The organism is Staphylococcus sp. AC872, from assembly GCF_979255425.1.
Window position 1 is genome coordinate 93,688 of the sequence record NZ_CEEDKW010000004.1, and the last position, 57,671, is coordinate 151,358.

Annotated in this window: 57 protein-coding genes and 1 pseudogene (1 of these 58 running past the window's edge); 41 read left to right on the forward strand and 17 right to left on the reverse strand. The window is 32.1% G+C overall.

Translation table 11 applies throughout. The features are described from left to right. Positions 1–715: the 3' portion of a sugar efflux transporter gene (locus ACZ267_RS07660; protein WP_162832899.1), read on the forward strand. The gene continues 500 nt to the left of window position 1, outside the view; only the last 715 of its 1,215 coding nucleotides appear in the window; its start codon lies off the left edge, out of view; its stop codon occupies positions 713–715. A 6-nt stretch (positions 716–721) separates the two neighbouring features. Further along, positions 722–1,210, forward strand: a complete 489-nt coding sequence (locus ACZ267_RS07665; RefSeq protein WP_002465956.1) for a DUF456 domain-containing protein — start codon at positions 722–724, stop codon at positions 1,208–1,210. A 138-nt stretch (positions 1,211–1,348) separates the two neighbouring features. On the opposite strand, the gene ACZ267_RS07670 is transcribed toward ACZ267_RS07665, so the two are convergent. Continuing rightward, the gene (locus ACZ267_RS07670) at positions 1,349–2,038 is read right to left on the reverse strand and encodes a DUF1129 family protein (protein ID WP_002450998.1); all 690 of its coding nucleotides are present in this window, start codon (positions 2,036–2,038) and stop codon (positions 1,349–1,351) included. A gap of 286 nt (positions 2,039–2,324) precedes the next feature. On the opposite strand from ACZ267_RS07670, the gene ACZ267_RS07675 reads away from it, so the two are divergent. The 8 genes from ACZ267_RS07675 to ACZ267_RS07710 all read left to right on the forward strand — a co-directional run bounded on the left by ACZ267_RS07675 (position 2,325) and on the right by ACZ267_RS07710 (position 6,508). Continuing rightward, positions 2,325–2,768 (forward strand): GNAT family N-acetyltransferase, encoded by a 444-nt coding sequence (locus tag ACZ267_RS07675; protein WP_079449062.1) that lies wholly within the window; start codon positions 2,325–2,327, stop codon positions 2,766–2,768. A 69-nt stretch (positions 2,769–2,837) separates the two neighbouring features. After that, complete coding sequence (locus ACZ267_RS07680) at positions 2,838–3,308, forward strand: SA0632 family lipoprotein (protein ID WP_002465957.1); 471 nt, start codon at positions 2,838–2,840, stop codon at positions 3,306–3,308. 167 nt (positions 3,309–3,475) lie between these two features. After that, entirely contained in the window at positions 3,476–3,772 is a 297-nt protein-coding gene (locus ACZ267_RS07685; RefSeq protein ID WP_002465973.1) for a hypothetical protein, read from the forward strand. Positions 3,773–3,892: 120 nt separating this feature from the next. After that, complete coding sequence (locus ACZ267_RS07690) at positions 3,893–4,432, forward strand: GNAT family N-acetyltransferase (protein WP_002465989.1); 540 nt, start codon at positions 3,893–3,895, stop codon at positions 4,430–4,432. 190 nt (positions 4,433–4,622) lie between these two features. Continuing rightward, a complete protein-coding gene (locus ACZ267_RS07695) occupies positions 4,623–5,189 on the forward strand; it encodes an NAD-dependent epimerase/dehydratase family protein (protein WP_002465983.1) in 567 nt (188 codons plus the stop codon). Between the two features lie 11 nt (positions 5,190–5,200). Then, the gene (locus ACZ267_RS07700; protein ID WP_002465960.1) at positions 5,201–5,677 is read left to right on the forward strand and encodes an RrF2 family transcriptional regulator; all 477 of its coding nucleotides are present in this window, start codon (positions 5,201–5,203) and stop codon (positions 5,675–5,677) included. Then, positions 5,658–6,248 carry an MBL fold metallo-hydrolase gene (locus ACZ267_RS07705; protein WP_002465990.1) on the forward strand — a complete coding sequence of 197 codons (591 nt, stop codon included), beginning with the start codon at positions 5,658–5,660 and terminating at the stop codon, positions 6,246–6,248. The genes ACZ267_RS07700 and ACZ267_RS07705 overlap by 20 nt, the downstream gene beginning before the upstream one ends. Positions 6,249–6,370: 122 nt before the next feature. Then, entirely contained in the window at positions 6,371–6,508 is a 138-nt protein-coding gene (locus ACZ267_RS07710) for a hypothetical protein (RefSeq protein WP_002465965.1), read from the forward strand. 74 nt (positions 6,509–6,582) lie between these two features. Here the strand turns inward: ACZ267_RS07710 and ACZ267_RS07715 are convergent, their stop codons facing one another. The 4 genes from ACZ267_RS07715 to ACZ267_RS07730 all read right to left on the reverse strand — a co-directional run bounded on the left by ACZ267_RS07715 (position 6,583) and on the right by ACZ267_RS07730 (position 9,359). Beyond that, a complete protein-coding gene (locus tag ACZ267_RS07715) occupies positions 6,583–7,149 on the reverse strand; it encodes an LOG family protein (protein ID WP_015365311.1) in 567 nt (188 codons plus the stop codon). 18 nt (positions 7,150–7,167) lie between these two features. Further along, the gene (locus ACZ267_RS07720) at positions 7,168–7,611 is read right to left on the reverse strand and encodes a YaiI/YqxD family protein (protein ID WP_002467145.1); all 444 of its coding nucleotides are present in this window, start codon (positions 7,609–7,611) and stop codon (positions 7,168–7,170) included. A gap of 6 nt (positions 7,612–7,617) precedes the next feature. Next, positions 7,618–8,301, reverse strand: a complete 684-nt coding sequence (locus tag ACZ267_RS07725) for a hypothetical protein (RefSeq protein ID WP_015365310.1) — start codon at positions 8,299–8,301, stop codon at positions 7,618–7,620. Between the two features lie 185 nt (positions 8,302–8,486). Next, positions 8,487–9,359, reverse strand: a complete 873-nt coding sequence (locus tag ACZ267_RS07730; protein ID WP_002450985.1) for an undecaprenyl-diphosphate phosphatase — start codon at positions 9,357–9,359, stop codon at positions 8,487–8,489. 215 nt (positions 9,360–9,574) lie between these two features. Here ACZ267_RS07730 and ACZ267_RS07735 point away from each other — a divergent pair, with 215 nt between their 5' ends. Beyond that, positions 9,575–11,212 carry an ABC transporter ATP-binding protein/permease gene (locus tag ACZ267_RS07735; protein WP_079449035.1) on the forward strand — a complete coding sequence of 546 codons (1,638 nt, stop codon included), beginning with the start codon at positions 9,575–9,577 and terminating at the stop codon, positions 11,210–11,212. Beyond that, positions 11,209–12,882 (forward strand): thiol reductant ABC exporter subunit CydC, encoded by a 1,674-nt coding sequence (gene cydC / locus ACZ267_RS07740; RefSeq protein WP_015365308.1) that lies wholly within the window; start codon positions 11,209–11,211, stop codon positions 12,880–12,882. The genes ACZ267_RS07735 and cydC overlap by 4 nt, the downstream gene beginning before the upstream one ends. 130 nt (positions 12,883–13,012) lie before the next feature. On the opposite strand, the gene mgrA is transcribed toward cydC, so the two are convergent. Further along, entirely contained in the window at positions 13,013–13,456 is a 444-nt protein-coding gene (mgrA, locus tag ACZ267_RS07745) for a global transcriptional regulator MgrA (RefSeq protein WP_002467156.1), read from the reverse strand. Between the two features lie 226 nt (positions 13,457–13,682). Between mgrA and ACZ267_RS07750 the strand changes: the two are divergent. From ACZ267_RS07750 to ACZ267_RS07775, 6 genes and pseudogenes are all read left to right on the forward strand, one after another. Beyond that, positions 13,683–14,608: pseudogene (locus ACZ267_RS07750) on the forward strand (CobW family GTP-binding protein). Positions 14,609–14,672: 64 nt separating this feature from the next. Further along, complete coding sequence (locus ACZ267_RS07755) at positions 14,673–15,581, forward strand: aldo/keto reductase (protein WP_002467157.1); 909 nt, start codon at positions 14,673–14,675, stop codon at positions 15,579–15,581. A 27-nt stretch (positions 15,582–15,608) separates the two neighbouring features. Beyond that, positions 15,609–15,917, forward strand: a complete 309-nt coding sequence (locus ACZ267_RS07760) for a hypothetical protein (RefSeq protein ID WP_002467144.1) — start codon at positions 15,609–15,611, stop codon at positions 15,915–15,917. A gap of 103 nt (positions 15,918–16,020) precedes the next feature. After that, a complete protein-coding gene (gene mdh / locus ACZ267_RS07765; RefSeq protein ID WP_002467143.1) occupies positions 16,021–16,968 on the forward strand; it encodes a malate dehydrogenase in 948 nt (315 codons plus the stop codon). Positions 16,969–17,143: 175 nt separating this feature from the next. Then, positions 17,144–18,700 (forward strand): SLC13 family permease, encoded by a 1,557-nt coding sequence (locus ACZ267_RS07770; protein WP_019235810.1) that lies wholly within the window; start codon positions 17,144–17,146, stop codon positions 18,698–18,700. A gap of 164 nt (positions 18,701–18,864) precedes the next feature. After that, positions 18,865–20,235 carry a cryptochrome/photolyase family protein gene (locus ACZ267_RS07775; protein WP_463680305.1) on the forward strand — a complete coding sequence of 457 codons (1,371 nt, stop codon included), beginning with the start codon at positions 18,865–18,867 and terminating at the stop codon, positions 20,233–20,235. A 63-nt stretch (positions 20,236–20,298) separates the two neighbouring features. Here the strand turns inward: ACZ267_RS07775 and ACZ267_RS07780 are convergent, their stop codons facing one another. Beyond that, entirely contained in the window at positions 20,299–20,577 is a 279-nt protein-coding gene (locus ACZ267_RS07780) for a hypothetical protein (RefSeq protein WP_079449037.1), read from the reverse strand. Beyond that, positions 20,574–21,191 carry a DUF1361 domain-containing protein gene (locus ACZ267_RS07785; protein ID WP_015365302.1) on the reverse strand — a complete coding sequence of 206 codons (618 nt, stop codon included), beginning with the start codon at positions 21,189–21,191 and terminating at the stop codon, positions 20,574–20,576. Before ACZ267_RS07785 ends, ACZ267_RS07780 begins: the two co-directional genes overlap by 4 nt. A 326-nt stretch (positions 21,192–21,517) precedes the next feature. Between ACZ267_RS07785 and norA the strand changes: the two genes are divergently transcribed. The 10 genes from norA (at position 21,518) to ACZ267_RS07835 (ending at position 33,144) form a co-directional block, all read left to right on the forward strand. Then, a complete protein-coding gene (norA, locus tag ACZ267_RS07790; protein ID WP_002467154.1) occupies positions 21,518–22,684 on the forward strand; it encodes a multidrug efflux MFS transporter NorA in 1,167 nt (388 codons plus the stop codon). A gap of 344 nt (positions 22,685–23,028) precedes the next feature. Beyond that, positions 23,029–23,508, forward strand: coding sequence for a hypothetical protein (locus ACZ267_RS07795; protein ID WP_002467152.1), 480 nt, complete (start codon positions 23,029–23,031; stop codon positions 23,506–23,508). 103 nt (positions 23,509–23,611) lie between these two features. Next, positions 23,612–24,094, forward strand: coding sequence for a Cys-tRNA(Pro) deacylase (ybaK, locus tag ACZ267_RS07800; RefSeq protein WP_019235811.1), 483 nt, complete (start codon positions 23,612–23,614; stop codon positions 24,092–24,094). Between the two features lie 185 nt (positions 24,095–24,279). After that, positions 24,280–25,035, forward strand: a complete 756-nt coding sequence (locus tag ACZ267_RS07805; RefSeq protein ID WP_015365299.1) for a DeoR/GlpR family DNA-binding transcription regulator — start codon at positions 24,280–24,282, stop codon at positions 25,033–25,035. Then, positions 25,032–25,952 (forward strand): 1-phosphofructokinase, encoded by a 921-nt coding sequence (pfkB, locus tag ACZ267_RS07810; RefSeq protein ID WP_002467150.1) that lies wholly within the window; start codon positions 25,032–25,034, stop codon positions 25,950–25,952. Before ACZ267_RS07805 ends, pfkB begins: the two co-directional genes overlap by 4 nt. Before the next feature lie 5 nt (positions 25,953–25,957). Beyond that, positions 25,958–27,925 (forward strand): PTS fructose transporter subunit IIABC, encoded by a 1,968-nt coding sequence (locus ACZ267_RS07815; RefSeq protein ID WP_015365298.1) that lies wholly within the window; start codon positions 25,958–25,960, stop codon positions 27,923–27,925. A 144-nt stretch (positions 27,926–28,069) separates the two neighbouring features. After that, complete coding sequence (gene nagA / locus ACZ267_RS07820) at positions 28,070–29,239, forward strand: N-acetylglucosamine-6-phosphate deacetylase (protein WP_463680313.1); 1,170 nt, start codon at positions 28,070–28,072, stop codon at positions 29,237–29,239. A gap of 249 nt (positions 29,240–29,488) precedes the next feature. Then, positions 29,489–30,838, forward strand: a complete 1,350-nt coding sequence (locus ACZ267_RS07825; protein ID WP_002467170.1) for a hemolysin family protein — start codon at positions 29,489–29,491, stop codon at positions 30,836–30,838. 127 nt (positions 30,839–30,965) lie between these two features. After that, positions 30,966–31,808 (forward strand): aldo/keto reductase, encoded by an 843-nt coding sequence (locus ACZ267_RS07830; protein WP_002467169.1) that lies wholly within the window; start codon positions 30,966–30,968, stop codon positions 31,806–31,808. Positions 31,809–32,037: 229 nt separating this feature from the next. Continuing rightward, positions 32,038–33,144 carry a glycosyltransferase family 2 protein gene (locus tag ACZ267_RS07835; protein ID WP_015365296.1) on the forward strand — a complete coding sequence of 369 codons (1,107 nt, stop codon included), beginning with the start codon at positions 32,038–32,040 and terminating at the stop codon, positions 33,142–33,144. A gap of 466 nt (positions 33,145–33,610) precedes the next feature. Here the strand turns inward: ACZ267_RS07835 and ACZ267_RS07840 are convergent, their stop codons facing one another. From ACZ267_RS07840 to queC, 4 genes are all read right to left on the reverse strand, one after another. Beyond that, positions 33,611–34,210: a hypothetical protein gene (locus tag ACZ267_RS07840; RefSeq protein WP_015365295.1), complete on the reverse strand. Its 600-nt coding sequence runs from the start codon at positions 34,208–34,210 to the stop codon at positions 33,611–33,613. A gap of 102 nt (positions 34,211–34,312) precedes the next feature. Beyond that, on the reverse strand, positions 34,313–35,026 hold the full coding sequence (queE, locus tag ACZ267_RS07845) for a 7-carboxy-7-deazaguanine synthase QueE (RefSeq protein ID WP_002466643.1): 714 nt from the start codon (positions 35,024–35,026) through the stop codon (positions 34,313–34,315). Next, positions 35,026–35,445, reverse strand: coding sequence for a 6-carboxytetrahydropterin synthase QueD (gene queD / locus ACZ267_RS07850; protein ID WP_002466648.1), 420 nt, complete (start codon positions 35,443–35,445; stop codon positions 35,026–35,028). The genes queE and queD overlap by 1 nt, the downstream gene beginning before the upstream one ends. Position 35,446: 1 nt before the next feature. After that, positions 35,447–36,118, reverse strand: a complete 672-nt coding sequence (gene queC, locus ACZ267_RS07855; RefSeq protein WP_015365294.1) for a 7-cyano-7-deazaguanine synthase QueC — start codon at positions 36,116–36,118, stop codon at positions 35,447–35,449. Between the two features lie 324 nt (positions 36,119–36,442). Between queC and ACZ267_RS07860 the strand changes: the two genes are divergently transcribed. From ACZ267_RS07860 to ltaS, 7 genes are all read left to right on the forward strand, one after another. After that, a complete protein-coding gene (locus ACZ267_RS07860) occupies positions 36,443–37,036 on the forward strand; it encodes an anthranilate synthase component II (protein ID WP_002466647.1) in 594 nt (197 codons plus the stop codon). Next, positions 37,020–38,168 (forward strand): aminodeoxychorismate synthase component I, encoded by a 1,149-nt coding sequence (gene pabB / locus ACZ267_RS07865; protein WP_002466645.1) that lies wholly within the window; start codon positions 37,020–37,022, stop codon positions 38,166–38,168. Before ACZ267_RS07860 ends, pabB begins: the two co-directional genes overlap by 17 nt. Beyond that, entirely contained in the window at positions 38,168–38,776 is a 609-nt protein-coding gene (locus tag ACZ267_RS07870; RefSeq protein WP_002466649.1) for an aminotransferase class IV, read from the forward strand. Before pabB ends, ACZ267_RS07870 begins: the two co-directional genes overlap by 1 nt. A gap of 45 nt (positions 38,777–38,821) precedes the next feature. Further along, on the forward strand, positions 38,822–39,028 hold the full coding sequence (locus tag ACZ267_RS07875) for a hypothetical protein (RefSeq protein ID WP_015365292.1): 207 nt from the start codon (positions 38,822–38,824) through the stop codon (positions 39,026–39,028). Between the two features lie 19 nt (positions 39,029–39,047). Continuing rightward, a complete protein-coding gene (locus ACZ267_RS07880; protein WP_002465822.1) occupies positions 39,048–39,755 on the forward strand; it encodes a 5-oxoprolinase subunit B family protein in 708 nt (235 codons plus the stop codon). Then, the gene (locus tag ACZ267_RS07885; protein WP_002465824.1) at positions 39,743–40,747 is read left to right on the forward strand and encodes a 5-oxoprolinase subunit C family protein; all 1,005 of its coding nucleotides are present in this window, start codon (positions 39,743–39,745) and stop codon (positions 40,745–40,747) included. Before ACZ267_RS07880 ends, ACZ267_RS07885 begins: the two co-directional genes overlap by 13 nt. 557 nt (positions 40,748–41,304) lie before the next feature. Further along, positions 41,305–43,245 (forward strand): polyglycerol-phosphate lipoteichoic acid synthase LtaS, encoded by a 1,941-nt coding sequence (ltaS, locus tag ACZ267_RS07890; RefSeq protein ID WP_002465826.1) that lies wholly within the window; start codon positions 41,305–41,307, stop codon positions 43,243–43,245. 184 nt (positions 43,246–43,429) lie between these two features. Here the strand turns inward: ltaS and ACZ267_RS07895 are convergent, their stop codons facing one another. Then, the gene (locus ACZ267_RS07895) at positions 43,430–44,245 is read right to left on the reverse strand and encodes a ZIP family metal transporter (RefSeq protein ID WP_002465827.1); all 816 of its coding nucleotides are present in this window, start codon (positions 44,243–44,245) and stop codon (positions 43,430–43,432) included. A 102-nt stretch (positions 44,246–44,347) separates the two neighbouring features. Between ACZ267_RS07895 and ACZ267_RS07900 the strand changes: the two genes are divergently transcribed. The 6 genes from ACZ267_RS07900 (at position 44,348) to ACZ267_RS07925 (ending at position 52,625) form a co-directional block, all read left to right on the forward strand. After that, positions 44,348–46,237, forward strand: a complete 1,890-nt coding sequence (locus ACZ267_RS07900; RefSeq protein WP_171991401.1) for an ABC-F family ATP-binding cassette domain-containing protein — start codon at positions 44,348–44,350, stop codon at positions 46,235–46,237. Between the two features lie 10 nt (positions 46,238–46,247). Next, on the forward strand, positions 46,248–48,029 hold the full coding sequence (gene recQ / locus ACZ267_RS07905) for a DNA helicase RecQ (protein ID WP_031463909.1): 1,782 nt from the start codon (positions 46,248–46,250) through the stop codon (positions 48,027–48,029). 236 nt (positions 48,030–48,265) lie between these two features. After that, positions 48,266–49,231: an ABC transporter ATP-binding protein gene (locus tag ACZ267_RS07910; protein ID WP_015365287.1), complete on the forward strand. Its 966-nt coding sequence runs from the start codon at positions 48,266–48,268 to the stop codon at positions 49,229–49,231. Continuing rightward, a complete protein-coding gene (locus ACZ267_RS07915) occupies positions 49,224–50,738 on the forward strand; it encodes an ABC transporter permease/substrate-binding protein (protein ID WP_015365286.1) in 1,515 nt (504 codons plus the stop codon). Before ACZ267_RS07910 ends, ACZ267_RS07915 begins: the two co-directional genes overlap by 8 nt. Before the next feature lie 207 nt (positions 50,739–50,945). After that, positions 50,946–52,001 carry a histidinol-phosphate transaminase gene (gene hisC / locus ACZ267_RS07920; RefSeq protein WP_002465527.1) on the forward strand — a complete coding sequence of 352 codons (1,056 nt, stop codon included), beginning with the start codon at positions 50,946–50,948 and terminating at the stop codon, positions 51,999–52,001. An 87-nt stretch (positions 52,002–52,088) separates the two neighbouring features. Beyond that, positions 52,089–52,625: a 5' nucleotidase, NT5C type gene (locus ACZ267_RS07925; RefSeq protein ID WP_015365285.1), complete on the forward strand. Its 537-nt coding sequence runs from the start codon at positions 52,089–52,091 to the stop codon at positions 52,623–52,625. Positions 52,626–52,706: 81 nt separating this feature from the next. Here ACZ267_RS07925 and ACZ267_RS07930 read toward each other — a convergent pair whose 3' ends face one another. The 4 genes from ACZ267_RS07930 to ACZ267_RS07945 all read right to left on the reverse strand — a co-directional run bounded on the left by ACZ267_RS07930 (position 52,707) and on the right by ACZ267_RS07945 (position 57,016). After that, on the reverse strand, positions 52,707–53,636 hold the full coding sequence (locus ACZ267_RS07930) for a diacylglycerol/lipid kinase family protein (RefSeq protein WP_002465526.1): 930 nt from the start codon (positions 53,634–53,636) through the stop codon (positions 52,707–52,709). Between the two features lie 149 nt (positions 53,637–53,785). Next, positions 53,786–55,291, reverse strand: coding sequence for a peptide MFS transporter (locus ACZ267_RS07935; RefSeq protein WP_019235815.1), 1,506 nt, complete (start codon positions 55,289–55,291; stop codon positions 53,786–53,788). A gap of 334 nt (positions 55,292–55,625) precedes the next feature. Next, the gene (queF, locus tag ACZ267_RS07940; protein ID WP_015365282.1) at positions 55,626–56,126 is read right to left on the reverse strand and encodes a preQ(1) synthase; all 501 of its coding nucleotides are present in this window, start codon (positions 56,124–56,126) and stop codon (positions 55,626–55,628) included. 23 nt (positions 56,127–56,149) lie between these two features. Continuing rightward, positions 56,150–57,016: a DMT family transporter gene (locus ACZ267_RS07945; protein WP_026088895.1), complete on the reverse strand. Its 867-nt coding sequence runs from the start codon at positions 57,014–57,016 to the stop codon at positions 56,150–56,152. Between the last annotated feature and the right edge of the window lie 655 nt (positions 57,017–57,671).

Genomic DNA, 57,671 nt, shown 5'->3' on the forward strand with positions numbered 1-57,671 from the left:
ACTGAATGGTTATTCGGGATTATTTGGTGGAACGGTTTCAATTATTTTATTTACTCTGATATTACAAGTCTTCTTCTATCAAAATTTAAATGTGAAGCAACCCATTTCACAACAACAACATGTTGAAAAGGTAGCGCCTAATATGTTTAAGGATAAGACGTTACTTATTCCATTTTTAGCGTTTATCTTATTACATATTGGACAATGGATGTACACAATGAATATGCCATTATTTGTTACAGATTATCTTCATGAAAAGGAAGGCCATGTAGGCTATTTAGCAAGTTTATGTGCTGGATTAGAAGTACCATTCATGGTGATTTTAGGTATCTTATCTAGGAAATTACCAACACGAACTTTACTTATCTACGGTGGTATATTTGGCGGGGCATTTTACTTTAGTATTAGCTTATTTAAAAATTTCTATATGATGTTACTCGGTCAATTATTTTTAGCCTTTTTCTTAGCAATATTATTAGGGATAGGTATTAGTTATTTCCAAGATATATTACCTGATTTCCCGGGTTATGCATCAACATTATTTGCCAATGCAATGGTAATTGGTCAACTATGTGGTAATTTATTAGGTGGAATGATGAGTGGATGGGTTGGTTTGGAAAATGTATTCTATGTTTCAGCTGGCTCATTGTTTTTAGGAATTATATTAATTTTCTTAACCAAAGATCAAAAAATTACAAAATTAGATGTGGAGTAGTTTAAAATGACAGTGATATTATGGTGTTTAATTATAATAATGTTCATATTAGCATTTGTAGGATTAGTTAAGCCTGTAATTCCTTCCGTTTTAGTGATGTGGGTAGGATTTTTAATCTATCAATTTGGATTTCACAATGGGAAATTATCTTGGATATTCTATTTATCAATGATTGTTTTAACCATATTAATCTTTTTAGCTGATTTTCTAATGAATAAATATTTCGTAGGGAAATATGGTGGTTCTAAATTCGGAGAGTATGGTGCTATTATTGGTGTGATTATAGGTTGTTTTGTATTACCTCCATTTGGAATTGTCGTAATACCTTTCATACTTGTGCTTGTTATCGAATTAATACAAGGTTATGATTTTAAACGAGCTATTAAAGTGGGGTGTGCTTCTATAGTCGCATTTTTAGCAAGCACGATTGCACAAGCTATCATTATGATTATTATGGTTATTTGGTTTATGCTGGACATCTTTTTATTTAATTAGATACGAATAGGAAATTGAAAAAGCCCTAAATGAATGTTGAACTTCATTTAGGGCTTTACTTATGCGCTTGATAAATCAAGCTGTTATAAGGTTGTATAAACATTTTGAGTAGCATACAATGCGAGATGATTTGAATTTTTACATGATTGTATTTGCATCTTTATTGAAATAATGATGATCAATATAAAATGAAATCGGAGTAATAATGATAGAAATTATAATAAATGACCAATTACTTACATTAATATATGGTCCGAATGCTAGAAAAGATTGCGGTATGAAAAAGACGTAAAACAACGCAACGATTAACAGTGCAATCACTGCATAGGTTAAGAGCCAGACCCAATTTGAATTGTTAAAACACTGCAATTGAATCGTTTTAAATATCATCCAAATAAACAAGAAGATAATAAATAAGCCAATAATGACAGTGATTGGAAATGTGTATAGGTAAAGATAGTTACTATCTCCACCAATAAAGAATCCGATAAATCCTTTTAAAAAACAAAAGATGCCTATTAATAATACAAAATGTTGATAGATATATTTAAATATATTTTTTACTGTTTCGTTTGGCAGCTCTTTTAATTGTTTTTTAGCGTGCATTTTAGGATTGTGGTTAAAGAATTCCATTGCCAACATACCTTTATCTTCAGCACTAATTAAATGCTTTAATATTCGATTCAACATAACTTCTGAATCATGTGGATTCACACTTAAATCAGAGCGAATATAGGTCATATAATTTTCAAATATTTCTCTATCTGTATTATTTAAACGTAGTGATTTTACATTATTTTCTTTAGCTAATTGGGCAGTAGACTTCATGAGTGCTTAAGCGCTCCTTTAAAATAGTTTAAGTAGTATGAAAAGTGAGATATATCTCTCATTGATGTGAGAAATGTACTACCTTGTTTTTAGACATCGAATATAAATAGTGTACACATTTTAACCATAGTTTAGCTATACACTAAGGAAATTGTGTGTCATTGTTAGTCAGTTATTACCAATATAGGTGTTAATTCACAGAGATGCAAGGGTATGTCAATATTATATTACGCTTAATCATACCATAGAAATTGGTTAATTATCATATCAAGTGTAGGAGTTAAATATGAGAAAGTTAACATTAAATCATCAAACAACGATTAATGAGGTAGCAACCATACATGAACATTTATTGGAAAATCAAGAAGTCAATTACAAAGCAACTCAGACATCTATCGCATTAAGATATGAAATGATTAATGCAAGATTGCGTCACACAAATGATACTATATTACTTCTAGAGCATAATCAGGAGATAAAAGGTTTTATCTGGGGACATTATGAGTTACAAACTAAAACTGTAATCATTGAATTATTATATGTATATCCAGATTATCGTCATCAAGGACTCGCCAAACAACTCAAAATGGCGATAGAACAATGGGCTAAAGACATAGGGGCAGTATCGATTCAGAGTACAATTCATATCAAAAATGAAGCAATGCTTAATTTGAATCGTCAGTTAGGTTATGATGATACGCATATTAGGATGCGAAAAGATTTAATGTAGAAAAATGAATAATTTATTATTTCATGATAAAATGAATTATATTTATAACTGTTTTTAAAGGAGTTTAACATGAAAAAGTGGATTATATTGTTTTTATCTGCAACATTGATGTTGTCTGCATGTGGTAAAAGTGAGGAAAAAGCTTCTTTAGAAAAGAGTGTAGACAAACTAGAAAAAGAAAATAAATCATTGAAAGCACAAAAGAAAAAGTTAACTAAACAAAAAGATGATTTAAAAGACCAACAAGATAAATTACAAAAAGAGGTAGATAGCACTGCCTCAAGTGAAGCAAGTAGTACTGATTCAAATGACAAAGATAGTGAAAAGCAAAGTAATGAAGACAAGTCATCATCTAAATCAAGTTTACAACAGAACGATCAACAATCAACTGAAGAAAAAGATGCAAGTAAACAAACTCAAAACCAGTCTTCCACGACAACTCAGTCTAAGAATAACCCAAATCAAACATCTCAACAGAATAGCAATAATAAGGCTAGTACAAATCAATCTAACCAAAAGCAATCCTCTTCAACACAATAGAATATGATATGATGGGATTACTATCATATAATTGGCAATATAATCAGGTTTGATTGATAAAAATTTAGGGTATTTTAGTTGATAAATGTATATACTATAGAACAAACCAATGTCATAAATATAACATTTGTCATTTAGAACAATGATGTAAAGAGGAGAGAAGCGCCATGCATGAACAAGATTTTAGTATTTTAGAAGGTAAAGCATTAACATTACCTGAATTAGGTAGAGAACTAGAAAATATTACAGGTAGACAGTTAATTGATTCTACAGGTGAAATTAAACGCGTGATTGCACACTTACCAAACTTTGAATCTGATACAGATACATTTGTAGCAACTTATCGTTTAAATCATCAAAATGATTTTATTGATGCAACATTTACTGCACCTAAAAATCAACGCGATCATTTAAAAGAAATCCCTGTGAATATTGAATTAATTAGTTATATCACTAAAAGTTAATATTTAAAATAAACTATCTAATATAATAGCGCGATATGAATCATAAACGTTTCATAGCGCGTTAATTTTATATTAAAATAAATGTGAAGATGTATTTATGGAGTAATGGAGTGTTAAAAAATGGTTGTTTATATTGAGACGGAGCGTTTAAAGCTACGAGATTGGGAAGAAAGTGATTTACTACCTTTTCAAAAGATGAATGCCAATCCACAGGTACGAAGATATTTTCCAAGTTTACTAAGTTATCGTCGTTCAGAACTTGATTTGAAGAAAATGGATCAAATTATTAAAGATTACGGTATAGGTTTATTTTCAGTGGAACTTAAAGAAACAAATGAGTGGCTTGGATTTATAGGATTAAATTACATTCCAGAGGATAGCGAGTATCCATTTAAAGAACTACCACTATATGAAATAGGTTGGCGCCTGATTCCTGAAGTTTGGGGAAATGGTATTGCGACAGAAGGTGCCGAAGCGGTGCTCCGATTTGCTAAAGAAAAAGGTATATCTAAAGTTTATAGTTTTACTGCTGAAACTAATTTACCATCAAGAAAAGTAATGGAAAAAATAGGGATGACATTCTTAGACCATTTTGAATTCCCAAATCTAAGTAAATATCATCCTTTGAAAAGACATGTGAGATATGAGATTGATTTATAAAATATAAAACAAAACGTCAAGAAGTAGAATGGTTAAATATATGACTGCCATTCTACTTCTTGGCGTTTTTCAGTTGGAAAAATGTGAAATTTTGCATTAACTTAAGCAAAGGTATTGCAATTATTCTTCTATAGATATAAAATATCCATAGATATTAAAATTCTACGAAAAAAGAAAGAAGGATAAAGTGATGAAAGCAATTATTTTAGGTGGTAATGGATTAGTTGGTAGAGAACTCACAAGACAATGGTTAAAAAGAGATCAAGACATAGAAATATATGTTGTATCAAGAAGTGGAAATAATGTTATTTCTCATAAAAATGTGCATAATATTAAAGGTGATATACAACATGTTGAACAAATTAAATCACAGTTACCTAATCAAGTTGACTATGTAGTTGATTTGATTGGTGGACCAGAAAAAGATGAACAAAAATTAAAAGCGTTGAACTTAGTACCAGCAGAAGTAACAATAAAACTTGCCGATGATCTACACGCTGAGCATATTGGTTTTTTAGGAGCATCATTAGGTCCTAAAGATTTCATTAATATTAAAAAAGATATTATCTCAAAATTAAAAGCAACCAATAAAAAGGTTAGTGTCGTAAGTCCTACAATTATTTATGGAGACGAAAGACAGGATACACTTGGTAAATTAATACCGTTATTTAAAGTTTTAGGTAAAGTATCTAAAAATATGAAACCTGTACATGTGACTGATGTAGCGCTAGCATTGTTAAAACAACTTATGAAATAGGAGGAATCAACATGAAAATAAGTAAACATTTTGAACAAGGTATTTATGTGTTACTTATTTTGGCAACTCAAGAAGGTCAAGGCGCCGTTAAGAGTCAAACATTAAGTGAAAAATTGGAAGTATCAGATTCTTCATTGAAGAAGATTTTGAGAAAATTAGTTGTTGCAGATTTAATCACATCAAATGCTAGTAAAGATGGTGGATTTCAACTTAATCGATCAATTGAAGATATTACTTTAAAAGATGTCATAGAGGCTATAAGTAATGGAGATGTCATTGAATATGAAATTTCTCATTTATCAAGAAGGATATTTTTTAATGATCAGCATATAAAAGATAGTGAGATGAAAGTGAAACAACAACTTAATTACGCTATTCAAGCATTTAACGAAAAATTAAATGAATTGCCTCTTGTGGAATTATTAGAAGATGAATATTTTAAACATAAACTTGTAGATTGGAATGATAATGATCGTACAGAACAATAATATCAATCAAATTAAAGTACATTTCATCAGAACTGGTTCAGTGTTGGTTGATGAAACATTAACAGGCCAAGGTGATTCTAGAAATCCTATTGCATTTACAGGGTTATTTAGATCTAGTAACTATCGAGTAGAAGTTCCAGTAAGTTGTTATTTAATAGAACACCCTAAAGGACTGGTTCTGATTGATACGGGCATGGGTAAAGAAGCTGAAGGTAAAGTAACGCCATTACCTGGTTTAGTTAGAAAGAACAAAGTGGCAATACCGAATGTGAAAGTCGGGGAACTGATAGATGACCAAATTAAAGAATTAGGATTTAATGTGTCAGATATTGATTATGTCATCTTAAGCCATTTAGATGGCGACCATGCTGGAGGTCTTCAATTATTAAAAGAAGCAAAGACTATGATTACAAGTAATGAAGAGTATCAAAAGGCAAATCAAAAGCATTCTATTAGATATAATACAGCTTTATGGCAAGGGACATCTTTACAACCATTCTATTTCAAAGATACACATATTGGCCCTCAAAAAAATCGTTTGATTTATTTGGTGACGGCACCATTACTTTAGTTCATACACCTGGCCATTCAGTAGGGTTAACGAGTTTCATAATTAAATCATTGCGAAATGATGATTATATTTTATTAGCTTCAGATGTAGGATATTACCCAGGAAATTGGAGAGAACTTAGATTGCCTGGCATTTTAAGTAGTAAAAAACAAGAAAAGCGTTCACTACAATGGGTACAAAATATTGAAAAAGATAGACACTGTTTAGGTATTTATGCAAATCATGATCCGAATGTAACCATCGATGAATTATCAATATAATTAATTAGAAATAAAAAAAAGCCAGAAAATGTAATTTAATTATTACATTTTCTGGCTTTTTTATAGTTAAAAGATTAATCATATGTACGAACGCCTAAAGGTTGATAGTTAAGTAAACCTTCAAGTAACGATTCTTTAGTATCAAATAGTGGTGCTAATTCGCGATATTTTTCATCAATAAACCCTTCAGCAATCATATGATTGATAAGGGATTGTAACGGTTCGAAGAAACCATTAATGTTATATACACCGATTGGCTTTTGATGAATACCGATTTGTGCCCAACTATACATTTCAAAGAATTCTTCTAATGAACCGGCACCACCTGGCGCCATAACAAATGCATCTGCAAGTTCTGTCATTTTATTTTTACGTTCGTGCATCGAATCTACAAGAATGAGTTCACTGACTTTTTGACTCGTTATTTCTTTTTCATCAAGCATTTTTGGCATAACACCAATAGCTTTACCACCATGGTCTAATACACCATCCTGAATTGCGCCCATAATGCCTACAGAGCCAGCACCAAAGACCAATTCATAACCTTTTTCAGCCATATATTTTCCTAATTCATAGGCTTCTTTAACGTATATATCATTGTTACCTTTACTTGCACCACAATAAACTGCAATTTTCTTCATCATAATCCTCCACTATTATTATTGTTGTATAAGTAATTTAAATTGATGTTCGAAATGTTGTCTGTCTTGCCTTGTAAAAGGAGGAGGGCCTTTATGTCTTCCGCCTTGCTTTCGGATTTGAGCATTGATATAACGTTGATCTAACAACTGTTGAATATTATTATCATTAAACAAGAATCCTTTGTGATGCATAACAAATTTAACTTTATTTAGTAATAAACTTGCTAAACCGTAATCTTGAGTAATTACAATATCTTCAGAAGAGGCAAGTTGGACAACTTTATAATCTACAGATTCTGGCCCATCATCGACATAAACAGTTCGAACATGTTCAGGGTCGATTTGTGTTGAGAAGTGACTAAAACTACGTATAATTGTAACAAAAATGCCTGTCTCTTGTGTTAATTCAATAACTGAACTAACAACAGGACAAGCATCTCCGTCAATAATAATTTGTGTCATTAATGATTAAGCCTCTTGGTCGGCTTCTTTGTTTTGTTTAACAACACTTTTAGCTGTGTAATCTTTATATTTTTTGAATTCTTTTTTTCTAGCTTTTTCGGCTTCATCACGTAGTTTGTCTTCTTCTTTATGACGTTTCTCAATATTTTTTTGAAGCTTTTTGTCCATTTTTTTTGCTTCTTTACGATTTTCTTTTTCTAGCTTTTCACCTTTTTTCTCAGTTTTTTCATCGAGTTTACCAGGTGTTAAGCCAACTTTTTCTTCGTATTTCTGAGTTTTTTTCATATCTTTAATACGCTGTTTTTGGTTTTCTTCACGTAGTTTGTCTTCTTCTTTATGACGTTTTTCGATATTTTTTTGAAGCTTTTTATCCATTTTTTCAGCTTCTTTACGGTTTTGCTTAGCTAATTTTTCACCCTTTTTCTCAATGTAAGCAGGATCGTTTTCTTTTGCGAATTTTTTCAATTCGCGTTTATTATCGAATTCTTGTTTTTTGTCTCCAACATAGGCTTTTACGTCTGATGACTTATTAGAAATAGCAGATGTTGTTTTAGATGCAGCTCTTGAAGTTGCATCAGTCGCTTTTTTAACATCGGGATGTTCTTTTATCTTTTTACGTTCTACGACTAAAGGAACGATAATAATTGGTAAAACATTAATTGCTGTTTTGATGAGTTTCTTTTTGTCCATACTCGTTGCCTCCATTAAATTTACTATTTTTATCCATACCCTATGATACATGATAATAAACTAGAGATGCTAACAATAAAGAAGACTATTTTGGTAGTTTAATGAAATGATATTTTTCATTATTAACCATGGTATAAAAAAGCCATCAAGTGATGTTGTGTCACTTAATGGCTAAATGTTTAATTTTAAATACCTTTACCGATTCCGAAACCGAAGTAAAGAATTGCAATAATAACTACTAAAATGATTCGATAAATGGCAAATGGTACTAATTTTACTTTATTAATTAAGTGTAAGAAAGTCTTGATAGCAATTAGTCCTACAATAAATGCTGCTAAGAATCCTAATAAATAGAATGGTATGTGTGCTAAGTGAATATATTCATAATGTTTTAATAATGATAAACCACTTGCTGCAAGCATAATTGGAACAGACATAATAAATGTAAAATCAGATGCTGCTTTGTGATTCATTTTCATTAAGACACCTGTTGAAATCGTTGATCCAGAACGACTAAAACCAGGCCACATTGCAATGGCTTGCGAAATACCGATTACAAATGCTTGGAAATAGTTAATTTGATCCACTGTTTGAGGATTGGTAACTTTTTCAGAATATTTATCAGCGATAATCATATAAATAGCACCTAGGAAAAGGCCAATCATAACTGTTGGAACACTGAATAAATATTTTTCTATTACATCGTCAAATAAGAAACCTAAAATACCTGCAGGAATCATACCAACTAATACATGTAATAAGTTTAGACGTTGAGGTTTAGAACGGCGTCCTGCTGTAGCATGTTGTTCAGGTTTATGTTTACCGATATGTAATAATTCAAAGAAACGTTCTCTAAACACCCATGCTGCTGCGAAAACTGAACCTAACTGAATCACGACTTTAAAAGTAAATGCAGATTGTTCACCTAAGAACTTTGTGGATTTCAACCACATATCGTCGACAAGAATCATATGACCTGTAGAAGAAACAGGTGCAAATTCGGTAAGGCCTTCCACAATACCTAAAATAAGACCCTTGATCAATTCAAGTAATAACATATTGTACCTACTTTCATTTATAAATGTTTTTTGATTACTATAAATTCACCATATTATCATAGCACACTCATTTCAACCCATGCTACTGTTAGTAATAACACTAGACCAAAGTATGAGAAAATCAAACGTCATAATATTGTCAAATGCACTATCGTTGTGCATATAACTACTAGACTTTATTATTGAGTCTATAACGAAATTTAGGTGATTAAATTGTGAAAAAATTAATGCAACTAGTATATAAATATAAAAGATATCCAGTTTTAATGCTTTTAGTATGTGCTACATTAGCTGTAACTGTGGTCGTACAAAATGTAGCAATAGCAGAATTCTTAAATAGTATGTTATTTAAAACTAAGCAATCGATTGGTTTTATTCTTACTATGATTATAATCGTACTTATGTTACGTGCGACTTTAAATTTTAGCAATCAATTATTAGGTGATCATCTCTCAAGTCATGCTAAACATGACTTGCGTCAACGTATGGTTCATATAGAATCAGAACGTCCTGTGGGTGAGCAGATGACATTAATAACAGAAACAATCGATGGAATTTCTCCGTTTTATCAAAGCTATTTACCGCAAGTATTTAAATCCATCATGATTCCTATGGCAATTATCATTGCTATGTTTTGGGTTCATCTGAATACAGCGTTAATTATGTTGGTAACAGCGCCATTTATTCCATTGTTTTATATCATTTTTGGTTTGAAAACACGTGATGAATCTAAAAATCAAATGACTTATTTAAATCAGTTTGGACAACGATTCCTTAATCTGACACAAGGTTTAATTACGTTGAAGTTATTTAATCGTACAAAGCATACGGAAAAACAAATCTATGAAGATAGCACTCATTTTAGAGATTTGACGATGAAAATATTAAGAAGTGCATTTTTATCGGGACTAATGCTAGAGTTTATTAGTTTGTTAGGTGTAGGTCTTGTTGCGTTAGAAGCAGCATTAAGCCTTGTTGTATTTCATACAATAGATTTTAAAACCGCGGCTATTGCCATTATTTTAGCACCAGAATTTTACAATGCGATTAAAGACTTGGGCCAAGCATTCCATACTGGTAAACAAAGTGAAGGGGCAAGTGATGTGGTATTTGAATTTCTAGATCAGCCATCAAAGAATAAGCAATATGATTATAGCTATCAACAAGATCAAATACCGTTTATTCGGATAGATAACGTTTCATTTAAATATAATAATGAAATGGGACATGGATTTGCTATGAAACCTACTAATTTAGATATTTACGAACGTGAACATATCGCTCTAGTGGGGCCAAGTGGTGCTGGTAAAACGACATTATCTAAAATTATCACACGTACATTGGTACCTACGAATGGAGAAATAACATTTAAACATCAACATATGCGTATGGGGATATTAAGTCAAAAACCATATATTTTTACTGCATCAATTAAAGATAATATTTCGATGTTTAATGATATTGATGATGAAGTAATCGTTGATGTATTAGAAAAAGTACAGTTAAAAGAAAAAGTAATGTCATTACGAAATGGTATCCATACATTGATAGGTGATGGTGGAGAAACATTATCTGGTGGACAGATGAGAAGGATAGAATTATGTCGCTTGCTTGTGATGCAACCAGATTTAGTTGTACTTGATGAGCCGGCCACTGGATTAGATATTGAAACAGAACAAGTCATCCAAAGTGTGCTTGATGATTATTTCAAAGACACAACTCAATTAATTATAGCCCATCGAGATGCAACAATTAGAAAGGCAACGCGACGATTATATATGCAAGATGGTTGCATTATTAAAGATGATCAATTGATTTCAGTGAATAAAGAAGAAAATGGTGACGAATCATGAAATCACAAATACGATTTACAATAGATAAAGATTTAGTGATTGCAATTATAATAGGTATCATAGGAAGTTTAGTCGCCTTAGCGATGTTCTTTTTAAGTGGTTATATGGTGACACAAAGTGCATTAGGCGCTCCATTATATGCGTTGATGGTATTAGTCGTTTCTGTTAAATTATTTGGTTTTTTACGTGCCATTGCTAGATATTATGAAAGACTATATTCTCATCGAACGACATTCACTATGTTGAGAAACGTAAGAGTACAATTTTTTCAAGGTCTAGTTAAAGTAATACCAGACGTATATCGTAAGTTTAACTCGAGTGATTTAATTTCACGAATGGTAAGTAGAGTAGAAGCATTACAAAATATTTATTTACGAGTGTATTATCCACCGATAGTAATAGGAATGACAGCAATAATAGCAATGTGTGTTTACATCTTTCTATCACCTGCGCATGCAGCGTTAATTGCTGTGAGTATGATAATGACATTATGGGTCGTTCCTTTATTAAGTAGTAAAAGAGCACGAAAATTAAAACAAATTGTTAAAATTCAACAAAGCCAATTTTTAACTCGATTTTACGATTATCGCCAAGGTTATCAAGAATTACAACGATTTAATAAAGAAACGTCATTTAAAAATGATGTATTAGAACAATTGCAAACATTTGATCATTTACAAAAAAAGGAACAACGATTTTTAACTATATATGATTACATTCTCAATATTATTGCAATGGTGTCGATATTTAGCACGTTATACTTAGGTGCGATACAAATACAATCACAAACATTAGATGTGGTTTATTTAACAAGTATCGTACTAATGGTACTTACTTTATTTGAACAAGCTGTTCCTATGAGTAATGTTGCATATTATAAAGCAGATACAGACCAATCATTATATGATATTAATGAAGTGATTCAATACGACGATATAAAAAAAGTGAAAAATAGTCATGTAAATGACGAATCAGCACCTTTATTTGAATTGAACAATGTCACATTTAAGTATGAAAATCAAGAAACACCTGTATTAAATCGAATATCATTCAATGTGTATCAAGGTGAGAGAATAGCCATTATAGGTCCATCTGGAAGCGGCAAGAGTACACTGCTACAAGTCATGTTAGGATTATATCAAGTTCAAGAAGGGAGCGTTATTTATAACCAGTCTGATATCTTTCGAATAGAAGATGAATCTAAATACAGTGATATTAATGCATTGTTACAGTCCCAACAATTATTTGATGGCACTATAAAGGATAATTTACTAACAGATTGTAATGAGGATAAGATACAACATGTACTAAATTCGTTAGACTTATCTCATTTATCGTTGGAAGAATATATAACGATGGATGGAGAGACGTTATCAGGTGGGGAAATTCAACGATTAAGTATAGCTCGCTTATTGCTAAAAACAAAGGCTAAGATTTGGATGTTAGACGAACCAACGACTGGTCTAGATATTGAACATACAGTACAAATGATGCATTTACTACTTAAACAAGTTGAAACAATGATTGTATCTACACATGATTTACGTCTATTACCAGATTTTGATAGAATCATTGTCATGATAGATGGAGAAATCAAAGAACAAGGTAGCTATGAAACGTTAATTCAAAATAGAGGCTATTTATATCAAATGGAACAGTTGAATCAGTAACATAGGCATGACATGGTGTAGCAGAATACAAAAATGCTCTAAAATACTAAGAAGTACTTTAAAGCATTTTTATACTTTAAAAGTGTTAAAATCTAAACTTTAACTTTAAATTACCATGACAAAAGCTTAATTAATTATCTTTAGCTTCATTAAATGCATCGATGACTTTACCTAATAATCGGTTAAGTTCATCCACTTCTTCAAGTGATAATGATGATGCAGTTGCAACTTTTTCAGAAGCAGTGCTAAGTTCGGGTCTAATTTTTTCGCTTTTATCAGTCAAGTGAATAAATACTTCACGTTGATCGACTTCGGAACGTTCACGTTTGATTAAATCAACTTGTTCCATTCTTTTTAATAGTGGGGATACTGTACCAGTATCAAGTGCTAGTTCAGTCACAACCTTCTTAACGTTTACAGGTGACTCGTCCCATAAAATAGTTAATACAAGGAATTGTGGGTAAGTTAGATTGTACTTTTTAAAGACTTTGTTTGAGTAGTAGCGATTTACTTGTCTTTGAGCATTGTACAAACTAAAGCATAGTTGCTCTTTTAAATTATGTTGATCAGACATTAAAGTTCTCCTCCAGACATTCTATCCGTTTTTTTCTCTCTATTCGGATTGGAATACGTCTATGTTGTGCGGAATATAATTCACAACACACTGTGATTCAATGTCATGCTAAAATTAAAGTATGTTTAAAGTTTAGAAGATATCTATCGTTAAATCAAGCAAAAAGATAATTTAATATTTATGTTATCATTTTTAAAAATACTTGTAATAGAAAAGGAATTTTACAATGAAAAATAATAATTTTAGAAAAATATCAATTTCTATCATTAGTGGTTTCCTAGGTAGTGGGAAAACCACGCTACTGACACATTATATTAGCGAATTATTAAAAATTGATGAGAAAATCAAAGTGATTATGAATGAATTTGGTTCATTTGATATCGATAGTCAAAATATAGACGCAAATATCGAAGTGCGATCAATCATCAATGGTTGTGTATGCTGCGACTTAAAGACAGATTTAATCACTCAAATTCAATCATTAATACAACAGGGTGATTGTAATCATATCATTATTGAGGCAACAGGAATTGCTAATCCTATAGAATGATTGCCGCATGTCAAGATCCGACTATTATCGAATATATAAATATGCCTCAAATCATTAGTTTAGTGGATGCTGAACGATTTTTAAATAGGAATGATTACACTACATCTACTCAAACACTTATGGAAGAACAACTTGAAATAAGTGATTTATTAGTCGTTAATAAAACAGACTGCGTTGATTCTGAGAAATTACATAAAATTGAAGAAGAGTTGGTTCAAATTAATCCGCATGCGCCATATGTTTTAACAACATATGGACAATTTGATATCAAGTTATTAAATAATCCAACCATCGATAAAACTGTAAATCATAAACACCACCATCACCATGGTATTAAAAGCATGAAATATACATTTACAAGTCCCATTGATCGTCAGTTATTTTATCAATTTATAATGCAATTACCGAAAAACGTGATGAGACTTAAAGGCTATGTACAATTTAGAGATCAACCCAATGAAACCATTGAATTTCAATTGTCTTATGGATTGCCTGATTTCGGCCCAATCAATCAAGAATTGCCTTTAACAATTGTCATTATCGGAGAGCATATCGATATTAATCAACTCAGAAATAAATTGGATATGTTACAATTTACTTGATTTTAAATTCAACTGCTTCTAAATATACAGGATGAAATTACTAAATAATAAGGTCGTGATGATAATGGATAGAATAAAGATTAACCAGTACGTTGATTTTTCAAAAATGATTCAAGGATTTTGGAGAGCAAATGAATGGCAATATTCTGATCAAGAATTAAATCGTTTTATAAATCAACTTGTTGAACGTGGTATCACAACGATGGATCATGCCGATATTTATGGAGATTATCAATGTGAGTCTAGATTTGGTAGAGCATTACAGTTATCACCTAACTTACGTGATCAAATTCAAGTGGTATCTAAATGTGGCATTGTCTTACCTTCTGAAACTCAAACGTTTACTGATGGTCATCGTTATGACCATAGTCGTCAACATATTATTCAATCAGTCAATCATTCATTACAACGTTTGAATGTGGATTATTTAGATAGCTTATTAATTCATAGACCTTCACCATTAATGAATCCTGATGAAATTACGGATGCTGTAAAAGAACTTGTCGATGAAGGTAAAATCAAATCATTTGGTGTATCCAATTTTAATGAAACTCAGTATGATTTATTAAAACATAGCTTGAATCATGATAAATTGCATATTAGCATTAACCAACTAGAAGTGTCCCCATATCAAACAGACATTTTAAACAATGGTGTGATGGACAAAATGTATGAAAATCAAGTAAAAGTAATGGCTTGGAGTCCACTGGCAGGCGGTAAATTGTTTGATCCATCCGATGACAAAGCGAGCCGTGTGCGTACCATTATTGAACCTTTAGCACAAAAATACGAGGTTGATGACACGGCTATTATGATAGCTTGGTTGAATAAACATCCCAATGATATCATGCCGGTGTTAGGTACGCATAAAATTGAAAGAATTGATGCAGCTTTACCAGGATTATCTATTAATTTAACTGACCAAGAGTGGTTTGACATATACACTGCTGCAATGGGTCATGACATTTTATAAATAAAATGTTAGAAAGGATTTTATTAAATGAATAATGAAGATAGACATCAGAAACAACTTAAATTTGAACGCAATTTGATTATGATTCCTTATTTAATCTTTGCGATCATCGTACTCTTATGTAATATTTTTTACCCTGAGATAAAAGTAACAATGACGTTATTTGGATTGCTCTTTGCCTATAATTTAGGCTTACTATTTATCGCATTCATTCGTCATTTTAAACGTACGCTTATTTTAACTTTAGTATTAACAATATTAAGTGGTGCTGCTTTCTTTACACTATTATATGTGTTTGGAATCAACCATGAAATTTTTGGACAAATTAAAAAGTAAAATACCAATATTTAATGAAAAACTCTGTTATTTCAATGTTATAATTAATTTGAAATAGCGGAGTTTTTGTTTTTTATCAATTTATAAATGGGGAGTGTATCTGATGAATAAACGTAAAAAGATTTCTATTATCGGTGCTGGACAAACAGGTGCAACATTAGCTTTTATTTTAGCGAAAAATGAAAGCGCTGACATTGTTGTTGTAGATCGTCCACAATCTGAAAGTACAGTAAAAGGAAAAGCGTTAGACATTCAAGAAAGCGGGCCTATATTCAACTTTAATGTTGAAATTAAAGGTACTGCCGATTATTCAGAAACGAAAGACTCAGATATTGTAGTGATAACAGCAGGAATTGCTAGAAAACCAGGTATGAGTAGAGATGATTTAATACAAACAAACGAAGAAATTGTTCATTATAGTGCACAACAAATCGCCCAATATGCGCCCAATGCCATCATTATTGTATTAACTAATCCCGTTGATGCGATGACTTATTCAGCCTTAGTCGCATCTGGCTTCCCTAAACATAGAGTTTTGGGGCAATCAGGTGTATTAGATAGTGCCAGATATAAAACATTCATTGCTCAAGAGCTAGGAATTTCTGTTGAAGATGTACAAGGTTTAGTATTAGGTGGTCATGGAGATACAATGGTTCCATTAGTCAACTCAACTCAAATTAATGGAATTCCTTTAAAAGAACTACTTGATCAGCAAGTCATTGATCAAATTATTGATAGAACACGAAAAGGTGGAGCTGAAATCGTTCAACTGTTAGGAAATGGTTCAGCATATTATGCGCCTGCTGCTGCGATATATGAGATGATTGATGCTATTTTGAAAGACAAATGTCGTGTATTGGCAGCAATTACTTATCTTGAAGGCGAGTATGGCTATCGAGATATCTGCTTAGGGGTACCAATTAAACTAGGGCAAAATGGTGTAGAAGAAATATTAGAATTGAATTTAAGCCAAGAAGAGCAAAAGCAATTAGATACTTCAGCATTATCAGTTAAAAGTGTTAAAGAGGCACTTAATTATGGTTTTGAATAAAGCATTTAAGTCAAAAGATAAAACCTATCGTTTGCAATAAATTGAGTATATCTTTTTTAAATGATTTATTATTTAAAAGTGAGAATTATATGACTTTTGTAAGTAAATCGCATAGATAAAGCGCTTTCTTGATATAATTAGGGTGTAAGGTCAAGATAAAAAGGAGTCGGTGAATATGTCTAAAGGGAATCAAACTTCACAGGTAGTCAATAATCAAACTACCAAAAAAGAGAAAAAGGGGTATAAACCACTTTGGATTATCATTAGTTTTATCGTATTGATAGCCATATTGCTTTTACCTACACCCGCAGGCTTACCAGTGATGGCTAAAATGACTCTAGCGATACTAGCATTTGCTGTCATAATGTGGGTTACTGAAGCAGTGTCATACCCTGTTTCAGCAACATTGATTTTAGGACTGATAATTTTATTATTAGGATTCAGTCCAGTTCAAAATTTATCTGAGCAACTTGGTAATCCTAAAAATGGGGATGCCATTATTAAAGGCAGTGAAATATTAGGAACAAACAATGCTTTAACACTTGCGTTCAGTGGTTTTTCTACTTCAGCGGTAGCTTTAGTTGCAGCTGCATTATTTTTAGCAGCAGCGATGCAAGAGACTAACTTACACAAACGATTAGCATTATTAGTGTTATCTGTCGTGGGAAATAAAACTAAAAATATTGTCATAGGTGCAATACTCGTTTCAATTGTGCTTGCATTTTTTGTACCTTCTTCTACAGCTAGAGCGGGTGCAGTCGTACCAATATTATTAGGTATGATTGCAGCATTCAAAGTTTCTAAAGAGAGTAAGTTAGCATCATTATTAATTATAACGTCAGTACAAGCAGTTTCTATTTGGAATATTGGTATTAAAACAGCGGCAGCACAAAATATCGTTGCGATTAATTTTATCAATCAGAATTTAGGCCATGATGTATCATGGGGTGAATGGTTCATGTACGCCGCGCCATGGTCAGTTTTAATGTCTATCGCACTTTATTTTATTATGATCAAAGTGATGCCACCCGAACGTGAATCTATTGAAGGCGGAAAAGCATTAATTAAAAAAGAGTTAAACGATTTAGGACCAGTGAAACCGAGTGAATGGCGTTTAATCGTTATCTCTCTATTATTATTGGTATTTTGGTCAACTGAAAAAGTGTTACATCCAATTGATTCTGCATCAATTACATTAATTGCTTTAGGTATCATGCTCTTACCTAAAATTGGCGTTATTACCTGGAAAGGTGTAGAAAATAAAATCCCTTGGGGCACAATCATTGTATTTGGTGTTGGTATTTCACTAGGAAATGTATTATTAAAAACAGGAGCAGCACAATGGTTGAGTGATCAAACATTTGGTTTAATGGGGCTTAAAGGATTGCCGATTATTGCAACCATAGCACTGATTACTTTATTTAATATTTTAATTCATCTAGGATTTGCAAGTGCTACAAGCTTATCATCTGCACTTATTCCTGTCTTTATTTCATTAACATCAACATTACATCTTGGCGATCAATCTATCGGATTTGTTTTAATCCAACAATTTGTAATTAGCTTTGGATTCTTATTACCAGTAAGTGCACCACAAAACATGTTAGCGTATGGTACAGACACATTTACAGTTAAAGATTTCTTGAAATCTGGTATACCATTAACGATAGTTGGCTATATATTAGTCATTATATTTAGTTTAACGTATTGGAAATGGTTAGGTTTAGTATAAATAATGAAAGTTAAATAGCTTGGCGGTCAAGGTGACCGTCGAGCTTTTTTTATGAATGAAATAGACGTTTTTAAATAAGAATTATGAACGATTTAGGTTAGATATTTATTTTTTTAGGATAAGGGTATAATTCAACAAAACAATGAATGTTAGGTGATTAAACAATGAAAGTTGGCGTGATATTAAATAGAGTATTTAGAATTCATCATAATCCGTTACTCGCTTATATTTGCAATCAATTAGGTAGTACAGATACATGTGTATTGATTATATCTAAAGAAAAGTTTGGTGATGAGGCACAATTAAAAGCATCATTTTATCATGGTACACTCAACGCTTTTATCAACACATTAAATCATTATCAAATTCAAACGAATGTAATGGATTATAATCATTTAATAGCGTTTTGTAAAAATCAACAATTAGACAAAGTTGTTATGGCAAGTGACATCATGAGTTATCATCATGAATCATATGACTATCCTCATCAAAAACAACGATTTCAAGAAGCTGGAATCAAAGTTGAAGCGCTTCGTGTACAACATTATTTTAGTCCACGTAAAACGTTTAACAATCAAGGGGAACCATATAAAGTGTTTACAAGTTTTTATAAAAAATGGCGACCATATGTAATAGAAAGACATAGAGCACATTATGAACTAAGTGATATTTCGAAAATAGTCGAGCCGGCATACGCCCCAACGCAAATTAATGATAGCCATAGTGGATTAACTGAAAAAGAAGTACAACAACAATGGCAAAGTTTTTTGAATAATGATATTCAAAATTATGAGTCAAATAGAGAGTATTTACCTGAAGTATTAACGAGTCAACTCAGTATTGCACTAGCTTACGGATTGATTGATATATTGCAAGTATTTAATGATTTATTACATGGTTATGAAAGCAACGAATCTAATTATGAAGCATTTATCAGAGAATTAATTTTTAGAGAATTCTATTATGTACTGATGACGCAATATCCAGAAACAGCCCATCAATCATTTAAAGAGAAGTATCGAAACATTGAATGGGTCAATGACAAGCAACAATTTGATCAATGGAAAAATGGTAAAACTGGATATCCTATTGTAGATGCAGCTATGCAAGAGCTAAATCAAACTGGATATATGCATAATCGAATGAGAATTGTGACATCACAATTTTTAACGAAAGATTTATTGATAGACTGGACATGGGGAGAAACTTATTTCAAAGATAAATTGATTGATTATGATAATGCGTCAAATGTGCATGGGTGGCAGTGGTCTGCTTCGACTGGGACAGATGCTGTTCCATATTTTAGAATGTTTAACCCTATTAAACAAAGTGAGCGATTTGATCCCAATGCACTATATATAAAACAATGGCTATCCACACTCAATCATGTAGATAGCCATCTATTAAACGATACCCAAAAGCACATGCAATTATTGAAACAACAAGGTATTCAATTAGGTGTTGATTATCCTGAACCAATGGTTAACCACCAATACAGTCGTCAACGTGTGATGTCATTATTTAAAAGTTTGTGATAGATATGTAGTGCTAATGGAGGTTATTTGAATTGAGTTGTCTCAAAACGAATGACATATTTACTATTTAAGCCAAAACATGCAAACATATACAGCAACATATTCAAAAAAGGTTAAAATATACATATATTTTAATCGCAACTTAACACCAAGTGGGACGTCCCAATTTGGATATTTTCTTTCGAAATAAAAAGCTTGTAAAATAAACAAACCTATACCTAATGGTAAAAACACAAGACCGATACTTTTAGCATAGCTAAAACCGATATCATGCATAAAGTGACCTACAATGAGTTGTAGAATAATAATGATTGCTAATAAAATGATCAGATTTAACATCATTTTTGTAATCGAACTCCTTTTACAAATAAAATGATTGCTGACTGCATTAATACCATTAATAACACAAAGATAAATGTTTTTAGGTTAAATACACCTAGGACTTCATGGAATATTTTTAATGGTTCATTAATTAAATATACCGTATGAAGTCGTAAGAAGCGGCCCATATAAATACCTAAACCGTTTAAAAACATAAGAATAATAACTAATAGGCGATTAAGCCAGATGTGTTTGGTAAAATGTAGAATTTCCATAAAAATTAAGATCATGACATACATGGCTAAAAAGACGCCTAACATTAAATAAGTAAAGAATATCCATTCCTTTATATTCAATCCTACTAAGAAGTTGAATTGAAATTGATTTAAATGAATCAAATCAGTAATCATATAGAAGGTATTAGGTACAAGTAATAAAAAAATCATGCCAAATACAATAAATAAAGGCCATTCGAATTTTTTGATAGGTTTAAATAATTTTAATAATAAGCATAGTTCGAATGGTATATAAGCTAAAAATAAATTTAACGTCATAAAATTGAAAATCGTGGTTTCAAATAAAGATATAATAAACAGAATAATAAAATATATTCTAGCTATATAGCGAGGTTGCATCATTAACACTACTTTCATAACATACTTTGGTTGTCATTTGATTTAATACTTTCATCCGTTAAAATAAAATTGGACAACTGAGTTTTAATAATATCGTTCTGAGCAATAGTAATCAACCAAAAAAGTAAAAGCGGTAATAATTATCGTTTTAAATCATCTTTATATTTTATAGTAGAAATATTAATACGTCCGACTGTTAATTTGTTTTTAAATATATTACAATATATTGACTTTTAACGTATTGATGTAGTGAAAAGGTATGATGATATAGATACCAATATATGATAAATAAAGATATGTAAAATATAAGAGAGGGGGACATCGTTATGAGAAAACAATTATTTACACTCTACTTTAATATTTTCCTGATATTTCTAGGGATTGGACTGGTTATACCTGTGCTACCGGTTTATCTTAAAGATTTGGGCTTAAAAGGTAGTGATTTAGGTATACTAGTAGCTTCATTTGCATTAGCGCAAATGATTATTTCACCATTTGGTGGTGGGCTAGCTGATAAACTAGGTAAAAAATTAATAATATGTATTGGTCTTGTTTTATTTTCAATATCTGAGTTTATGTTTGCAGTAGGCCACTCATTTACAATTTTGGTTATTTCGCGTGTGTTAGGTGGCTTTAGTGCTGGTATGGTTATGCCAGGTGTAACAGGACTAATAGCTGATATCTCTCCGTCACAAGATAAAGCGAAGAACTTTGGTTACATGTCAGCAATCATTAATTCTGGTTTTATTTTAGGACCTGGTTTTGGCGGATTTTTAGCTGAGGTTTCCCATAGATTACCTTTCTATTTTGCAGGAGGGCTGGGGATTATTGCTTTTATTATGTCATTAATTGTGATTCACAATCCTAAGAAAATGACAACAGCAGGTTTCCCTCAATACGACCCAGAGCTCTTAACTAAAATTAATTGGAAGGTATTCTTAACACCGGTTATTTTGACTTTAGTGTTAGCATTTGGTTTGTCTGCATTTGAAACACTATTTTCACTATATACATCCGATAAAGCTGGCTATACGCCTAAAGATATTTCAATTGCTATCACAGGCGGGGGCATTTTTGGTGCCTTATTCCAAGTATTTTTCTTCGATAAATTCATGAAATTTACAACTGAATTGAATTTTATTGCATGGTCATTATTATATTCAGCAATTGTTTTAGTGATGTTGATTATCGCACAAGGTTATTGGACTATAATGCTCATTAGCTTTATCGTCTTTATTGGTTTCGACATGATTAGACCGGCGATTACTAACTATTTTTCTAATATTGCAGGTAATCGACAAGGCTTTGCAGGAGGACTAAACTCAACATTCACAAGTATGGGTAATTTTATGGGACCTCTAGTTGCTGGTACACTTTTTGATGTGAATATCGAGTTCCCATTGTATATGGCTATAGCGGTATCATTAAGTGGGATTGTCATTATATTTATTGAAAAAATGATAAGAACGCAATTAAATCGAAATTCAAAATGATAATAGACGCCATTCAGCGAAAACGTTGAATGGTTTTTATTTATTTTAAATATGAATACTTTGAAAAAGTACTAATATAACGTGACAAAACCCTTTAAATTTTTAATATTGTTTTCGAACGATTTTGAATGATTATGATACTTTTTCACTTAAAAAATTAGTTTAATGTATTAATTGAAGATAATTATTTCGTTTTTTAATGCTTTTATGTAACAAAAATAACAACTTCAGTAATATTACTGTTACAAATATTACAATCTATTTAAATTGTGACCCACATATCTAAAATTAAAAATTATTATGTTAAGATAGACAAAAATCGATTGAGAAATGTGGGTAAGGAGATGAATTTGAAAAACTTATTATTAAGTATCTTTGCAGTTATTTTGACAATATGTTTAATAGGTCTAATATTTTTAGCTACTAATCAAAATGCATTAGCTAAAGTACATCAGACTATTTGTACATTTTCAAAAGCAAATAAAGTATCTGCATTAGAGAAAACAATTAATTTTACTGATTTTAAAATAGCGAATGCTTCAGAAAAAAATGAAGACAATAATAATGACAAGCAACAAAAGACTACATATTTAAAAAAAGACAATCATAGATCATCAGAAAATCATTTTACGCCAAGAGAATGTAAAGTGATTGCATTAAATTATGCGAACAATCATTTAAATGAAAATTATGATTTAAAACAAGTTGATTATCAAAATCAATCATCAAATTATCAATATGTGAATCAACAAAATCAACAACAATCCAATATAGTAGTGAATGACAGCGGTCAAGTTGGGGAAAATCATTCACATATGAGATAGCACATGCTTACTAATGGGAGCATGTGCTTTTTTTGTGATTACTATATAAAGAACTAGTGTTAAAATATAGAGGATTAAGTTAAGTAATACCAGAGGTGAGAATATGGGTAAAACCAAAAAAACAAATGCAATGCGCATGTTAGATAGAGCAAAGGTAGCTTATCAAACTAACGTATTTGAAGTAACCGAAGAACACCAAACAGGTGAACAAATAGCAGCACTTGTGCATGCCAATGTTGAAGATGTTTATAAAACACTTGTATTAGAAAATGCTAACCATGATCATTTCGTGTTTGTTATACCAGTGAATGCAACGTTAGATATGAAAAAAGCTGCACATGAAGCAGGAGAGAAAAAATTAAATTTAATGCCTTTAGATCAGCTCAAACAAGTGACAGGATATATTAGAGGTGGATGTTCACCTATCGGTATGAAGCATTTATTCCAAACTGTTATTGACCAGTCTGCGCTACAAAGAGAACAGATATATATCAGTGGTGGCCAAAGAGGTATGCAAATCATTATCGCTGTCAAAGATTTGGTAGCAATGACAAACGCTAAAGTGACTTCGGTAATTCATGACTAAAGCACTAGCAGTAAAATAATAATAAAAAACACGGAAATACATGAACACAACTAGTCCATTTGATAGTGAATGTATTTTCGTGTTATTTTTGTCACAAAATGAATGTTTTTGATTGTTTTTGACAATTTTTGATTGAATTTTGTAAGCGTGCTCATTATAATGGTAATTGAGATGGGGTGGTTATATTGATATCTGAAAAACGACACGATTTAATTTTACAAGAACTTATAAAAAAGGATTTTCTGACACTCCAGGAATTAATGGATAGAACCGGTTGTAGTGCCTCTACCATTCGACGTGATTTATCTAAGCTGCAATTAGCTGGTAAATTACAACGTATTCATGGTGGTGCGACACTTAACCATAATCGAATGGTCGAACCAAGATTAACAGAGAAATTGACACAAAATTCACGAGAAAAGAAAGAAATTGCCAAACGAGCAGCTCGACAAATTAGAGATAATGAGTGTGTTTTTTTAGACGCTGGCTCAACAACATTAGAGATGATACCTTACATAGATGCAAAAGATATTATTGTTGTAACTAATGGTTTGACTCATGTTGAACAACTACTTAAAAAAGGGATTAAAACCTTAATGTTAGGTGGTCAAGTTAAAGAAAATACATTCGCTACAGTAGGTTCGAGTGCCTTAGAAACATTGAAGCGATATTGTTTTGATAAATCATTTATTGGAATGAACGGTATAGACGTAAAGTATGGTTTAACCACACCTGATGAACAAGAGGCGTTAATTAAAGATAATGCAATGCGACTTTCTAATGAAAGCTTTGTTGTTGTAGACGAAACGAAATTTAATCAAGTGTACTTTGCTAGAGTACCTGTGCAAGATAATACTCGAATCATTACCTCTAAACAGGGATTACAACATGTGAATGAAGCGTTTGCGGGACAATATGAATTTTTAGGAGGGACAATATGATATATACAGTTACTTTTAATCCATCCATTGACTATGTCATGTTTGTAGATGACTTTAAGATAGATGGTTTAAATCGCGCTCAAGATACAAATAAATTTGCCGGTGGTAAAGGTATTAATGTTTCTAGAGTGCTAAAGACTTTGGGTGTTGATTCTACAGCATTAGGATTTGCTGGTGGATTCCCAGGAGATTTTATAGCTCAAACATTAAAAGATAGTGATATTCACACAGATTTTGTGCAAGTAGATGAAGATACGCGTATCAATGTTAAATTGAAAACAGGTCAAGAAACAGAAGTGAATGCACAAGGTCCTAATGTGACTGATGCACAATTTCAATCATTATTAAATCAAATTAAAGAAACGACAGACAATGATACTGTTATCGTCGCTGGTAGTGTACCAAAGAGTATTCCGAGTGATGCTTATGCGCAGATTGCTAAGATTACAAAACAAACAGGTGCGCAATTAGTCGTTGATGCTGAAAAAGATTTAGTTGAATCAGTGTTAGAATATCAGCCACTATTTATTAAACCTAATAAAGATGAATTAGAAGTTATGTTTAATACATCAGTTAAAAGTGATGAAGATGTTATTAAATATGCTAAACAAATCTTAGATAAAGGTGCACAATCAGTCATTGTGTCATTAGGTGGAGATGGTGCAATTTATGTGGATCGTCAACAAAGTATTAAAGCTGTAAATCCAAAAGGCAAAGTGATTAATACAGTTGGCTCAGGTGATAGTACGGTAGCAGGTATGGTCGCAGGGTTAGCTACTGGTTTATCTGTGCAAGATGCATTTAAACAAGCAGTAGCATCAGGAACTGCTACTGCATTTGATGCAGATTTAGCGACAAAAGATGCAATAGAAAATATCAAATCACAAGTTACGATTTCTGTACTTGATGGGGAGTGAATAATATGAGAATAACAGAATTATTAACCAAAGATACGATAGCAATGGATTTATCTTCATCAGACAAAAATGGTGTTATCGATGAGTTAGTGCATCAACTTGACAAAGCAGGTAAATTAAGTGATGTACCATCGTTTAAAGAAGCAATTCATAACCGAGAATCACAAAGTACAACAGGTATCGGTGAAGGTATTGCGATTCCACATGCAAAAGTGAGTGCTGTTAAATCTCCAGCGATTGCATTTGGTAAATCAAAAGCTGGAGTAGATTATCAAAGTTTAGATATGCAACCAGCACATTTATTCTTTATGATTGCTGCACCAGAAGGTGGCGCTCAAACGCATTTAGATGCATTAGCAAAGTTATCAGGCATTTTAATGGATGAAAATGTACGTGAAAAATTAATAAATGCATCATCACCAGAAGAAGTATTACAAATTATTGATGCGGCAGATGATGAAGCAACAAAAGAAGAAGAAGCAGAAGCACAACAAAATGAAGCGGATGCAGCAGCTGCTTCAACAGGTGCAAGCGCAGAAGATAACGAACCGTACGTTTTAGCTGTCACAGCTTGTCCTACAGGTATCGCACATACGTATATGGCACGCGACGCTTTGAAAAAGCAAGCTGAAAAAATGGGTGTCAAAATCAAAGTAGAAACAAACGGTTCAAGTGGGATTAAAAACCATTTAACAGAACATGATATTGAAAAAGCATCTGGTATTATTGTTGCAGCAGATGTGCATGTTGAGACAGATCGTTTTGATGGTAAGAATGTTGTCGAAGTACCAGTAGCTGATGGTATTAAACGACCAGAAGAATTAATTAATACTGCGTTAGATACAAGTCGTAGACCATTTGTCGCTAGAGGCGATCGATCAGGTAGTAATAAGGAAGAGAATGAAGAGAAATTAAGTCCAGGAAAAGCATTTTATAAACACTTAATGAATGGTGTTTCTAATATGTTACCACTTGTTATTGCTGGTGGTATCTTAATGGCAATCGTGTTCATTATAGGACCCAATTCATTTGATCCTAAGAGTGCTGAACACAATGCTTTCGCAGAGCAACTATGGAATATTGGTAAAAACAGTGCCTTTGCATTAATCATTCCAGTATTAGCAGGTTTCATTGCTCGTAGTATTGCAGATAAACCAGGATTTGCAGCCGGTTTAGTTGGCGGTATGTTAGCCATTTCAGGTGACTCAGGATTTATTGGCGGTATCATTGCTGGTTTCTTAGCTGGTTATTTAACACAAGGTATTAAATATATGACACGTAAGTTACCTCAGTCATTAGAAGGTTTAAAACCAACATTAATCTATCCATTATTATCAGTAGCAATTACTGGTTTATTAATGATTTACGTATTTAACCCACCTGCTTCATGGTTAAATCACCTATTGTTAAATGGATTAAATGGACTTTCAGGTTCAAATATTATGTTACTTGGTTTAGTTATTGGTGCGATGATGGCAATCGATATGGGTGGACCATTTAACAAAGCTGCTTACGTTTTCGCAACAGCAGCACTTACAGAAGGTAATGCAGCGCCAATCACTGCTGCAATGGTTGGAGGTATGATTCCACCATTAGCAATTGCAACAGCAATGCTTATCTTCAGAAAGAAATTCACAAAAGAACAAAGAGGTTCAATTGTACCTAACTATGTGATGGGTGCATCATTCATTACTGAAGGTGCGATTCCGTTTGCAGCAGCTGACCCAATTCGTGTGATTCCATCAATGATGATTGGTTCAGGTGTTGGTGGTGCGATTGCATTAGCATTAGGTTCAAGAATCAATGCGCCACACGGTGGTATCTTTGTTATCGCAACAACTGACTTTAGCCATATTTTACAAACATTATTAGCTTTAGTTGTAGGTACTTTAGTTTCTGCCTTAATATATGGTTTCTTAAAACCAAAATTAACTGAAAATGAAATTGAAGCATCTAAAGCAATGGATGAATAATAGACTTTTAGCCCTTGTCGTTTAACCGACAAGGGTATTTTTATTTTTACGAAATTAAATATTGAATTGTATGATATGAATAAAATGAAAGGTTGTAGTAAAATAACAATCGAATCATTAGTATTAGAAAAGAAGGTATTGATATTGAAAGAATATTTACTTATAAACGGTCAGATTTATACAGAAAGTCAAAAAATAGAACATGGTTTTATACATATTAAAGATAGCAAAATAATGGAAATAGGTTCTGATAAAGATAGATTGAACACTTTAAATAAATCGTATCCTACGGTAGATGCACAAGGTCATCATGTTATTCCAGGATTTATAGATATACATATCCACGGTGGTTACGGCGAAGATGCGATGGATGCCTCAATGGATGGTCTTAAACATTTATCTGAACAACTATTATCTGAAGGAACAACATCATTTTTAGCAACAACGATGACACAATCAGATGATAGTATTCATCGAGCACTCCAAAATATTGCAAATTATTATCAAATTCAAAATAGGCATGATGCTGCAGAAATTGTAGGTATTCATCTCGAAGGTCCATTTATTTCAGAACATAAGGTAGGCGCGCAACATCCTAAATATGTTCAAAGACCGTCTATTGAAAAGATTAAGACATTTCAAAAGACTGCCAATCAATTGATTAAAATTATTACTTTTGCACCTGAAGTTGATGGTGCAACTGATACATTAAAAGCTTTAAATAACGACATCATATTTTCAATGGGACATACAGTAGCTACATATGATGAAGCAAATGAAGCTGTTGATAATGGTGCTAAACATATTACACACTTATATAATGCAGCAACAGGCTTTGGACATCGAGAACCCGGTGTTTTTGGAGCGGCATGGTTAAATCAAAACCTAAATACAGAAATTATAGTTGATGGTGTGCATTCACATCCAGCGGCCGTAGCAATGGCTTACCAAAATAAAGGCAATGAACATATGTATCTCATTACAGATGCGATGCGTGCAAAAGGGATGCCAGAAGGTGAATATGATCTAGGTGGACAAAACGTTATTGTGAAGAATGAAGAAGCACGATTAGATTCAGGTGCATTAGCTGGTAGTATCTTAAAAATGAATGATGGTTTGCGTCATTTAATCACTTATACAGGTGCTTCAATTAAAGACTTGTGGCGTGTGACAAGTTGGAACCAAGCGATAGCGTTAGGTATCGATCAAACAAAAGGTAGTATTAAGGTAGGGAAAGATGCTGATATTGTGATTGTTGATGATACGATTTCAGTCCTTATGACGATTAAGAATGGTTATATTCATACATTTTAGATTTGAGGAATAACTTGACTAAATCGGGGTATTAGTTTTAAATGTTATGTTGTAATTCTATAAACATAAATCAACCAAATGAAATATTTTTATGATAGAATAAAATCAATTACATTTTTTTAGGGGGTGTCGCAATGGGAAGGTCTTAGCATGTAAATATCATTTAAGCCAATTCGAAAATTTTAATTACGTGTTAACCATGTGTGACACAGATAATATGGAGGTGAATCCCTAGAAATAGGGAATTAATTGGAAACTTCGACCATAATTAGTTTAATTGTATTTTTTCTTTTAATTGCATTAACAACAGTATTTGTCGGATCTGAATTTGCGCTTGTCAAAGTAAGATCTACGCGTATCGAACAATTAGCAGATGAAGGTAACAGTGGTGCTAAAATCGTTAAGAAAATGATTGCTAACCTTGATTACTACTTATCTGCATGCCAACTTGGTATAACAGTAACTTCATTAGGTTTAGGTTGGTTAGGTGAACCGACATTTGATAAATTACTACATCCATTATTCGAACTAATGCATTTACCAAGTGCATTAACGACAACAGTTTCATTTGTCATTGCGTTTATTGTAGTAACCTATTTACATGTCGTATTAGGTGAACTTGCACCTAAATCATTCGCTATTCAACATACAGAGAAAATGGCGTTACTATATGCTAGACCGTTATATTACTTTGGTAATGTCATGAAACCTTTAATTTGGTTAATGAACGGTTCGGCTCGTGTAATTCTTAGAGTGTTTGGTGTAGATCCAGATGCACAATCGGATGCAATGTCAGAAGAAGAAATCAAAATCATTATTAATAATAGTTATAATGGTGGCGAAATCAACCAAACTGAGCTTGCATATATGCAAAATATCTTTTCTTTTGATGAAAGACAAGCTAAAGATATTATGGTTCCCCGAACTCAAATGATTACGTTGAACGAGCCTTTTAATGTTGATGAACTATTAGAAACGATTAAAGAATACCAATTCACTCGATATCCTATCACTGAAGATGGTGATAAGGACCACGTTAAAGGATTTATAAATGTTAAAGAATTCTTAACTGAGTATGCATCTGGTAAAACAATCAAAATTGCTAACTATATACATGAGCTACCGATGATTTCAGAGACAACACGTATTAGTGATGCCCTTGTTAGAATGCAACGTGAACATGTTCATATCAGTTTGATTATTGATGAATATGGTGGTACAGCAGGTATTTTAACAATGGAAGATATTTTAGAAGAAATTGTCGGTGAAATCAGAGATGAATTTGACGATGACGAAGTGAACGACATCGTTAAATTAGAGGACAACAAATATCAAATTAATGGTCGAGTGTTATTAGACGACTTAAATGAACAATTTGGTATTGAATTCGAAGACTCAGAAGATATTGATACAATCGGTGGATGGTTACAATCTGAAAATACAAATCTTCAGAAAGACGATTTTGTAGATACAGATTACGATCGTTGGATCATATCAGAAATTGAAAATCACCAAATTATTTGGGTAACTTTAAATTATGAATTTAACCAAGAACGCCCAACATATGAAGTTAATTCAGATGAGGAACAAACGGATTAACAATGATATATGATGAAAAGACGCTTAAGCTATAATGTTTAAGCGTCTTTAATTACGTGTATTATAGTATGGTACACATTTGCTTACGTATTTCAACAACGAAGACATATGAAAGAGAGTGGTAAGAATGAATATTAATGATACACAATATTTAAATAATGGTTATCCTATGCCATCGATTGGCTTAGGTGTTTATAAAATAACAGATGATGAAATGAATGAAGTGATTAATACCGCTATTGAAGCAGGTTATCGTGCATTTGATACGGCATATTTCTATGGTAACGAACAGTCCTTAGGGCAAGCGTTAAAGCAAACAAACGTTGATAGAGAAGATTTATTTATTACATCTAAATTATGGAATGATTATCAAGGATATGACAGTACAATTCAATATTTCAATCAATCTTTAGAAAATTTAGGTCTTGAGTACCTAGACTTGTTTTTAATTCATTGGCCTTGTGAAGAAAATGGCTTATTTATCGAAAGTTATAAGGCATTAGAAACGCTTTATCATGAAGGTAAAGTCAAAGCCATAGGCGTTTGTAATTTTAAACAACATCATCTAGAGAAACTAATGCAAGAAACAGAAATAGTTCCTCAAATTAATCAAATAGAGTTACATCCATACTTTAATCAACAAGAATTACAAGATTATTGTGATCATCATGATATTAAAGTCACTGCATGGATGCCATTAATGAGAAATAAAGGGTTATTAGATGACCCAGTTATTACGGACATGGCTAAACGATATCATAAAACGGCAGCACAAATTGTTTTACGTTGGCATTTAGCACATAATCGTATTATTATTCCTAAATCTAAAACACCTAGTCGAATTCACGAAAACTATAATATTTTAGATTTCAATCTTGAACTTACAGATGTAGCACAAATTGACAGTTTAAATCGAAATGATAGACAAGGTAAAGATCCAGATGAAGTAGCGATAGGCGATTTGAAATAAATGAGTTGAAGTAATGCGACACAATACTAATCATTGTATGAGTGAAAAAGTCCATTAATCTTATTTTTGAGTTCATTTAAATTTACAAAAGTAGTGATTTTCAATAAATATTGTGATAAACATTAATGTAATATTAAGATTTTGTAAATACAAAGGCTCTAAGTAGAATACACTATTAAGTAATTGATAAAATAATATTAAACCAATTACTAGAAAAGGATGTCATTGAATGAATATAAGAGTCATCATTCCTTGTTATAATGAAGGGGAAGTCGTATTAAAAACATATGAAAAGCTGACTGAGATATTAAAGCAAGATAGCATCAATAAACAATATGAATACGATTTACTATTCATAGATGATGGCAGTAAAGATTCAACTATTGATCATCTACAAAATTTAGCATTAGCTGACCACCACGTCAAATACATCTCATTTAGTAGAAATTTTGGTAAAGAGGCTGCTATGGTGGCAGGCTATCAACATAGTGAACATTGTGACGCTGTAGTTATGATAGATGCTGATTTACAACATCCGCCAGAATTTATTCCGCAAATGGTTGAAGGATATAATGAAGGTTATGATCAAGTGATAGCAAAACGTGATCGTAAAGGAGAAAATGTCGCTAGAAAATCGATGACACGTGCTTATTATAAATTGATTAATGCCTTTGTGGAAGATGTACAATTTGAAGATGGCGTAGGTGACTTTAGATTACTAAGCAAGCGTGCCGTACAAGCACTGACATCTATGGATGAATATAACCGATTTTCAAAAGGATTATTTGAATGGATAGGTTATAATACGAAAGTATTCACCTATGAAAATGTAGAACGTGAAGCAGGAGAATCGAAATGGTCATTTGCCAAATTATTAAATTATGGTATTGATGGCTTAATTTCGTTTAATAATAAACCATTAAGAATGATGATTTATCTAGGTATGTTTACATTTTCGCTCAGTGTACTATATCTCGTATATCTTTTAATTAATATCATGATCTCAGGTGTGAACATTCCTGGTTACTTCACAACAATAGCTGCGATTACACTTTTAGGTGGTATTCAGTTAATGTCCATAGGAGTCATTGGTGAGTATATTGGTCGTATCTATTATGAAGTGAAAAAGCGTCCTAAATATATTGTTCAGGCCACAAATATTGAACCCGAACAAACATCTGAAATATCACAGGAGTCAAAAGACTCAGACAAGGCACAATCTAGAAAAAATCAATCTGAACACTATCATCAAATTAGAAGATTTGATGCACATAGACATCAACCGACATATCAAGCAACACAAAATAATGATGAATATAAAGAACATGTTCATTAAACAAAAAGCTTACAGGCTATGGATCAGTCCATGAGCTGTAAGCTTTTTATAATTTGATTTACCGACAACGAAAAAAACAGGCTGGGACATAAATATATATTTCAAGTTACATTCATATTTAGGCAGTAGTTGACTGTAAAGTCATTCTTTTTCTTAAAGAAATTAGAATGACTTACACATGAGTATTAACTCATGTGTTCAGATTAAGTTTAAGAGGTATACATGAACTTAAAAGTTCATGCATAAAACCGTCTAAGTAATGAATTACAAAGACGGTCTAATGTACCAAGCTTTTTCATTTCTAGTCAACTTTGCCGGGGTGGGACAACGATAAAGAAATACTTTTTCTTTAGAAATTAGTATTTCTTATGCATGAGTTTCACTCATGTATTCCTATTTTAAAGTACACATTAGCTGTGGCTAATGCGTAAGAACCACTTCATATTCAATGATTAGTGGTTCTTTATTATTTCTGTCCCACTCCCTTAAATATACGTTGCCATATGATAAATAATATGAATAGTACATAGATGATAGTAAATACATACCAAAAAGGTGTGAGTATCATCATAGCTATAAATGCGATGATAATTAATATCGTACCAATTAGCATAGGATGCTTGATTGTTTTTAAAATAGGTAGATGATCAAGCTCCGATACATTAAATGTACCTACAAATAATAATACTGCACCGATAATGAAAATAGCTGGAGCTAAGTATGGTAACGACATATAGACAGATTGTTCACTGGAAATATCAGTTATAAACTGCGTTAAACTGATGACAATGGCAAATATCACTGCAATGAACTTTTGGTCTTTTATCATGAAAGGGTTAATTTTTTTATTTAAATAGAGTTGTAATAATGCCCATACAATAAATAAAATCATCGTATAGATTGAAATGAAATTATATTTTGCGACTACAATTAAATCGATAATAGCATTTAATGAAATAGCTATTAGTATTGAACTAAATCGAAGTTGTTTAAATTGGTGCAAATATAAATCTATTCCTACAATGAGCAATACTACGGCAATATTAATTAATATATATAGAATCATGGTGTACTCCTATCCGTAATACTTCATTCAATTATTATATCAATTAACATAAACTTAATCATTATATAACACTCGAAATTGTTAAAGTTATATTAAATGAGTTTAAACACCCTTCATATTACTCCATAACAATGTGTGTAATTGTGGCAATACATATACATTATTCATATCGCTACTAGTCATAACACGTTCGACTAATTGTTCATAACGTTGTAATAGTTTAGAAGTATGGTTGTCGACCTCTTCATCTAAATAAGGATTACCCACTTGTAAATAAAATGGTATAGATGGATAACGATGATGAATCATTTTAGCAAATTCGAAGTCATCCTCATCAAAAATGACGACTTTTAAATTAAGTGATTCAGGTACACACTGTTCAATAACACTATCTAAAATATCCAAATTAGGTTTCATATTTGAGCTTGGCGGTTTAGGACTAATTGTTAAGTCATCGATTTGAGTCATCCATGGTTGGAATTTACTACCTTGTGTTTCAAGGGCAGTTTGAATATGATGTTCTTCAAATAAATCTACTAAATCTTGGATACCTTTAATAAGTGCTGGGTTTCCACCAGAAATTGTGACGTGATTAAAATTGTCACCACCTACTTCACGCAATTTGTTATAGATTTCTTCTGCAGACATTAATTGAATATCTTCTTTAGCACTACCATCCCATGTAAAGGCAGAATCACACCAACTACAGCGATAATCACAACCTGCAGTTCTAACAAACATTGTTTTTCTACCAATGACGCGTCCTTCGCCTTGAATCGTTGGACCAAATACTTCTAATACAGGTATTTTAGCCATTATTGATCACCCTTAGGACGATATACGACATAGCTTGTAGGTGTTTCACGTAAATAAACTTGGACACATTTTGGTTGATTCTTTTGATCTTTAAGATATGATTGCACCATTTGATAAATAGTTTGAGCAACAATTTCTGTAGAAGGACTTTTACCTTTGAATTGAACTAAGTCATTTAATAAATAATGATCAAATTGGTCATGAATGAGTTTTTTTAAATCACTAAAATTTACTAAAAAACCATTGTGATCTAATTCATCTCCAGCTATGGTAATATTTACGAAATAAGTGTGTCCGTGAGTACGCATACATTTTCCAGCGTCTTCACTTGGGATATAATGTGCTGCTGAAAAGTTAAAGTCTTTATTAAGTTCGAATTGATAGGGATGATTGACAGTAGGATAGATTTGTTGAATCATCTTATTGTACTCCTTTCTTCGCAAGATATTGGTCGAGTCCGCGCGATCTTAATTGGCAAGCAGGGCATTCACCACAACCATCTCCAATAATACCGTTATAACAAGTTAGCGTATTTTCACGAATATAGTTTAATACCCCAAGATTATCAGCTAGTTCCCATGTTTGTGCTTTATCTAACCACATTAATGGCGTGTGAATCACAAAATCTCTGTCCATAGACAAGTTTAATGTTACATTCATTGATTTAATGAAACTATCACGACAGTCTGGATAACCTGAGAAGTCAGTTTCACAAACCCCGGTAATGATATGTTTAGCTTTAATTTGATAAGCTAATGCACCAGCGAATGATAAGAACAGTAGATTACGTGCAGGTACGAATGTATTTGGAATACCATCTTCTGTATCTTCAATTTTTAGATCATGTTGTGTTAATGCATTAGGTGTCAGTTGCGATAACAACGACATATCTAATATGTGATGTTCAACGTTTTGTTCTTGAGCAATTTTTTTAGCTACTTCAATTTCAGCATCATGTCTTTGTCCATAATTAAAGGTAACGAGAATAACATCTTTAAAATGCTTTTTAGCATAAAACAAACATGTTGTACTGTCTTGGCCTCCGCTAAAGACGACTATGGCTTTGTTTTGATCTAGAGTGTGTTGTACCATGATTTTTCCTCCTATATATCATGAGTCACTAAAACAGAAAATTAAGGCATAAAAAAAGCCTATCTCTATAAAAAAGATAGACGACAGATTGTAAATACACATATAATTTTAAAGAACGTATTAAAATGATATGTCTATTTACAAACAGAAATTGAATTCAGTGTCTAGTTTTTTATAGAGGGTTTCGGCTAGGAACCTCTGATAAATATATATTTTGTACGCAACATAGAATAAACCAATTCATATGTAAAATCAAGTAAATTTTTGTGATAATAGTGTTAAGGACATATCGAATAACGAATATTAATGTAATGGAGCGTAATCATGATAGTAGTGATAGATAATAAAGATTCATTTACTTATAATTTAATTAATTATTTTAAAATGGCTACACGAGATATGGTAAACGTCATTGATGTAGAGGAGATTAATATCGAGGAATTAAAGGCGCTAAAGCCTAAAGCTATCGTTATTTCGCCGGGTCCTGGGCGACCTAGTGATTATCCTATTTTATTTAAAGTGATGGATGACTTTTATCAGCACATACCTATTTTGGGGGTCTGTTTAGGATTTCAAATGATTTGCCAATATTTTGGAGGAATAATTATACATAGAGATAGACCAATACATGGTCATACGACATTATTAAGCCACTATGGTGAAGGGATGTTTCAAGGACTGCCAGAGAAATTTAATGTAATGTTATATCATTCTTTACAAGTAGATGAAAATAGCATTCCAAGCGAATTGAATATTACGGCTAAGGGAGAAGATGATGTCATTATGGGATTACAGCACGATAAATATCCTATATACGGATTACAGTATCACCCAGAATCCATTTTAAGCGAACAAGGCCAAAACCAGATTCAAAACTTTATAGATATTGTAGGTGAAAATAGTGACTATCAAATTTAACTATCGCTATTACTTAGACGACAATCAATTCGAAATCTATCATCTTGAATTAGATCAATTGATTGAAAAAAAGATAGCTAAACATATGGATGAAGTGGGGCATGTGATACGTTTTGCAGAATTACAACAACAACAAGGTCGTTATGTCGCGTTATATGTAACATATGAAGCGGCTCGTTATTTCAACCCACAAATGGATGTGTGCCATGTAGAAGAAGGTGGTGTCTTAGCAATTGCATATAGCTTTAAAGTTGCCAATCACATAAATGAATCTACAAAATTGAATGATGTATCATATAATTCGAAACATCATTTTAAATTTATAGAATCCAATCAACAAATGAAAGAAAAAATCAAAAGCATTCAACATGCAATTGTCGAAGGAGACACCTATCAAGTGAACTATACTACCCGATTAACTGATAACATCTATTTTCCCATTCATCAGTTATATCGACAATTAACTACTGTAGCGAATGGTAATTACACGGCCTTATTAGATACAGATGAGGTCAAAGTTGCATCTATTTCTCCTGAATTATTTTTTCAGAAAGGAATATTTAATGGTGAAACGAACGTATTAGTTAGTAAGCCAATGAAGGGTACAATGCCGAGAGGTGAAACGAACGAAGAAGATCTACAAAACTACCATCAGCTTCAACAGTCTGAGAAAGATAAAGCTGAAAATGTAATGATTGTAGATTTATTGCGTAATGATATTTCTAGAATAGCAATGACAGGGAGTATTATTGTTTATAAATTATTTTTTATAGAAACGTATCATACGGTTCATCAAATGACGAGTATGGTCACAGGGAAATTACCGTCAGAAGTGACCCTTGAAATGATTTTAAGTGCTATTTTCCCGTGTGGTTCTATTACTGGTGCACCAAAGATAAATACTATGAAATTAATTCATTCTTTAGAACAAGTTCCAAGATACATATATTGTGGAACGATTGGATTATTAGTGCCTAACGGTAAGATGATATTTAATATACCTATACGTACGATTGAGTATCGACATCAGCAAGCGATTTATGGTGTTGGTGCTGGGATTACGATTAACTCTAACCCAGATAATGAAGTCCAAGAATTTTATGATAAGACGAGGATACTGGAGAGGTTATAATGTACTTATTTGAAACAATGAAATTAGAGAATGGTCATATTGCACGACTTGCTTATCACAAACAACGAATAAGTCAATCTAGTAACAAATTGAATATGACTTTTAATGAGTTAGACTGGGAACGTCTTATTCACTCGATTCAATCTGAATATCAAGAAGGTAGTTATCGTTTGAAAGTGATGTTACAAGAAGAAGGCCATTTCGACTATTTAGTAGCACCACTAACATCTAAATCATATTTTACTGCGTCTTTAGTACGTGAACATTCTAATACATCTCATCTAACAATAATTAATAAAACATCGAATAGAGACCATGTATCTTATGATTTAGATACTGATTTAGCACTCATATTTGATAAGAATGGCAAGATTTTAGAATTTAATATTGGGAACGTTATGTTTAAAGAAAACGGATATTATTATACACCTCATTATAATGAAGATTTTTTATTAGGATGCATGCGGCAATCATTAATAGATGAAGGTTGTTTGCAAGAAAAAAACTATTATGTTGATGAATTAATAGAGAAATTGAATACTAATAAAGTAGAGGTATTTTTATTAAATAGTTTGCGAGAGGTTGCCGACGTTACAATTTACCTATAAAATTAACATGAAAGTAGCGCGAAATATTATCAAATGGAGTAGATAATGACATTATTATGGATAGGATTATTAATTGTTGTAGCAGTTGTAAATAAAGTTATCGTTAATCGATTATTACAAAAGAGAGCACAAGTATTCGCACGTATCGTTGCAACAGTTACTACCATATGTGCCATTATATTAGTATATTTATTGATTAAATCACTGATGCCTTTTGTAATAGAGCGTATGAACGTATTTTATCATCATTAAAGACTTTTGAGGTGAAGGTATGAAAATATATAGTCAAGGAGACCAAGCCATCGTAATATCAATAGAGAAAAAGGTATCAAAAGATCTTACTGAAGATTTATTAGCCTTGCGATCATATTTAAATGAAAAAAATTACTCGTTCATCATAGAAATAGTACCTACTGAATCGGACATGATGATTATTTATGATGCACGAGATATGATTAAACATCATCATATACAATCACCATTCTTATATATGAAAGCGCTCATTGAATCAATTAAGTTGGAAATAAAACATGATAATAAAACGCAATCACCATTCCAAATTCCTATTGTGTATGGAGATGAATATGGGCCGGACTTAGAATCATTATTAAAACATTTAAAAATGGATGAATCACAATTTAAAGCACTTCATACAGGAAGTGATTACTTTGTATCAATGATGGGATATTCACCAGGATTTCCATATTTAACAGGAATGCATAAAAAATTATTTGTGAATCATACAAGTAAAGAAAAGAAATTTATTCCGGCAGGTTCAGTCGTCATTGAAGGTAAGAAATGTGGTATCGTTACGACTGACACATATAATGATTGGTTGGTCATTGGATATACACCAACACAACTTTTCTTTCCAAACAAAGATGATTTTTCACTCTTAAAACTAGGCGATAACGTACAATTTATTGCTAAAGATAAAAACGAATTGGATTTAGGAGACTTTAAAACATGTCAATCATAATAGAAAATAGCGGTTTGTTTAGTAGTTTTCATGATTTTGGGAGACACGGATATGAACACAATGGTGTGATACCAAGTGGTGCACTTGATAGTTTGTCACACGAAATTGCTAATCGATTAGTAGCTAATGATAAAAATGAAGCCACACTCGAAATGACCCATAAAATGCCAACGATTCGTTTTACGGAACCAACATTAATCGCATTAGCAGGTGGTAATTTTAAAGCAGAGACACAAACAATGAAGGTCTTTCCATATAAGTTATATTTAATGAAAAAAGATGATGTGTTAAAGTTTGAAGAAACGAACAGAACATCACGTGTCTATTTAGCTGTCGGTGGAGGCTTTAATCTAGAAGAATGGTTAGGTTCTACATCAACAGATTTTAATGTTAAATTGGGTGGCTTTGAAGGTCGACAATTACAAAATGGTGATGAAATAGAAATGAAACGCCTATATAGTGAACGACATCAAAAATTATTTGAAAATTTAGCAGAATCTCGTCAAACCGATTGGGGTGTAGATGGCTACGCGTTATCATTTAATTATATGTCTGACGTCTTTCATGTCATTAAAAATAAAGGTTCAGAAGACTTTAAAGAAAATGTCTTACAACGTTTTACAACACACAATTATAAAGTAACCAGTAAAGCAAATAGAATGGGAATGGTTTTAGAAGGGGAAAAAGTGAAAGCGTATTATGATGATATGCCTGCACATCAATCGGTTAAACGTGGCACAATCCAAGTTAAAAGAGATGGTACACCAATCATCTTATTAAATGATCACTATACATTAGGTAGTTATCCTCAGATAGGTACGATAGCAAGTTATCATTTAACAAAGTTAGCTCAGAAACCAACCGGATCAAAATTAAAATTCCAATTTATAGATATTGAAACAGCCGAGAAAAATCTAATTAAATATAGTAATTGGTTAAATCAATTATTCCATGGTATTGAGTATCGTATGCAGTTAGAGATGTTGAAATAGGCACTATTAATGCAAGGTGGAAGCTCGTACTTAAGACGGATGGCTTAATCAATATAAGTCTATATAATATATAGATACATTAAAGAAGGTATAACTTTAAATCATAGTTTATATGTTGAAAAGTGTGTTTTTACTTGATATTTAAGGTTGCTTCCTTTATATTAATATATTGAACTATGTATTTTGTTACAATATGATTACATTCATCATATTTTCTTAATAAAAAATTAACATCAACAATACATTAGCTAGTTATTGGACCAATCTACTAGCTATTTTTAACGTCAAAATGAAATGTTTAGTGAATTTTAAAAATTATATATTGTGTTAAATCATGCAGACCAACATTGGAATGGATTAAAATAAAAATGGAAATAACTTGTTTTATTTCGACGTAGTAAAGTAAGCAATGCGTTTATATGTTAAACGTAGTTATTGTTAAAGAGGAATAAAGCTTACTGGTGTTGTTTTAAGACAAATTACTATTGCCTAATTACGTTTAATTCGTTATTGATAAGGTTCTTGTGGTTTATTAACAATAAACGGAGGAAACAAACATGAGTTCTCACAAAAAGAAGATAAGTCTTTTTGCGTTTTTCCTGATGACCGTATTTACGATCACGCTAAAGACATATTTTTCATATTATGTTGATTTTTCTTTAGGTGTTAAAGGATTAGTACAAAACTTAATATTACTGATGAATCCATACAGTTTAATCGCACTAGTACTAAGTGTGTTCCTATTCTTCAAAGGTAAAAAGGCTTTCTGGTTCATTTTTGTTGGAGGATTCTTATTAACATTTTTACTGTATGCCAACGTTGTATACTTCAGATTCTTCTCTGATTTTTTAACGTTTAGTACTTTGAATCAAGCAGGGAATGTAGAATCTATGGGTGGCGCATTAGGTGCTTCATTTAAGTGGTACGACTTTGTGTACTTTATCGATACGATTATCTACCTGTTTATTCTAATCTTTAAACGTCAGTGGTTAAGTACAAAAGCATTTAGTAAGAAATTTGTTCCAGTCGTCATGGCTGTATCAGTTGCGTTATTCTTCTTAAACTTAGCTTTTGCTGAAACTGACCGTCCAGAGTTATTAACTCGTACATTCGACCATAAATACTTAGTTAAATATTTAGGACCATTTAACTTTACAGTATATGATGGTGTAAAAACGATCGAAAACAATCAACAAAAGGCTTTAGCATCAGAAGATGACTTAACTAAAGTACTTAATTATACAAAACAAAAGCGTACTGAACCTAACCCAGAATATTATGGTGCGGCTAAGAAGAAAAATATTATTAAAATCCATTTAGAGAGTTTCCAAACTTTCTTAATTAACAAGAAAGTTAATGGTAAGGAAGTAACACCATTCTTGAACAAACTATCAAGTGGTAAAGAAGATTACACTTACTTCCCTAACTTCTTCCATCAAACTGGTCAAGGTAAGACATCAGATGCCGAATTGACAATGGATAACAGTATATATGGATTACCACAAGGTTCTGCATATTCATTAAAAGGTGACAACACATATGAATCACTACCTGCAATTTTAGACCAAAAGCAAGGTTATAATTCAAATGTCATGCATGGTGACTATAAAACGTTCTGGAACAGAGACCAAATTTATAAACACTTTGGTATAGATAAGTTCTATGATGCTACGTATTATGATATGTCAGATGATAATGTAGTTAACTTAGGATTAAAAGATAAAATATTCTTCAAAGATTCAGCGGACTATCAAGCTAAAATGAAGAAACCGTTCTATTCTCACCTTATTACATTGACTAACCATTATCCATTCACTTTAGATGAGAAGGATGCATCAATTGATAAGCCAAACACAGGTGACTCTACAGTTGACGGATACATTCAAACAGCACATTATTTAGACCAAGCGCTTGAAGAATATGTTACTGACCTTAAGAAAAAAGGTTTATATGATGATTCTGTTATCATGATTTATGGTGACCACTATGGTATCTCTGAAAACCATAATAATGCGATGGAAAAATTATTAGGTGAAAAGATCACGCCAGCGAAATTCACTGATTTAAACCGTACTGGTTTCTGGATTAAAATACCAGGCAAATCAGGTGGCATAAATAAAGAGTACGCTGGACAAATGGATGTTATGCCAACGATTTTACATTTAGTTGGTATCGATACTAAAAACTACATCATGTTTGGTACTGATTTATTCTCTAAACAACATAACGATGTAGTACCATTTAGAAATGGTGACTTTATCACTAAAGACTACAAATATGTTAACGGTAAGTTATATTCTAATAAAGATAATGAATTACTAACTAAAAAACCAAAAGACTTCGAGAAAAATCAAAAACAAGTTGAAAAAGATTTAGAAATGAATGATAGTTTACTTAACGGTGACTTATTCAGATTCTATAAAAATCCTGATTTCAAAAAAGTAGATCCATCGAAGTATGAATATAAAACAGGACCAAAAGGTAACGAGAAAAAATAATTCAATAAAACCGAATTGAGCATGAGCGCTCAATTCGGTTTTGATTTGTCTTTTTAATACGATATATAAAAGGAGTGGGGGTTCTATTGAACGCCCACTCCTCTTTATTATTCTATCTGCCTTTGTAGTCAAACTTTAATTTTAGGAAATTATATGGAAATTACATCTTAATAAAAATACTAGATTAACCTAATGCAACGTCTAATACCATCATAATAGCAAAACCAAGCATTAAGCTTAGCGTAGCTAAGTCTGTATTATTACCTGATTGAGAATCTGGAATCAACTCTTCTACTACTACAAATATCATTGCACCTGCAGCAAAGGCAAGCGCGTACGGTAACATCGGTGTAATAACTAGTACTGCACCTGCACCAAGCATAGCAAATATGGGTTCTACAATAGCTGAAGCCTGTCCATAGTTAAAAGCTTTCCAACTAGATGCACCGGCTGCTTTTATTGGCATAGATAATGCTGCACCTTCTGGAATGTTTTGAATACCTATACCGATTGCTAAACCAATTGCCCCTAAAAATGTGGCAGTACCATTGCCTGATACAACGCCGCCAAAGGCAACACCAATTGATAAACCTTCTGGTATATTATGCAATGTAATCGCAAGAACAAGTAAAGCATTTTTACTTAGAGATGTGTCAATGCCTTCTTGTTGTTGATTTTCATCTTTCGCATTTCGGTGCATATGTGGTATAACAAAATCTAGTCCGCGAATAAAGAAACCACCAAATAAGAATCCGATCGCAGCTGGTAACCAAGGCATTGCTGAATCTTTACTAAATTCAATTGAGGGTTGTAACAGAGACCAGAAACTTGCGGCAATCATAATACCTGCAGCAAACCCTTGCATCGAGTTCAACACTTTATCATTAACAGATTTAAAAATAAAGACAGAAGCTGCACCAAGTGCTGTTAATAACCATGTAATGATTCCTGCAATTAAAGCTTGAAAATGAGGAGGCAAATTTTCGAAGAATTCTGCCATAACTAGGTCTCCTTGTATCATTTAAGCTTAAAAAGGTGTATAATATATAGAACTGATTTAAGCTTAACAAAATTATATAGAAAATTCGATAGTAAAAGGAAGATAAGCATGGAAGCATATAAAATTGAACATTTAAATAAATCCTATGCAGATAAAGTGATATTCGATGACTTAAATTTATCTATATCTGAACACGAAAAAATTGGGCTAGTAGGGATTAATGGTACAGGTAAGAGTACATTGCTGAAAGTCATAGGTAATATAGACGAAGACTTCACGGCTGATATCACACATCCAAATAATTATCGAATACGTTATTCATCGCAGAAACATGATCTTGATGGAGATATGACGGTGTTTGAGGCAGTACTTAGTTCTGATACACCTACATTAAAGGTGATTAAAGATTATGAACAAGCTGTAAATCAATATGCTATCAATCAAAGCGACAAGCAATTTCAAATTATGATGGAAGCTCAAGAAATGATGGATCGTAAAGAGGCATGGGATTATAATGCCGAAATCAAGACCATACTTTCTAAATTAGGCATTAATGATACAAATAAATTAGTGAAGGCATTATCAGGTGGTCAACAAAAGCGTGTTGTTTTAGCGAAGACATTAATAGAACAACCCGATTTATTATTGTTAGACGAGCCGACAAACCATTTAGATTTTGAGTCGATAAACTGGTTAATTAATTACGTAAAGCAATATCCTTATACTGTTTTATTTGTAACACATGACCGTTACTTTTTAAACGAAGTATCTTCAAGAATTATTGAATTAGATAGAGGTAAGTTAAAAACATATCCTGGTAATTATGAAGATTACATAGCTATGCGTGCTGAAAATGAACAAATCGAACAGAAGCAACAACAAAAGCAAAAGGCACTATATAAGCAAGAATTAGCTTGGATGAGAGCTGGCGCAAAAGCTAGAACAACTAAACAACAGGCACGTATTAATCGCTTTAGCGACTTAGAATCTGAAGTTAAACAACAAACGAAACAAGATAAAGCACAGTTGAATTTAGCTCACTCAAGACTAGGTAAACAAGTGTACGAATTAGATCATTTATCAAAATCAATCAATGACAAAGTACTATTTGAAAATATTACTGAGATTATACAAAGTGGTCAAAAAATAGGTATAGTAGGTCCTAATGGAGCGGGTAAAACAACATTATTAAATATATTAGCATCTGAAGATCAATCGTTTGAAGGCCAATTAAAAGTAGGGCAGACCGTTAAAGTGGCATACTTTAAACAAACTGAAGAAACATTAGATAGAGATATCCGAGTCATTGATTATCTGCGAGAAGAAAGTGAAGTTGCTATGGAAAAAGATGGTACTTCTGTATCTGTAACACAATTGCTCGAGCGCTTTCTATTTCCAAGTTCAACGCATGGTAAAAAAGTGTATAAATTGTCAGGTGGCGAACAAAAGCGTCTATATCTTTTACGCTTATTAGTACATAAGCCGAATGTATTATTATTAGACGAACCTACAAATGACTTAGATACCGAAACACTAACCATTTTAGAAGATTATATTGATGAATTTGGTGGTTCAGTGATTACGGTTAGCCATGATAGATATTTTCTTAACAAAGTGGCACAAGAGTATTGGTATATTCATGATGGCAAAATGGAAAAAATCATTGGCTCATTTGAAGACTATGAAGCCTATAAAAAAGCTCAAGACAAACAATTTGCTATGGATAAACAGAGTGCTAATCAAACCAAACATAAACCACAATCTCGAAAAAAATCGGGACTATCATACAAGGAAAAGCGGGAATATGAAGCGCTTCTTGAACGTATTGATCAAACTGAAACAAGATTAGTTGAAATTGACGAAGAAATGGTAGAAGCCAGTGCAGATTACGCAAAAATCAAAGCACTGAATGAAGAAAAAGAACAACTTGAGGCAACATATGATACTGACATCACAAGATGGAGTGAACTCGAAGAATTAAAAGAACAATAAGGGGAATTTAATCATGCAAGAAACTTTATCGCATTATTTTGGCTACGATACGTTTCGTCCAGGTCAGGAAGAAATCATTTCAAAAATTATAGATCATCGAAATGTACTAGGTGTGTTACCAACAGGTGGCGGTAAATCGATATGTTATCAAGTACCTGGATTGATGTTAGGTGGAACGACAATTGTTATTAGTCCATTAATATCTTTAATGAAAGACCAAGTAGACCAATTGAAAGCAATGGGGATTAATGCTGCATTTATTAATAGTAGCTTAACTCAAAAACAACAAAAAGAGATTGAGCAAGATTTAATTAGCGGCCATATTCAGTTCTTATATGTAGCACCTGAACGTTTTGAAAATCAATATTTTTTAAGTCAATTAAGAAAAGTAAATATACGATTAGTTGCATTTGATGAAGCACATTGTATTTCAAAATGGGGACATGATTTCAGACCAAGTTATCAAAATGTGATTCAAAAAGTTTTCACTCTGCCACAAGATTTTGCGATTGTGGCATTAACAGCAACAGCAACAGCAGAAGTACAACAAGATATTATGGACAAGTTAAATATTGAGGCCAACGATGAAGTGAAAACGAGCACGAAGCGTCGAAATTTAATATTTAAAGTTAATCCAACATATCAACGTCAAAAATTTGTCGTAGACTATGTCACTGAACATGATGAAGAAGCGGGTATTATTTATTGTTCGACACGTAAACAAGTTGAAGAGCTACAAGAGGTACTTGAAAGTCATAAGGTTAAATGTACGATTTATCATGCTGGATTAACAAATAAGGAAAGAGAAGCTGCTCAAAACGATTTTCTATACGATCGTGTGAATGTCGTTATTGCGACGAATGCCTTCGGTATGGGGATAGATAAATCCAATGTCAGATTTGTTATACATTACAATATGCCGGGTGATTTAGAATCATATTATCAAGAAGCTGGACGTGCAGGTCGTGATGGCTTGAAAAGTGAATGTATCTTATTATTCAGTGAACGTGATAGAGGACTTCATGAATATTTTATATCAGTATCTCAAGCAGACGATGATTATAAAGAAAAAATGGGCGAAAAACTAACTAAAATGCTCCAATATACTAAAACTAAAAAATGTCTTGAAGCAACGATAGTCCATTATTTTGAACCTAATGAAAAATTAGAAGAATGTAAACAGTGTAGTAATTGTATACAAGAGAATAAAACTTACGATATGACGAGAGAAGCTAAGATGATTATTAGTTGTGTCGCACGTATGAGACAACAAGAAAGCTATAGCGTCATTATTCAAGTATTACGCGGTGAAACAACAGATTACATTAAATATAATGATTACGACCAATTGACTACTCATGGCATTATGAAATCATATACCACTTCAGAATTAAGTCATTTAATTGATGAGTTAAGATTTAAAGGCTTTTTAAATGAAAATGATGAAATACTTATATGTGATAAGTCAGTGAAAAAATTATTAAATGATGATACAAAAGTATTTACTACGCCATTTAAACAAAAATCAAAAGAAAAAGTGTTTATCAATACAGTAGAAGGTGTAGACAGAGCCTTATTTAGCGAATTGGTTAAAGTGAGAAAACAATTGAGTGATAAACTGGGTATTGCACCAGTAAGTATTTTTTCTGATTACACATTAGAAGAATTTGCTAAGCGGAAACCAGAATCTAAACAAGACATGATAAATATTGATGGTGTGGGAAGTTATAAATTAAAACATTATTGCCCACAATTCTTAGAAAGAATACAGTCATATAAGACAAGTATTTAAAGAGCAACATTAATAAAATGAATTGAGATATCAACTCGATGTATGTCACATGATGAATGTGTCATACATCGAGTTTTTCATTTTAAAAAGGACATCAATTTAGCAATTAGAAAGTACACTTTGCAACAAATATTAAAAAATCCAAAGATTTATTTAATTTGATTTGTGATTAGAACATAAAACAGGGTATAGTAGATGAAAATGTCTATTTGATTAGAGTGAATGAAGGTGAAGTTGTGATTGAATTTAAGAATGTGACGAAACGGTATGGTAATCATGTTGCAGTAGACGATGTTAGTTTCAACATCAAAGAAGGAGAGTTTTTCGTATTAATAGGCCCTTCAGGTTGTGGGAAAACGACAACTTTAAAAATGATAAACCGATTAATTCCACTAAGTGAGGGATATATTTATTTTAATAATAAGCCAATCAGTGATTATCCAGTTTATGAAATGAGATGGGATATTGGGTATGTACTACAACAAATCGCATTATTTCCACATATGACGATTAAAGAAAATATAGCGCAAGTGCCACAAATGAAGAAATGGAAAGATAAGGATATTGATGCAAGAGTTGATGAATTATTAGAGATGGTCGGATTGGAGCCTGAGACTTATAAAAATAGGTTGCCAGAAGAACTATCTGGAGGACAACGACAACGTGTTGGGGTAGTGCGTGCGTTAGCAGCAGATCCACCAGTCATTATTATGGATGAACCATTTAGTGCATTAGATCCAATAAGTAGAGAAAAACTTCAAGATGATTTGATTGATTTACAAACAAAGATTAAAAAAACCATCGTATTTGTGACACATGATATACAAGAGGCAATGAAGTTGGGAGATCGAATATGCTTATTGAATGAAGGACATGTCGAACAAATTGATACACCATCAGGTTTTCAACAACATCCTCAAAGTGATTTTGTGAAACAATTTATGGGTAATCACATACAGAAATCAGAATCTAGAGTGATGTTGAAAGACTTAAATATTGAACGTCAATTAGATGAGGTTGCAGCTACGAAAAATTATCCAGAAATAAGTAATGAGCGATATATAGATGATATTTATCAAACATTTATCAATCATGACGCTATCATAATGATTGATGAACAATCACAACATAAGACATTAATTAGAAGAGAAGATGTATTTAAATATTTGTCAGGCATAAAGGGGGATAACACCCATGCATGAATTTTGGCAAACGCTAGCAGAACGTAAGGGACAGTTACTCTCAACGATTATAGAGCATATACAGATATCATTTATTGCTTTATTAATAGCAACAATCATTGCAGTACCACTTGGTATTTTATTAACCAAAACGAAGAAAATATCTGAAATTGTCATGAATATTGCTGCAATACTGCAAACGATTCCCTCATTAGCATTACTTGGATTAATGATCCCATTATTTGGTATAGGACGATTACCAGCAATCATTGCACTCGTTGTATACGCACTTTTACCTATATTACGTAATACATATACAGGTGTAAAAGAGGTAGATCCATCACTAGTCGAAGCGGCAAAAGGTATTGGTATGAAACCCATACGTCGATTAACTAAAGTAGAATTACCTATAGCCATGCCTGTAATTATGGCAGGTATTAGAACTGCTATGGTACTCATTATAGGTACTGCAACTTTAGCAGCATTAATTGGTGCTGGTGGACTGGGGGATTTAATTTTACTAGGGATTGATCGTAATGACGCGTCATTAATTCTAATTGGTGCAATTCCAGCAGCATTATTAGCAATATTATTTGATATTGTACTAAGATTTATGGAGAAATTATCATATAAAAAGTTATTAATCGTGTTAGGAACAATGGTAATCATCATTATGATTGCTATTATCGTTCCATTATTTGCCCAAAAAGGGGATAAAATTACGTTGGCAGGTAAATTAGGTTCAGAACCATCTGTCATTACCAATATGTATAAAATCTTAATTGAACAAGATACAGATGATACTGTTGAAGTTAAAGATGGAATGGGTAAGACTGCCTTCTTATTTAATGCACTCAAATCTGACGATATCGATGGTTATTTAGAATTCACAGGTACAGTTTTAGGAGAGTTAACAAAAGAAGATTTAAAATCTAAGCAAGAACCTCAAGTATATCAACAAGCTAAACAAAGTTTAGAGAAAAAATATAATATGACCATGTTAAAACCAATGAAATATAATAATACTTATGCATTAGCAGTTAAACGTGATTTTGCTAAGAAAAATCATATTAAAACCATTGGTGATTTGTCTAAAGTAGAAGATAAATTGAAACCAGGGTTTACATTGGAATTCAATGATCGACCAGACGGTTTTAAAGCAGTTAAAAAGGCTTATGGTCTAAATATTTCAAATGCGAAAACCATGGAACCTAAACTCCGCTATACAGCAGTTGAAAAAGGGGACATCAATTTAATTGATGCGTATTCTACAGATGCAGAATTAAAGCAATATGATATGGTAGTATTAAAAGATGATAAACATGTATTCCCACCTTATCAAGGTGCACCAATGTTTAAAGAAAAATTCATCAAGGATCATCCAGAAGTGAAGAAACCTCTCAATAAACTAGCTGGCAAGATTTCAGATGAAGAAATGCAAGAAATGAATTATAAAGTTACAGTAAAGAAACAAGACCCTTATCAAGTAGCTAAAGATTACTTAGAAAAAGAAGGTCTGTTGAAATAAAATAGTTTCTTAGACATAGTCTCAATGCGCATGGAACATAATGAAATGTTTCATTCTCATTGAGGCTTTTTTGAATCTTTAGATAGCCACTTTAACTATTACATTTCATATTTGATTTGAAGATGGATTGATTTATGTAATAGTAAGTGTTTATAATTAATATTAAGTTTTTGAAATTTCTGTCAATTTGAGGGGGCAACGATTATTATGAAAAAACAACTCGAACAATTATCTGCATATCAACCAGGACTATCACCTAGAGCACTCAAAGAAGCATATGGAATTGAAGAAGAGTTATATAAATTAGCATCGAATGAAAACTTATATGGTCCTTCTCCTAAAGCTAAAGAAGCAATAACGAATCATTTAGATGAATTATATTATTATCCTGAAACAGGGTCGCCATTACTTAGAGAGGCGATTAGTCAACATTTAGGTGTGGACGCATCTCGAATTTTATTTGGTGCAGGCTTGGATGAAGTTATCTTAATGATTTCAAGAGCAGTATTAACACCAGGAGATAAAATCGTAACGAGTGAAGCAACGTTTGGACAGTATTATCATAATGCTATTGTAGAGTCTGCTCATGTTGTTCAAGTACCATTAAAGAATGGTGGATTTGATTTAGAAGGTATTTTAAATGAAGTTGATGACGATACTTCACTAGTGTGGTTATGTAATCCTAATAATCCTACTGGTACCTATTTTAATCATGATGAACTTAAAGGATTTTTAGAACGTGTACCAAGTCACGTACCAGTACTCATTGATGAAGCGTACTTTGAATTTGTTACTGCAGACGATTACCCTGATACGTTAAAGTTACAAGAAACATTTGACAATGCATTTTTACTAAGAACTTTTTCAAAAGCTTATGGATTAGCAGGATTACGCGTAGGTTATGTGGTTGCCACTAATGAAGCTATTGAAAAATGGAATATTATTAGACCACCATTCAATGTTACACGTTTATCTGAATATGCTGCAGTAGCTGCATTGGAAGATCAAGACTACTTAAAAGAGATTACTGCAAAAAATGCTAAAGAACGTGCAAAGTTTTATCAAATACCTCAAAGTAAACATTTCTTACCTAGCCAAACTAACTTTGTATTTGTACAAACAAATAAAAGTAAAGAACTGTATGAGGCACTCTTGAAAGTAGGTTGTATTACACGACCATTTCCTACAGGTGTTAGGATTACGGTGGGCTTTCCAGAACAAAATAATAAGATGATTGACGTATTACAACATTTTGAATTTTAAAGTGATATATTAGGTAAGTTAAATCTTTTGTCTGAATCGTCCTTTTGCTATACTTTAGAAATACATTACATTTGAGGAGTAGATTTAATGTCTCGTAAGAAAATTGCTATAGATATGGATGAAGTACTCGCTGATACACTAGGCGCAATAATTGATGGTGTAAATGAAAGAGCTAATTTAGGAATCACAGTAGAATCGCTAAATGGACAAAAATTAAAGCATGTTATTCCAGAACATGACGGATTAGTCACTGAAATACTTAGAGAGCCTGGGTTCTTTAGACATTTAAAGGTTATGCCAAATGCACAAGAAGTTGTAGAGAAGTTAAATGAACATTATGATGTTTATATAGCAACAGCTGCAATGGATGTACCAACATCATTCCATGATAAGTATGAATGGTTGTTAGAACATTTTCCATTTTTAGATCCACAACATTTTGTTTTTTGTGGTCGCAAAAATATTATTAATGCGGACTATTTAATTGATGACAATCCACGTCAACTTGCTATTTTCGAAGGTGAATCTATTATGTATACTGCTGTTCATAATATGAATCATCATGAGTATAAACGTGTAAATGGTTGGAAAGATGTAGAAGCATTATTCCTAAATGATAAATAAAAACAGGAGCTAGCCCTTATCCTAAAATTGTCGTATGGATGAGTGGTTGAGCTCCTGTTTTTACGAGTTCGCTTATTGTTATTATTGGTTATTATTTTGATCAGGGAATGTGAGTAATTTGATGGCATTTGGTAATACTTCAACATTTATAGGTGTCTCTAAAGCAATTTCACCATCAATATCAATTTTCATGTTAGGTTCAGTAGTGAGCCTAATTTGTTTACCAGAGATGTGATCAATGCCTTGTGTAATTTCATTCCAATTCATACTGTCACGCTTTTTAAAGATATCATTTAGGATACTGAAACTTTGATCATCAAAGATAAAAGTATTTAATTGACCATCTTGTGGAGATAAATCAGTTAAAGGAATTCTACTGCCACCAATATTAGGACCATTTGCGATAAGTATCATAGATGTATTACCGGATTTTTCTTCGCCATCAATTGATAGTGTGAAATCAAACTTGCTAGGGTCCATTAATGTTTTAACAGTGGAACCAATATAGCTCAGTTTACCAAAGATGTCTTTAGAACCGTCTTGTACATTTTCAGCATTTTGTACTATTAGGCCTAATCCCACGAAATTAAGTGCATACATATCATTAATTTTCATTACATCATATGTTTGTATATGTGAAGATAATAATTGCTGACTAGCTAATGTATGATTTGGATTGAGGTTTAATGTTTTAGTAAAGTCATTGAATGTGCCACCTGGAATAATGCCAATAGGTAAATCTAAGTCATTCTCCATTACGCCATTGATCAATTCATTAACGGTACCATCGCCACCTAATATGAATAACACGTCTATATCGTCTCCGTATTGTCCATTTTTAATAGATTGGCAATAGCCTTTGATATCCCCTTCATTTTCACTTAATTGAATGGAAAAGTGTTTACACATAGAACTTAGAGACTTTGTCACTTCACCTAGCCCTTGGTAGATATCTTTTAAGCCACTGTGTTCATGATAGAATAACACACCATGATTATATTTTTTTGTCATCGTCTATACCTACTTTCCTTAAGTTCTTGTTTAATATATTTCAATACCCACTTTTATAGGTAATCAATGAAATTTTAGAGTGATTTTTATTATAAACTAAAAAAGCAGTAAGCCGAATTATTTCGACTTACCGCTTACATTGTCATCTATTATCTTATACCTCTCATTGCTTTCACAATTTTTGGTGAGAAGGCTAAAATGACTAATGTAATGACAATTACTGTAGTACCTAAGAATATAAAGTAATTCGTTTGACCTAATGGATCGATTAATTTAACTAATGTACCGTTAAATGCTTGAGCTGATGCATTAGTTAATAACCATAAACTCATCATTTGAGCGTTAAAAGCTTTTGGTGCTAACTTAACTGCAGCACTATTACCAGTAGGTGATAAACATAACTCACCAACAACACAAATGATGTATGAAAGAATAACCCAGTTTACTGAGAAATGAGCACTTCCATAAATGTTACCGATTAATCCCATTAAGATATAAGAGATACCAGCCAAACCGGCACCAATGACGAATTTAATAGGTAAACTTGGTTGACGTTTGCCTAATTTTTGCCAAATTAATGAAACAACAGGTGCAAATAATAGGATGAAAAGTGGGTTGATAGATTGGAAAATTGTTTCACCGAAATTCGTTTTCCATCCTAATAGATTTAATTTCATATCTGAATGTTCAATACCATAAATGTTAAGTACATTTGAACCTTGTTCTTGAATAGCCCAGAACACCATACCTAAAATAAATAATGGAATAAAGGCTTTAACTCTTGAACGTTCTACATCCGTAACATCTTTACTTCTAATCATAATTGTAAAGTATGAAACTGGTAATACGATACCAAGTACTAAAACAGTATTACTTACTAAGTTAAATGATAATGTATTCGTTAAGTATGTAACGATAAGTACAACGATAATAATGGCTACAATACCACTAACAATTGCAGTGTATTTTTTCTTTTCATCGGGTGATAGTGGGTTTGTTGGTGTCATACCAACACGACCTAAATTTTTACGGTTAAATAATACGTACCAAACTAAACCTAATGCCATACCAATAGCTGCAATTAAGAATCCGCCATGGAAGTTTTTGACATTTAAAAATTGTTGCAGAATGATAGGTGAAATTAATGCACCAAAGTTTACTGACATATAGAAAATAACGAAACCTGCATCCATACGTGTATCATCTTTAGTATATAATCTACCAACAATATTAGAAATGTTTGGTTTCATCATCCCAGAGCCAATAATAATAAAGAACATTGATGCGAACAATCCAACCATTGCGAACGGCAAACTTAGACAAATATGTCCAATAATGATGAGCACTGCACCAATTAAAGTGGCGCCTCTTGTACCTGTAATTCTGTCAGCAATCCAACCACCTGGAATACATGACATATAGATTAATGCTCCATATACTGACATGATTGACATTGCCGTTGTTCTATCAATACCTAATCCATGATTTGCAATGGAATAGTACATATAGAATAACAACATTGCACGCATGCCATAATAACTGAACCTCTCCCAAAATTCTACGAAGAATAAAACACCTAAACCTCTAGGATGTCCAAAAAATCCTGTTTGTGGAATTTCTTGAACTGCCTGTTCATGGGAATTATTTGCTTTCATATAATCATCCCAACTTTTCTGTTCCCTTAACACTAACGTTATATTGTTTTTTAAAAATTGTACTATTGAAATTAAAAAGTTGCAATAATATTCTAAAAATTATAAATAAGAAAATTCTGTCAATTCCTTCGAATTAATTATATGAAATATTCATATAAAATTGAGACTCATTAATTTAATGAACTATAGTACTAATACATATAAAAATACGCTTTAACTTAATAAAGTGCAAGAGTTTTTTGAAAATTAAATAAAAAACTTTAGCACAATTTGAAATTATCTTTGTAAGATGTTTTCAATGTACTAAAGTTTATAATTGATAATCACTGTAAAATTAGCGATTGTCTATATTTTCAGGATACATATCATGATTCATCATTCTATGCTCCGCCATTTTTTCATATTTTGAATTTGGGCGGCCATAATTTGTATAAGGATCAATGGAGATACCGCCACGTGGTGTGAATTTACCCCATACTTCAATGTAATGAGGATCCATTAAGTCAATTAAATCATTCATAATGATATTCATACAATCCTCATGAAAGTCACCATGGTTTCTAAAGCTAAATAAATATAATTTTAATGATTTAGATTCAACCATTTTAATGTTAGGGATGTATGAAATATAAATTGTTGCGAAATCCGGTTGTCCTGTAATAGGGCATAGTGATGTGAACTCTGGACAATTAAACTTCACAAAGTAATCTCTACCTTGATGTTTATTATCAAATGTTTCTAAAACATCTGGTCTGTAATCGAAGTTATAAGTATTATTTTGGTTACCTAGTAATGTTATATCTTGTAATTCATCATTTTGACGTCCTTGTGCCAAATGAATCACTCCTTATCATATGATTAATTTTGTTGAGTATTAGACTCGCGTCGTGCTTTTTCAAACATATAGTAACTTGCACTAATAATGACAACATATCCGATTGTTGATAATAAATCTGGTGTTTCGCCAAATAATATGAAGCCGAATATTGCTGTAAATATAATAGAAGCATAAGTAAAGATAGAAATATCTTTTGCTGCTGCGAAACTATAGGCTAGTGTAATTCCAATTTGACCCACTGCCGCTGATAAACCTGCGCCAAATAAATATAAAACTTGTAATTTGCTCATAGGTTCAAAAGTAACGATTGAAAATGGTATAAGTACAATTACTGAGAATAATGAAAAATAAAATACGATGGTATAAGGTGCTTCTCTAGTACTTAAAGCACGGACACATGTATATGCTGATGCAGCAAATATACCTGAAAGTAGCCCAATTAATGCTGGTATAAACGAAGAAGAAAATTCTGGTTTTACAATAAGTAACATACCTAGTATCGCAACGATCATTGCTGAAATTTGATATTTCCGTACTTTTTCATGTAAAAAGATAAAACATAATAATATGGTCCAGAAGGGGTTTAACTTCATTAATGTATCAGCATCACTCAATACCATATGATCAAGTGCATATATATTGAGTAATACACCTATTAACCCGAGTGTAGACCTTGAGATAAGTAATGGTTGGCTACTTAATTTACCAAACATAGGTTGCTTATATTTAAATATGAAGAATAACGGTATGAACATTGCAACTAAATTTCTTGCTAGAGACTTTTGAAATACAGGTAAATCGCCTGATAATCTGAAGAAGACAGACATAAAGCTAAAGCCTATCGCAGATATTAATATTGCAATTATACCTTTGATTTTAGGATTCAATACTATCGCCTCATTCATAAAAGTTTAACGTTATTATAGTAGCATAAATGATGTTGATATGCATAAATGACTTGAAAAAACGTAGGGGGAAATATATAATAAAAATACGAACACATGTTCTATTCGGCGAGGTTATTCTCTAGTTCCAAATCATTTGTGAGATTTAAAATAATTGTATATAACTGAAAACGATTGCAGTTTAATTTTGATTTTCTATTGATTGTATCCTTTATTTTGACGGGGTTGAGCTAGAATCACGAGCTTACGCTTAATGTATATTTTTTTATAAAAAGCAAGTAATTTTAACTGAAAAATTTTTTTATTTTTATTGATGTAAGACTAAAGGTGTAGTGGTGCATGTTTAGAAGAAAAGACGAACATTTGACATAAAACTTTAACTTTAAATAAGTTTAGGTATTATGTATAATGAAACACAGAATATAGTATCGGTATTGATAAACAGACACAATATATTGTGTCTGCAGCAGATACTAATAAAAGGAATAATCTTAATTTAAATGCAAAATGACACTAGTAATAATAGAATAATCTCTCGTTTACGGTGTTTCCGCACAAAATGTTTACTTATACTATATAGATCTACATTTCAAATCAACCACAATATCTTGTGGTTCAAAATAAAATCTAATATCAA

What these genes read in the sequence shown, in the direction of transcription:
- ACZ267_RS07815 (WP_015365298.1), top strand. Translation starts at nt 25,958, where the DNA reads ATGAGAATAACAGAATTATTAACCAAAGATACGATAGCAATGGATTTA.
- ACZ267_RS07840 (WP_015365295.1), bottom strand. Translation starts at nt 34,210, where the DNA reads ATGATTCTATATATATTAATTAATATTGCCGTAGTATTGCTCATTGTA.
- ACZ267_RS07680 (WP_002465957.1), top strand. Translation starts at nt 2,838, where the DNA reads ATGAAAAAGTGGATTATATTGTTTTTATCTGCAACATTGATGTTGTCT.
- mdh (WP_002467143.1), top strand. Translation starts at nt 16,021, where the DNA reads ATGAATAAACGTAAAAAGATTTCTATTATCGGTGCTGGACAAACAGGT.
- ACZ267_RS07665 (WP_002465956.1), top strand. Translation starts at nt 722, where the DNA reads ATGACAGTGATATTATGGTGTTTAATTATAATAATGTTCATATTAGCA.
- ACZ267_RS07760 (WP_002467144.1), top strand. Translation starts at nt 15,609, where the DNA reads ATGAATAATGAAGATAGACATCAGAAACAACTTAAATTTGAACGCAAT.
- ACZ267_RS07880 (WP_002465822.1), top strand. Translation starts at nt 39,048, where the DNA reads ATGAAAATATATAGTCAAGGAGACCAAGCCATCGTAATATCAATAGAG.
- ACZ267_RS07835 (WP_015365296.1), top strand. Translation starts at nt 32,038, where the DNA reads ATGAATATAAGAGTCATCATTCCTTGTTATAATGAAGGGGAAGTCGTA.
- ACZ267_RS07785 (WP_015365302.1), bottom strand. Translation starts at nt 21,191, where the DNA reads ATGCAACCTCGCTATATAGCTAGAATATATTTTATTATTCTGTTTATT.
- ltaS (WP_002465826.1), top strand. Translation starts at nt 41,305, where the DNA reads ATGAGTTCTCACAAAAAGAAGATAAGTCTTTTTGCGTTTTTCCTGATG.
- ACZ267_RS07675 (WP_079449062.1), top strand. Translation starts at nt 2,325, where the DNA reads ATGAGAAAGTTAACATTAAATCATCAAACAACGATTAATGAGGTAGCA.
- ACZ267_RS07870 (WP_002466649.1), top strand. Translation starts at nt 38,168, where the DNA reads ATGTACTTATTTGAAACAATGAAATTAGAGAATGGTCATATTGCACGA.
- ACZ267_RS07685 (WP_002465973.1), top strand. Translation starts at nt 3,476, where the DNA reads ATGCATGAACAAGATTTTAGTATTTTAGAAGGTAAAGCATTAACATTA.
- pfkB (WP_002467150.1), top strand. Translation starts at nt 25,032, where the DNA reads ATGATATATACAGTTACTTTTAATCCATCCATTGACTATGTCATGTTT.
- ACZ267_RS07915 (WP_015365286.1), top strand. Translation starts at nt 49,224, where the DNA reads ATGCATGAATTTTGGCAAACGCTAGCAGAACGTAAGGGACAGTTACTC.
- ACZ267_RS07875 (WP_015365292.1), top strand. Translation starts at nt 38,822, where the DNA reads ATGACATTATTATGGATAGGATTATTAATTGTTGTAGCAGTTGTAAAT.
- ACZ267_RS07780 (WP_079449037.1), bottom strand. Translation starts at nt 20,577, where the DNA reads ATGATGTTAAATCTGATCATTTTATTAGCAATCATTATTATTCTACAA.
- ACZ267_RS07860 (WP_002466647.1), top strand. Translation starts at nt 36,443, where the DNA reads ATGATAGTAGTGATAGATAATAAAGATTCATTTACTTATAATTTAATT.
- ACZ267_RS07705 (WP_002465990.1), top strand. Translation starts at nt 5,658, where the DNA reads ATGATCGTACAGAACAATAATATCAATCAAATTAAAGTACATTTCATC.
- ACZ267_RS07925 (WP_015365285.1), top strand. Translation starts at nt 52,089, where the DNA reads ATGTCTCGTAAGAAAATTGCTATAGATATGGATGAAGTACTCGCTGAT.
- hisC (WP_002465527.1), top strand. Translation starts at nt 50,946, where the DNA reads ATGAAAAAACAACTCGAACAATTATCTGCATATCAACCAGGACTATCA.
- ACZ267_RS07795 (WP_002467152.1), top strand. Translation starts at nt 23,029, where the DNA reads ATGAATTTGAAAAACTTATTATTAAGTATCTTTGCAGTTATTTTGACA.
- ACZ267_RS07690 (WP_002465989.1), top strand. Translation starts at nt 3,893, where the DNA reads ATGGTTGTTTATATTGAGACGGAGCGTTTAAAGCTACGAGATTGGGAA.
- ACZ267_RS07895 (WP_002465827.1), bottom strand. Translation starts at nt 44,245, where the DNA reads ATGGCAGAATTCTTCGAAAATTTGCCTCCTCATTTTCAAGCTTTAATT.
- ACZ267_RS07775 (WP_463680305.1), top strand. Translation starts at nt 18,865, where the DNA reads ATGAAAGTTGGCGTGATATTAAATAGAGTATTTAGAATTCATCATAAT.
- ACZ267_RS07720 (WP_002467145.1), bottom strand. Translation starts at nt 7,611, where the DNA reads ATGACACAAATTATTATTGACGGAGATGCTTGTCCTGTTGTTAGTTCA.
- ACZ267_RS07830 (WP_002467169.1), top strand. Translation starts at nt 30,966, where the DNA reads ATGAATATTAATGATACACAATATTTAAATAATGGTTATCCTATGCCA.
- queD (WP_002466648.1), bottom strand. Translation starts at nt 35,445, where the DNA reads ATGATTCAACAAATCTATCCTACTGTCAATCATCCCTATCAATTCGAA.
- queE (WP_002466643.1), bottom strand. Translation starts at nt 35,026, where the DNA reads ATGGCTAAAATACCTGTATTAGAAGTATTTGGTCCAACGATTCAAGGC.
- ACZ267_RS07715 (WP_015365311.1), bottom strand. Translation starts at nt 7,149, where the DNA reads ATGAAGAAAATTGCAGTTTATTGTGGTGCAAGTAAAGGTAACAATGAT.
- norA (WP_002467154.1), top strand. Translation starts at nt 21,518, where the DNA reads ATGAGAAAACAATTATTTACACTCTACTTTAATATTTTCCTGATATTT.
- ACZ267_RS07885 (WP_002465824.1), top strand. Translation starts at nt 39,743, where the DNA reads ATGTCAATCATAATAGAAAATAGCGGTTTGTTTAGTAGTTTTCATGAT.
- ACZ267_RS07670 (WP_002450998.1), bottom strand. Translation starts at nt 2,038, where the DNA reads ATGAAGTCTACTGCCCAATTAGCTAAAGAAAATAATGTAAAATCACTA.
- ACZ267_RS07930 (WP_002465526.1), bottom strand. Translation starts at nt 53,636, where the DNA reads ATGACAAAAAAATATAATCATGGTGTGTTATTCTATCATGAACACAGT.
- ACZ267_RS07695 (WP_002465983.1), top strand. Translation starts at nt 4,623, where the DNA reads ATGAAAGCAATTATTTTAGGTGGTAATGGATTAGTTGGTAGAGAACTC.
- queC (WP_015365294.1), bottom strand. Translation starts at nt 36,118, where the DNA reads ATGGTACAACACACTCTAGATCAAAACAAAGCCATAGTCGTCTTTAGC.
- ACZ267_RS07700 (WP_002465960.1), top strand. Translation starts at nt 5,201, where the DNA reads ATGAAAATAAGTAAACATTTTGAACAAGGTATTTATGTGTTACTTATT.
- ACZ267_RS07755 (WP_002467157.1), top strand. Translation starts at nt 14,673, where the DNA reads ATGGATAGAATAAAGATTAACCAGTACGTTGATTTTTCAAAAATGATT.
- ACZ267_RS07770 (WP_019235810.1), top strand. Translation starts at nt 17,144, where the DNA reads ATGTCTAAAGGGAATCAAACTTCACAGGTAGTCAATAATCAAACTACC.
- mgrA (WP_002467156.1), bottom strand. Translation starts at nt 13,456, where the DNA reads ATGTCTGATCAACATAATTTAAAAGAGCAACTATGCTTTAGTTTGTAC.
- cydC (WP_015365308.1), top strand. Translation starts at nt 11,209, where the DNA reads ATGAAATCACAAATACGATTTACAATAGATAAAGATTTAGTGATTGCA.
- ACZ267_RS07725 (WP_015365310.1), bottom strand. Translation starts at nt 8,301, where the DNA reads ATGGACAAAAAGAAACTCATCAAAACAGCAATTAATGTTTTACCAATT.
- ACZ267_RS07935 (WP_019235815.1), bottom strand. Translation starts at nt 55,291, where the DNA reads ATGAAAGCAAATAATTCCCATGAACAGGCAGTTCAAGAAATTCCACAA.
- ybaK (WP_019235811.1), top strand. Translation starts at nt 23,612, where the DNA reads ATGGGTAAAACCAAAAAAACAAATGCAATGCGCATGTTAGATAGAGCA.
- ACZ267_RS07730 (WP_002450985.1), bottom strand. Translation starts at nt 9,359, where the DNA reads ATGTTATTACTTGAATTGATCAAGGGTCTTATTTTAGGTATTGTGGAA.